Here is a 56570-nt window from a genome sequence, read left to right on the forward strand (position 1 = left end):
GCGTCCCAATATATGCAGGATACCCCCATCAGGACCGCCTTTGTGTCCACCAACTCCATCACCCAGGGGGAGCAGGTGGCTGGTGTCTGGAAACCCCTCTATGACCGCTTCGGCATCCACATCGACTTCGCCCACCGCACCTTCCGCTGGGACAGCGAAGCCAGCCTGAAAGCCCATGTGCATTGTGTGATCGTGGGATTCAGCGTGGCACCCTTCACCGAAAAAAAGTGGCTTTTTACCAGTGAGCGAGTTCAGGAAGCAGAAAATATCAACGCTTATTTGATGGATGCACCAAATGTATTCATCGGTAGTCGAAATAAACCGCTTTGCAATGTTCCCCTAATGACAACTGGAAATCGTCCGGCCGATGGTGGGCACTTAATCATTGAAGATGCCGACTATGCTGACTTTATTAAAGAAGAACCCTCTGCAAAGCCGTATATCAAACAACTGATTGGTGCTGCTGAATTTATTAACAATAAAAAACGCTGGTGCTTGTGGCTAGTCGGCGTTAGCCCCGCTGAATTACGGAAAATGCCATTGGTCATGAAGCGAGTAGAAGCATGTAAAGCAGACCGCGAAAATGCACCAGATGCAGGCCGCCGCAAACTGGCTGATTGTCCGACACAATTCAGAGAAATCAATAATCCAGACACTTTTATCGTTGTTCCCGCAGTCTCTTCTGAACGCCGAAAGTATGTTCCCATTGGATTTTTGGACAAAGAAACTATTGCCACAAACCTTGTCATTACAATTCCAGATGCAACGCTGTACCACTTCGGCATTCTGACCTCTAATGTCCACATGGCATGGATGCGGGCCGTGTGTGGTCGCTTAGAAATGCGATATCGCTATTCTAAAGATGTGGTTTACAATAACTTCCCCTGGCCCACGCCCACGGACGAGCAGAAGTCCAGGATCGAGCAGACCGCACAGGCGATTTTGGATGCCCGGGAGCTTTACCCGGATTGCAGTCTTGCCGACCTGTATGACGAGGCCACCATGCCCCCGGAACTGCGCAAGGCCCACCAGCAGAACGACAAGGCCGTGATGCAGGCATACGGCTTTTGGGGAAAGCTGAACAGCGAAAGCGCCTGTGTGGCGGAGCTGATGAGGATGTATCAGCTTTTGAGTGAAAGGTGATATGTTTTATGGATATTCCAAAGCTATATAAATATCGTTATTTTATCGAAGATAAAGTTCCAAGAATCGGTTCTTCTGATGGTGAGCAAATTGCTCAATGGCAAAGCGTCTTATATGATGGAATTCTCTTGCCTGCTTCACCGAGTACATTCAACGACCTGTATGATTGCGATTTTCTATTGGATGATAATTTCTTAAATAGTAAGACAGGCCGTGAACTGATAGTAAGACAGGCCGTGAACTGATAGAAAAACAACTGTCAATTCGGTGTCCACTTTCCATTATTGAAAAGCAACTTATCTATAATTCAAACGATTTAGAATCTGTAGTGCGGTCAATTTTACGGAAATATTACGGTGTGCGAACAAAAAATATTTTCCAGATGATGATAAGGGAACTTCATAATCTTTTGAATAACTATAGAAATAATCTACGAGTTATTTGCTTTTCAGACGCGAACAATTCAACTTTAATGTGGTCACACTATGCAAAAGACAATAGCGGATTCGCTATCGAATATGACTTAAATGCTTGGGAATGCAAAGAACATATCAGTCCCGTCAAGTATATAGATAAGCGTGAAAAAATCCCTTGGGATTTTCTTGATGATGTGGGGCAATCTCAGCTTAGTGAAACAATCAAAAATTACACTCTCTATAAATCGAAAAAATGGGATTATGAACGAGAATGGCGATTAGTTATATCCAGATATCTCACCACTCCCGATATTCCTAAATTGGCTTGTTTTTTGGCTGATTACATCACAGGCGTATATCTTGGGGAGCGAATAGAAGAACACTTTGAGCGCGAGATTCTTCACCATTACAAAAACACCCCTGTGCGAATTTACCGTATGCAACATGCAAAAAACGACTTTTCTCTTATTCCCGTGTTAATTCAAGGTTAATATTTATTCCCCCCCTTGAGAAACCTCCCATCCCATGGTAAAATGTATCGTTGCACAGTGCGGTCCTGTTTGACTGTTTGTTGTGTCTATATTTGAAAAACACAGGAATTTTCCGTAAATTTTGAATCGGAACAGACTGAAGGGCCTTGTCATTGCGAGGAGGCCCTATGGGCCGACGTGGCAATCCGTTATTTTCGTCCACAAGACGCAGAGAACGGATTCCCACGTCGCTGCGCTCCTTGGAATGACAGTATCCGACTGATTTCATAATATTTCCGAAGATTCTTTTGTTTTTCGGTAAAAATAAAGGAGAAATGTGTCACATGAAGCTGGGTATTGTGGGTCTTCCTAATGTTGGCAAATCGACCCTGTTCAACGCCATCACCAACGCCGGCGCGGAGAGCGCCAACTATCCCTTCTGCACCATCGACCCCAACGTGGGCATGGTGGCCGTGCCCGACCACCGGCTGGACAAGCTGGCGGAGATGTATCACCCCAAAAAGACCACCCCCGCCGTCATCGAGTTCGTGGACATCGCCGGACTGGTGAAGGGCGCCTCCCGGGGGGAGGGCCTGGGCAACAAGTTTTTGGGCAACATCCGCATGACCGATGCCATCGTCCATGTGGTCCGCTGCTTTGATGACGAGAACGTCATCCACGTGGAGGGCTCCACCGACCCCATCCGGGACATGGACACCATCGACCTGGAGCTGGTCATGGCCGACCTGGAGATGGTGGAGCGCCGCATCGACAAGGCCAAAAAGGCCGCCAAGGGGGACAAAAAGTTCCTGCAGGAGGCCGCTGACTTCGAGGGTCTGCGGGACTGGCTGAACGACGGCAAGTCCGCCCGGACCTACGAGGCGGTGGATATCGCCCAGGAGTATCCCGACTGCGAGCTGCTGTCCCTCAAGCCCGTCATCTATGCCGCCAACCTGGACGAGGACGGCTTTGCCGACCCCCACGGCGTGGAGTACTACCGCCAGGTGGAGGAGCGGGCCCAGACCCAGGGGGCCCAGGTCATCCCCGTGTGCGCCAAGCTGGAGGCGGAGATCGCCGAGCTGGATGCCGAGGAGAAGAAGATGTTCCTGGACGACCTGGGCATCGCCGAGTCCGGCCTGGACCGGCTGGTAAAGGCCAGCTACTCCCTGCTGGGCCTCATCTCCTACCTCACCTCCGGCGAGGACGAGTGCCGCGCCTGGACCATCAAGCGGGGCACCAAGGCCCCCCAGGCCGCGGGCAAGATCCACTCCGATTTCGAGCGGGGCTTCATCCGGGCGGAGGTGGTCTCCTATGACGACCTGATGGCCTGCGGGACCATGGCCGCCGCCCGGGAGAAGGGCCTCATCCGCTCCGAGGGCAAGGAGTATGTGGTCCAGGACGGGGACATCATCCTGTTCCGCTTCAACGTGTAAGCGGGAGAACGCCATGAAACTGCTGTGGGACCTATATTTTACCTTCGCCAAGATCGGCGCGTGCACCTTTGGCGGCGGCTATGCCATGCTGCCCATTCTCCAGCGGGAGGTCGTGGAGAAAAAGCACTGGGCCACCGACGCGGACCTGACCGATTACTACGCCATCGGCCAGTGTACCCCCGGTGTCATCGCCGTGAACACCGCCACCTTCATCGGCTATCGGTATAAGGGTCTGGCCGGGGGCATTCTGGCCACCCTGGGGGTCATCTCCCCCTCCATCCTCATCATCTCGGTCATCGCCGTATGCCTGTCCAACTTTGCGGACATCCCCGTGGTGCAGCACGCCCTGCGGGGGGTGAACGCCTGCGTGGTGGCCCTCATCGCCTCCAGCGTCATCAAGCTGGGCAAGTCCACCATCATCGATGCCCTCACCGTGGGCATCTTCCTGGTGGTGCTGGCCCTGGCCTTCTTCGTGGGGCTGTCCCCCGCCATCCTCATCGTGTGCGCCGGGGTGCTGGGCTATGCCTGGCGGCGCATCCGGGGCTTTGAGCACAACGGGAAGGGGGGCGAGGGCAAATGATCCTGCTGCGCCTGTTTTTTGAGTTTGCCAAGACCGGCCTGTTCGCCGTGGGCGGGGGCCTTGCCACCATCCCCTTCCTTCAGGACCTGGGCGCCCGCACCGGCTGGTTCTCCGCCGCCGACCTGAGCACCATGATCGCCGTGTCCGAGTCCACCCCCGGGGCCATGGGCGTGAACATGGCCACCTATGTGGGCTTTACCATCGCCCGGCTCCACGGCATTCCCGGCATCATCGGGGCCATCGTGGCCACCCTGGGCCTCACCTTCCCCTCCATCGTGGTCATCGTCATCATCGCCGGCTTCCTGGAAAAATTCCGCCAGTCCAAAACGGTGGATGCCGTGTTCTATGGCTTGCGCCCCGCCTCCACCGCCCTCATCGCCTCCGCCGGACTGACGGTGGCCATGACCGTGCTGGTCACGTTGGGCGAGACCATCTCCATCCACTGGCCCGCCCTGATCCTGGCCGTGGTGGTCTTTATCGCCATGCGCTACACCCCCCTGAAAAAGCTCCACCCCATTTTGTTCATCGCCTTCTCCGCTGTCGTGGGCGTGGTGCTGCAATTCTAAAAAATCCCCGCCGACCGGTTCAAGCAACACGGTCGGCGGGGTTTTTTGTTCTTGGTTCAGGTCAGGTCCAGCAGCTTCTGGGCATTTCCGCCCAGGATGGCATCCAGCTGGTCCTGGGGCAGGGGCAGGGCCCGGATCAGGTCCAGGCTCTCCTTCTGGCCGCCCCAGGGGGAGTCGGTACCGAAGTAGATGCGCTCATAGCCGAACAGGCGGATCATCCGGGTGAACTGCTCCGCCCCCATCATGTGCAGCTCCTCCGGGCTGTAGAAGCCGTCGTTGGCCGGGGCCATGTCCCCCAGGGTGAAGGCGGTGTCCAGGCGGACGGGGGTGTCAGAGAGCAGCTGCTCCACCTGGTCCCAGTTCCGCCAGCCCCCCATGTGGGCCAGGATGAGCTTCACCGGGCCCACCTGCTTTATCGCATTCAGGCTCATCTCCGGGGAGGCGTTCACCTTGCCGGGGATGCCGATGTCCAGCCCCGCGTGGACCAGCGCCACCAGCCCCAGCTCGCCGCACCGGTCCAGAATGCGCAGAAACCGGGGGTCGTCCAGGTCTACGCTCTGATAGATGGGGTGGAGCTTGATGCCCTTCAGCCCCAGGCGCTCCACCCGGGAGAGCTCCTCCTTCCAGTTGGGGGCATCGGGGTGCATACAGCCGAAGGAGAAGATGCCCGTCTGGGCATAGCTCTCGTTTACCTTTGCGGCGGCATCGTTGATGTGGCTGACCTTGGCCGGGTTGGTGGCCACGGGCAGGACGATGGACCGGTCCACCCCCGCCCTGGCCATGGAGGCGGCCAGATTGGCGTTGGAGCCGTGGGTGAAGGGGCTTAAATGGCTCATGCCCGCCAGCTTTTCAATGGTGGCGGCGGCGATGGCCTGGGGAAAGGTGTGGGTGTGGATATCGACGATCATGGAAGAGATTCCTTTCTGTCAAGGGCGGCAAGAGGGCCGCACCGATTGTTGATCTGTAAAAAACGCGCAAGACCTGCGGACGCTTCTTGAAGCATACCACAGGTCTCGGCGTTTGAAAAGAGAGAAGGGAGAAGAAATTCACAGCCGGTCGCCCAGGGCCTGGGTCTGGCGCACCAGCACCTTTTCGTCATAGCAGGAAAAGGCGTCGTCCACCAGCTTCTTGTCCGGGGCGGGGGTGAACAGCGAGACCACGGGGACCAGGATCAGCCCGGCGATCATGCAGAACGCGCCCGCGTTGATGGGAGAGCGGAGCAGGGCGGGGAAGGAGGCCCGGAGGAAGATGTTGGCGATCATCACGATGGTGGAGAAAAAGAAGCTGACCCAGCAGGCGGCCTTAGAGGCCCGCTTCCAGTACAATCCGAACAGGAAGGGGGCCAGGAAGGCACCCGCCAGCGCCCCCCAGCTGACACCCATAAGCTGGGCGATGAAGGTAACGTTGGAGTGATACTGCACCAGGGCGATGACCACAGAGATGGCGATGAACACCACGATGAGACAGCGCATGATGAACACCTGGCGCTTTTCGCTCATGTCCTTGATGATGTTGTCCTTCAAAAAGTCCAGGGTGAGGGTGGAGCTGGAGGCCAGTACCAGGGAGGACAGGGTGGACATGGATGCGGACAGCACCAGGATGACCACCACAGCGATGAGCAGGTCGGGCAGGCCGGAGAGCATGGTGGGGATGATGGAGTCATATCCCCCGGCGGCCAGGTCCACCTTGTCGGAGAACAGCCGGCCGAAGCCGCCCAGGAAGTAGCACCCGCCGGCCACCAGCGCGGCGAACACAGTGGAGATGACCATGCCGGTGTCGATGGCCTTCTCGTCCTTGATGGCATAGAACTTCTGCACCATCTGGGGCAGGCCCCAGGTGCCCAAAGAGGTCAGCAGCACCACGCCCAGCAGATTCATCGGGTCGGGGCCAAAGAAAGAGGCGAACACGCCGGGGGCCTGGGAGACCTCCGGGTCCTGGACCTGCGCCAGGCCCTCCAAAGCGGCCATGAATCCGCCCTGGCTGTGAAGTACGGCGGCGATGACGGCGCAGATCCCGAAGATCATGATGATGCCCTGGATAAAGTCGTTGATGGCGGTGGCCATATAGCCCCCGGCAATGACATACACGCCGGTGAGCACCGCCATAACAATGACACACAGGGAGTAGTCGATGTGAAAGGCCATGCCGAACAGGCGGCTCAGGCCGTTGTACAGGCTGGCGGTGTAGGGGATGAGGAAGATGAAGATGATGACCGAGGCGGCGATCTTCAGGGACTTGCTGCCAAAACGCTTGCCGAAAAACTCCGGCATGGTGGCGCTGTCCAGGTGCTGAGACATGATGCGGGTGCGGCGGCCCAGCACGGCCCAGGCCAGCAGGGAGCCCAGCAGGGCGTTGCCGATGCCCGCCCAGGTGGCGGCGATGCCGTATTTCCAGCCGAACTGTCCGGCGTAGCCCACAAAGACCACAGCGGAAAAATAGGACGTGCCATAGGCGAAGGCGGTGAGCCACGGGCCCACCGAGCGCCCGCCCAGCACAAAGCCGTTTACGTCGGTGGCATGCTTGCGGCAATAAAGGCCGATGCCCACCATCACGGCGAAGAACACCAACAGCAGGGTGATCTTGATAACCATATGGATCATTCCTCTCACACACATTTTGTTGCTTTGCTGCGTTGCAGTTTAACGCAGAGAAGCAGAAAAGTCAAGCGTTATTTCAAAATTTTTTCTTCCAATCAAAAAAATCTGCGGACCGCCAAAAACAGCAGTCCACAGACCAATGTCATTAAGTTAAGCAAATCCGCGCACACGAAAAAATGCCACCTCGATTTTTCGAGGTGGGCATTTTTTATGCTTTCGTTATGCGGTTTGATTGTGCTTACTTCGCGGGCAGGACAATGACCTGTCCCTCGTAAATGGTATTGGCATTCTTCAGACGATCGGTGTTGCGCTGGAAAATCGCCTGATACTTCTGGCTGCTGCCGTAGTGCGCCTTGGCGATCGTGCCGAGGGTGTCGCCAGCCTTGACGGTGTACAGAGTCTCGCCCTGTGCGGCAACGGGATTGGCGATCTTAGCGGTCTTGCCCAGCTTCTCGGGCAGGGTGAGCGTTACACCGGCGGTCAGCTTTGCGCCCTTGTTGGCCTTGTAGAGTGCCTTCCACACGCCGTAAGTACCGTAGTTGTTCAGCGCGATCGTGCCGTAGGTATCGCCCTTTTTCACGGTATAAGAGCCAGCGGCAGCGGGCGCAGCGGGCTGTGCGGGAGTGGTAGGCTGCGTGGGAGTGGTAGGCTGCGTGGGAGCGGTAGGCTGCGTGGGAGCGGTGGACTCGGCGGGCTGTTCGGGTTTTACCGGGGTGGTAGGCGCAGTAGCAGTGCCGTCGCCCAGCTTCACCAAATATTGTGTGCCGTCTGCACCCCATAACTCCATCGCACAACTATTGTTGCCTTCAAGGGAGTATTTGCCTTTGTCGAAGTACTCATCGACGCTGCCAGTATCTAAGTAGTCTGCAAAACCTGTAATAAACAGTACACCCTCGGCGGTAACCCCGTAGATACCATAGAGGACAGACCCTTCAACTTTCAGGTTACTGCCGGGCTTCAGCGTAATGGGAACATACACCTCGTCTGTAAGTTCATCGGTTTCAGGGGATTTGAACTTTACCGTAGTAGCCTCGCCCTTAATGGCTGCCTCAAAAGTCACGACACCATCCTCGGTCTTAACCGATACGGAACCATAGTCTGCGGCGGACGCGGGAACGGCCAGCCCCATGCACAGGGCCAGTGCTAAAATCAGACTTGCAAACTTTTTCATTTTGTAAACCTTCCTTTTTGTTTGTGTTTTTGTTGTGCCGTTTGCCCTCTGCGCTCCTCTCCCTTTGGGCTGTACTCCCCCCGCGGCACAACACACAAAACAACAAAAAGCCAGCCCTCGTATTTCCGACCAGCCGCCCGCAGGAACGGGGAACGCTCCCCGTCCGCGGGTGCCAGCCGGAAACGCAAAAAAAGCGGTGCCGAGCGTAAAACTCAACACCGCTAAAAAAGCATAACACAAATTACCTACCGCCCCCACCATCTTTGCCTTGAAAAAGCTCTTGTCGGCGGGTATAATAGGCTCTGTGGTGTGACCGTGATGGTCATTGTGTTGAGTGGTGTAGACACTCTTCATAGGCCCATAGGGTGCTGGTAACACCCTATGGGCTGCCGCTTATTCGCGTTTCCGATTTGATTTTACAACAACTATCGATAAAAGGCAAGAGCAAAAGCGGGCGTTTGTCCGCTTTTTTCCATATTTCGCAGAACGATTTTTCCACAGATTTTTGATACAGGCGCAGAACTTGTTATGATTTTCGCTCGTATTTCCCTTTTTGGTAATTTAAGTTCAATTTTTTAACCGTTTCGCAGACTGGTTGATATTTTATGCTTTCCTTAACTTAACGGTTTTTCTCGGAAAATTTCTCGAAAAAATACCCACCGCGAAAATTTTGATACCGCCATTTTTACAACATGACGCGGACAAGTTGAGATTTCACCAAGAACATTTCTCTGCCTGTTGATTGGAAAAAAGCTGATTTCTGCTGTTTTCGCGAGACTTGTTAAAATTTTCGCATGACATTCGCTGTTGTGGCGGTTTTAGAGGTCTGTTAAGTTAAGGCGGCATTTCTTTTTTGAAAAACGCCGTTTTTGAGGGGGAAAAACAGACTTTTTGAAAAAAATGCGTTGAGGGGGCGGTGTCCGCAAACACCACCCCCTCTTTTTTACGCGGCTACGCGGTAGACAAATCCCGCGCAACCTTTCACTTTCAAATTGCGCTCGTCCTGTCGGTCGGGACGAATGGGAACGGTATGCCGCGCGATTTCCTCCAGCAGCTTTTCACCGCCCGCGCGGGGCGTTCGCAAGAACTCTTTGCAGAGCATGACCGCCATTTTGAAATTGACCTTGTAGGCGTAAACGCCGTTTTTCGGCTGACGGACAACGACTTCTTTACAGACGCGGCTTGCAAAGTTAAATGCGGTCAGGCTGGCGTAAATTTCCTGCTCCGCGAAAGCGTCGGACTTGCCATGCAGATCGACAAGACCCAGCGTGTACTTGAGGTCACGGAACGAGCCCCAACGGAGATGATACAGTTCCCGAATATCCGCAAGCGTAAAGGACGGGGGCAGAGAAGTGGCAGCCAAACAAAAGCAATCAAAAACTTCTAAAACTCAATCAATTTTGGCTAAACTCTCACATTTTGGCTGTCTCAAATTCTGCTTGCGAACACCGTTCACCACGGCGTTTCATTTACTCTATCTCCATGCGGCGGAAAAAGCAAGCGGATAGAGAAATTCTTTACATTTTATTCAAAATTTGCGGTTAATTAAATGCAACAGCCCAAAAAGCGCCCAGCCGTTGAGAAGAGGAAAGCATCTTTCCACCCCTCAACGGCTGGGTCTTTAGATTAACTTAATGACATTGGTCCACAGACTCCATTTTCTTATCCCATCGACTCCCCCGCCAATTTCATCAGAACCCCACGCTCATTGGGCAGCTGCTCCGCCAGCACGGCCTCCAGACAGCGGTCCAGCGCCCGGCCGATCTCCGGGCCCCTCAGCCCCAGCTCCAGCATGTCCCGGCCATTCACCGCCAGGTCCTTTTTCTGAAAGCAGGCCCCCTCTGCCAGCAGCTGGTCCAGCACGGCCCGGGCCCGGTCCAGCTCCTCCTGCCGCCCGGCGGCCAGGGGGGACTGGGCGGCGTTGTCCGCCCGGTGGAGGGCGATGAGCTGGGCCGTCCCCTCCGGCCCCAGCCGGGCCAGCAGGCGGCGGATGGGGCGGCGCTCCGGGACGATGGGCCGGTCGTGCAGGGCCACCAGGGCTGTGATCTTCTGCCGGGTGTCCGTGTCAAAGCGCAGACGGCTGAGGATCTCCCCGGCCAGTCGGGCGCTCTCCTCCCCGTGGCCATAGAAGTGGCCCACGCCCTTCTCATCCAGGGTGAAGCAGGCGGGTTTGCCCAGGTCGTGGAGCAGGGCGGCCCAGCGCAGCACGGGCGTGGCCGGGGCGGCATCCACCGCCGCCAGGGTGTGGTGCCACACATCTTTATCGTGCCAGGGATTGCGCTGGTCAAAGCCGAAGGCTGGCACCAGCTCGGGCAGGACCTGGGCGGCCACCGGGGCATATGCCTCCAGCACCCGGCCGGCCGCCGGGCCGCACAGCAGCCGGGTCAGCTCCTCCCGCACCCGCTCACGGGCAATACCGTCCAGCAGGGCACGGCTGCCCAGCAGCGCCGCCCCGGTGTCCTCCTCCACACGAAAATCCAGCACGGCGGCAAAGCGCATACACCGCAGCATCCGCAGGCCGTCCTCCTGAAAGCGCCGGGCCGGGTCGCCCACACAGCGGACAAGTCCCGCCGCCAGGTCCTCCCGGCCCCCGTGGAGGTCGATGAGCCCCTCCCCGGGGTGATAGGCCATGGCGTTGATGGTAAAGTCCCGCCGCTCCAGATCCCGCTCCAGGCTGGGGGTAAAGGCCACCCCGTCGGGGTGCCGCCCGTCGGAATAGGTGCCGTCCACCCGGAAGGTGGTGATCTCCAGGGGCAGGCCGTCCATCAGCACCGTCACCGTGCCGTGCTTCAGCCCCGTCTCCACCAGACGGAAGCCGGAAAAGACCCGCTCGGTCTCCTCCGGCCGGGCGCTGGTGGTCAAATCAAAATCGGTGAGGGCTCCCCTGCCCCGCAGCAGCTCCCGCACTGCGCCCCCTACCAGATAGGCCCGGTGGCCGGCGGCGTTGAGCATTTCCATGGCCCGCAGCACCTGGGGCGGCAGATCGTACATGTTCCCTCTCCCCTCTCTGTTTTCTTTTCAGTATAGCCGCCCCCGGCCCGTCCGTCAAATGCAAAGGGACCGGCCCCTGCGCATCACGAACTGCACAGGGGCCGGTCTTATCACAAAAAGGAAGTCCAAGGGGAAGCCTGGCTCAGGGCTGAGCCATATAGGGGTAGTTGATGGCGGCGGAGGGCGTGAAGGCCTCCTTCACCGCGTGGGCGCTGAGCCAGCGAATGATGTTCAGCCCCGTACCCGCCTTGTCGTTGGTGCCGGAGGCCCGGGCCCCGCCGAAGGGCTGCTGGCCCACCACAGCTCCGGTACACTTGTCGTTGATATAGAAGTTGCCGCAGGAGTTGCGCAAGGCCCGTTCCATCTTCACGATGGCCTGGCGGTCCTGGGCGAAGATCGCACCGGTGAGGGCATAGGGAGAGGCGGTGTCGCACACCTTCAGCGTCTCATCCAGTTGGTCATCGGGATAGACATACACAGACAGGATGGGCCCGAAGATCTCCTTCACCATGGACTCGTAATAGGGGCTGCTGCACCGGATGACGGTGGGCTGCACAAACCATCCCTTGCTGTCATCACAGGTGCCGCCCGCCACGATCTCGCACTCCGGGGATGCGGCGGCCCGATCCAGATAGCCCTTGCAGGTCTGGAAGGAGGCCCGGTCGATGACGGCGGCCATAAAGGTGTCGAATTCCTGCACGTCGCCCACCTTCAGCGCGGCCACCTTCTCCTTCAGACCCCGCTCCACCTGGGGCCACAGGCTCGCTGGGACAAAGGCCCGGGAGCAGGCGGAGCACTTCTGGCCTTGGAACTCGAAGGACCCGCGGACCAGCGCAGCCACCAGTGGCTCCACGTCGGCGGTGGGGTGGGCGAAGATATAGTCCTTGCCGCCGGTCTCGCCCACCAGACGGGGGTAATTGGCATAGGAGGCGATGTTCTCGCCCACCTGCTTCCACACGCCCTGGAACACGGCGGTGGAGCCGGTGAAGTGGAAGCCGGCCATCTTGGGGTGGGGGATGACATACTTGGACATATCCGCACCGTCGCAGGGGACGAAGTTGATGACCCCGGCGGGGAGGCCGCAGTCCATGAGCAGCTTCATGTAATAGTAGTTGGCCAGCACCGCAGTACGGGAGGGCTTCCACAGGGCCACGTTGCCCACGATGGCGGGGGCTGTGGGCAGGTTGCCGCCGATGGACGTGAAGTTAAAGGGGGTGATGGCGCAGATGAAGCCGTCCAGGGGGCGATAATCCTGACGGTTCCAGATACCGTCGGTGCTCAGGGGCTGGTCCTTGAAAATCTCCTGGGCGGACCATACGCCAAAGCGCAGGAAGTCGGCCAGTTCGGCAATGTCGATCTCCGCCTGGAACACAGTTTTGGACTGACCCAGCATGGTGGATGCGTTGAGCACCTGGCGATACGGCCCGGTGATGCGGTCGGCGGCCTTCAGAAAGATGGCGGAGCGGTGCTCCCAGGGCATCTCCTCCCAGGCTTCCTTGGCCTCCAGGGCTGCGCCGATGGCCTGCTTCAGTTCCGTCTCCCCGGCCATGCAGCACTCGGCGATGACGTGCTGGTGGTCGTGGGGCATGGTCACCTTGATGGTATGGTCCGTCCAGACCTCCTTGCCGCCGATGATCAGAGGGATACGGACCACCTGCTCAGACTGGCGCTTCAATTCAGCTTTCAGCTCCGTCCGCTCGGGGCTGCCGGGCAGATAGCCCTTAAAGGGGTCGTTGGCGGGCTTGGCAATGGTAAAATAGGCGTTGGGCATAGCAATGACCTCCTATTGTCATCTTGTCGTATCTGCGTCTGTTCCGCTGTTCGATCCCGGGGCTCAGATCACGCCCAGGCGCGTCAGTTCCCGGTCCACCCAGGCCTTGGTCTCGTCCTTGGCCTCCAGCAGGGGCAGCAGTTTGGCCTCGCCCCAGGGCACACCTGCCTTGTCCATGGCATATTTCAGGGGGCTGATATAGTTCTCGCTGAACAGGGCCTTGAACAGGGAGAAGTAATCCAGGGACATGTCCATGGCCTGTTTGATCTCCCCGGCCTTCACCAGCTCATACATCTTCACCCAGGCATCTGGCACCACGTTGGCCGTGGCCATTACCGCGCCCTTGGCACCCATGGCCATCAGGCTGACGGCACTGAACTCATCGCCGGTGAGCACGTTGATCTTGTCGCCCACCTTCACCAGCAGCTCCATGGCCTGGCTCATGGCGGCGCACTCCTTGATGCCCACCAGGTTCTTCATCTCCCGGGTCAGGCGGACCACCGTGTCGGGCAGCACGTTCACATTGGTGCGGTAGGGGATATTATAGATGAGGATGGGCATATCCACTTCCCGGTCCATGGTGCAGTAGAACTCCACCAGCGCATCCTGGGTGCCCATGATGTAGTAGGGGGTCAGTACCAGCATGGCATCCGCCCCGGCCTGGCGGCAGTACTTGCAGAACTTCAGGCACTCGCCTACCCCGGGCTCCAGCACGCCCACGATCAGAGGGACCCGCTTGTTCACCGCCTTTATGGTGATGTCCACAGCTCTAAAGCGCTCCTCCATGGTCATGGAGGTATACTCTCCAGTGCCGCCCAGCAGCAGCAGGCTGTTGACCTTGTGGGCGATCTGATACTCGATCAGCGCTTTCAGGGCGCCTTCGTCCACGGTGCCGTCCTGCTTTAAGGGGGTGACAAGGGCGGTCATAATACCTTCCAGTTTCATCATGGCGATCTTCTCCTTTTCAATTTGTTGAAATAGCATATTCGATTCTGAAATGTCCATTACTTGGGGCGATTGAGCCAGTTATAGGTGTCTTTTCCGTCCAGTGCCTCCAGTACCGTGCGGGACAGGATATCCGAAGTCCGGCGCTTGGCCTCGATGGTGTCGCCGCCGATGTGGGGGGTCAGCAGCACCTGGTGCATGTGAAACAGGGGGTGGTCAGCCCGGGGGGGCTCGGTCTCCAGCACATCCAGGCCCGCTCCGGCGATCTCTCCGGCCTCCAGGGCCCGGACCAGAGCATCCTCGTCCACCACAGGGCCCCGGCCCATATTGATGACATAGGCGCTGTTTTTCATCTGCTTGAACTGTTCGTCGCTCATCATGGCCCGGGTCTCTGGTGTCAGAGGGACATGTAGGGTGACGAAGTCGGCCACGGCCAACCCGTCCTCCAGGCGGTCTACCTTCTCCACCCCCAGTTCCTCCATGGCCTGCTGGGGGACAAAGCCGTCATAGGCCATCACGTGCATGTCGAAGGCCTGCGCCCGCTTGGCCACCGTCTTTCCGATGCGTCCAAATCCCACGATGAGCAGGTTTTTCTGATAGATCTCCATGGTATAGCGCTGTTCCCGGCTGTACCAGGCATCGTCCCGCACACTGCGGTCATTGATGCCCAGACTGCGGCTGAGCGCCAGCAAGAACATCATGGTGTGCTCGGCCACAGACAGATAGTTGGCATCGGGCACATTCAGCACCCGGATCCCGTGCTGCGTGGCGCTCTTCACGTCGATGTGGTCCACGCCCACGCCGTGCATCCCGATGACCTTCAGCGTGGGCACCGCGTCCATGATGCGCCGGGTAATGGGCTCGCACCGCAGGGCCACGGCCTCGATCTGGTGCTTGTTCATGCAGCGGATCAGGGTGTCCTCCTGCCCGTCGGGGGCATAGAACACGTTGGCGTTCTCCTCAAAATAGGCCACGCCGTTGGGCTGGATGGTGGGATGGATCAAGAGGACGTTGTGTTTGGACATAATCTTTTCCTCCCTTATTCAGTCGTCGCTGAAACCCAGTTCGGCCAGCTTAGCATCGGCCTGTTCCTGAGAGATCATCTTGATGCCGACGCCGGTAAAACCGTAGATAATGGCCAGTACAGGGCAGATAAAGGCCATAAAGTGCCAAGGCAGATAGGCCAGCACAGGCACGCCCAGCGCCCCGGCATAGAACAGGCCGGAGGTGCTGAAGGGTACGATGCTGCAGATCATGGTGCCGCCGTCCTCACAGGTGCGGGACAGATTGCACAGGTCCATACGCTGCTTCAGATAGGGCTTGCGGAACAGCTCGCCGGTCATAATGAGGGAGATGTAACCACTGACACCGATGATGGTCAGCACAATGGCGGTACACACGGCGGCGGCCACGGTGGCCCCCCGGGTGTTCACCTTGTGGGCCAAGGAGTCGATGATCTTCTCCATAAAGCCCGCCTCCTCGGCGATGCCCGCAAAAGCATAGGCGCAGAAGATGGTGAGGATGATATTGGACATAGAGGTCAGGCCGCCCCGCTGGATCAGGGTGAGGACGCTGGCGTTGGTGGTCTCGGCAGTCATGCCGGGCACCATGCCGATCTTAAAGCCGCTGACGCAGGCGGTGAGACCGTTTTTCAGGGTGAAGTGCTGGAAAACCATGCCCAGTACCAGGGCCACGGCGATGCTGATATACATCACGGGCAGAGTGGGCTTTTTCAGCAGGGAACCGGCCAGGATGATCAGGAAGGGCAGCAGGAGCAGCAGGTTCCAGGTGTATATCTTGTCCAGGTCGGCCAGCATGGACACCACGTTCTCCGGCATGACAAAGTCACCGGCAAAGCGCAGCCCGTACACGGCATAGACAGCTACGGTAACGATGGCGGCTGGGACGGTGGTCCACAGCATGGAGCGCACATGGGCATACAGGTCAGTGCCGGCGCTGAGGGCGGCCAGCAGGGTGGTGTCAGACAGAGGGGAGAGCTTGTCGCCGAAGGTGGACCCGGCCACCACGGCGGCGGCCACAGGGGCCAGGGGGATCTCCAGACCCATTGCGATACCAATAAGGGCCACACCGGCGGTACCCGCCGAGCCCCAGCCGGTGCCGGTGGCGGTGGCCAGGATGGCACAGATCAAAAAGCTGCAGGGGATGAGCAGGTGGGGGCTGATGATCTGCATCCCGTAGTAGATCAGCATGGGAATGGTGCCGGAGAAGATGAAGGACGCGATGAGCGCACCTACCGTGAACATGATATACACGGCAGGCATGACCTTTACGATACGCTGGGAGATTGCCTTTTCGATCTCGGCCCATTTCATCCCTAAGGACATGGCCATAAAGGCGGTAAACGCTGCCGTGCACAGCAGCATCATCTGCAGCTCCAGCTTGAACACGCCATAGCCAATGCTGACAAAAAAGACCATAGACAGCAGCACAATGATGGACCTTGCCAGGGTGGGGGCTCTGCGTTCCTGTTTCTTCGTCTGTTCCATAATTACCTCCTATCCTCGGGGCCGCCGGGCGTTGGCCGGGGCGGCTCGAACTGTGTGATCCGGTTTTGCGGGGATGGGATATGCGCTGATTTCTTCTTTTTACAACCAAACATATTTGACCTGCCTTAGATGCCCTGCCCTCCTTTCTGGATGGCTCCATTATAATTTTGCCTTGACCTTTTGTAAATTTCATAATATTCTATTTTTAGTTGAATAACACTCAATTCAAGGGAGGGTATCCTGATGTCCATGACCGCATACCGCCTGTTCTGCGTCATCGCCGAGGAGAGGAATATGAGCCGCGCCGCCCAGCAGCTGCACATCACCCCCTCCGCCGCCACCCATGCCATGAACGCTCTGGAGCGCTCACTGGGCTTTCCCTTGCTGAACCGGGACCGGAACGGGGTGAGCCTGACCAGCTATGGCGAGCTGCTGCTGCCTAAGTTCCAGGCCGTGCTGGAGGAGGAAGAACGCCTGCGGGGAGAGGCGGCCAAGATCAATGGCTTGGAGCAGGGCCGTATCCGCCTGGGCGTACTGGACAGCGTGTGTACCAACTGGCTGCCCGGCATCCTCACTTCGTTTCAGCAGAAATATCCCCACATTGAGGTCCAGGTGTATCAGGACGGCTATCAATCCATCGAATCCATGCTGCTGGAGGGCGTTTTGGACATGGGTTTTGTCTCTCTGCCCGCCTCCGAGCGGTTCAGCACCATCACTCTGGTCCACGACCGGCTGCTGTGCATCGCTCCCCAGGGCTTTACCCCCAAGGACCCGCCCTATGTCACCCCGGATGATCTGCGGGGCCACCCCCTGCTGCTGTCACACCGGGGCTATGACCGCAGTCTGGAGCAATATTTAACACAGAACCAGCTGGAGCCCTGCCACCAGCACAATATCACCCTGGAGAGCTCCGTCATCGCCCTGGTGGAGGGTGGCATGGGGGTGAGCATCGTGCCAGAGCTGGTCTTGCAGACCCGTGTCGGCCACTATCAGACCTTCCCCCTGGAGGACAATATCTACCGCACCATCGCTCTGGCCACTTTGCGAGGGCGGCATATCTCTCTTGCAAGTGAAAAGATGATCCAAGAAATCAGAGATCACGTTAAATTTCTTTAAAGTTTGTCTTGAAAAGAACTCAACATTCAGTTTTTCTGGATATTTTCAGCGTTTTGCACATAAATATTTGTTTATTTTTTGACAATCTGTCATTTATCTTGCGTTTTATTTCCGTTCTCATATTCTACTGTACTAAATTATGAAGTTTTTCTTCCGACTTCCTGCATAATCGTTTTTGCACTTCTCCTTTTCTCGGATTTCACTTTTCTGCCGCTGCACCGTCTGTGTAATCCGAAGCAATGCAAAGCCCGCTGCGAAAGAGTTATTTCTCTTCCGCAGCGGGCTGCTGCTTTTCTATATAAAACCGTAATGGGCTTATCCCCGCCGGAACCACTCCTTCATCACGTCGAAGATGTGGACCAGTTCCTCCTCCTGGATGACATAGGGGACCATGGAGTACATATACTTCAGGAAGGGGCGGCTGAATACCCCCCGTTCATAGGCAAACTGCTGGAAGCCCTCCAGGGTGGCCTCGTCATACACCTCCACACAGGTGCAGCCGCCCATGACCCGGACCTCTTTGATGCGGGGGTCGGTAAAGCCCAGCATCTCCCGCTGGGAGATGGCCTCGATGCGGGCGATCTTGGACATATAGTCCTCCCGCTCGAAGATCTCGATGCCCTTCAGTGCGGCGGCGCAGGCCAGGGCGTTGCCCATAAAGGTGGGGCCGTGCATCAGGGCGTGGCGGTCGTTGTCGCTGTAGAAGGCCCGGAACACCTTCTCGTTGGCCACAGTGACGGCGTGGCCGATATAGCCGCCGGTGAGGGCCTTGCCCAGCACCAGAATGTCGGGCAGGACCAGATCGGCCACGAACCGGTGGCCTGTGCGGCCAAAGCCGGTGGCCACCTCGTCAAAGATGAGCAGCACGTCATACTCGTCGCACAGCTCCCGGGCCCGCTTTAAGAAGGAGATGTCGTACATCCGCATCCCCCCGGCCCCCTGGAGCAGGGGCTCCACGATGAAGCAGTTCAGCCGGTCGTGGTACTTGGCAAAGGCCTCCTCCAGGGCGGGGATCTCGGTGGGGATGTGGACCACGCCCTCCTTCTTGTCAAAGGCGAAGTGATAGTCCTCGTCGTCCCCCACCTCCATGGCCTTGAAGGTATCGCCGTGATAGGCGTGTTCAAGGGCCAGGACCATGGTGCGTTTTTTCAGCTCGCTGCCGTGGTGGGCGTTGTCCAGCTGCATCACCAGCCTGCGGTCGTCCAGGCGGTTGGTGTTATACTGCAGGGCCATCTTCAGGGCCACTTCCACACCCACGCTGCCCGAGTCGGAGAAGAAGCAATAGTTCAGGTCGCCGGGGAGAAACTCCTCCAGCTTGGCCGACAGCTTCTGCACCGGGTCGTGGGTCAGGCCGCCCAGCATCACATGGCAGAACTTGCCCGCCTGCTCCTGAATGGCGGCGGTGAGCTCCGGGTGCTTATAGCCGTGGATCATACACCACCAAGAGGACACCGAGTCGATGAGCTTCTGGTCCTTGGTGTAGAGATACACGCCGTTGGCATCCTCGATCTTATAGGGGGCCTTCATGGTCTTCATCTGTTCATAGGGGTACCAAATCATTTCATTTCACCTCATCATAAAGCTGCGCCAGGGCCTGTCCGTCCATGGGGAAGCGCTCCATATCGTCCTGCACCAGCGCCAGCACGGGCAGCCCGGTGCGCTCCTGGCACATGGCCACGTTGTCCTCCTCCATCCGGTCCCCCGGGTGGAAGTGATTGAAAATGATGCCCTTCACGGCCAGATTGCGGGCCCGCATATACTCCGCTGTGAGCACCACGCTGTTGATGGTGCCCAGGCCCGCATGGGCCACGATGACGCTGGCCAGCCCCAGCTGCTGCACCACGTCCTCCAGCCACAGCTTTTCCTTCTCGTCATGACGCAGGGGACACAGGATGCCGCCGCTGCCCTCCACGGTCACGATCTCATGCCGGTCGCACACCGCCTGAAAGCCCGCCCGGATCACGGGCAGCTCCGGCGGGTTTCCCTCCGCCTGGGCGGCCAGATGGGGGGACCAGGCGTGCTCGTACACATAGGGGCACATGGTCTCCTCCCCCTGGCTCAGTCCGGCATACTCCCTTACAAAGCGGGCGTCCCCGGGGATCAGGGTGCCGTCCGGGCGGCGGACATTGCCGCTGACGGCGGCCTTATAATAGGCGGCGTTCAGCCCCGCCTCTCTCAGTGCTTTGCTCATCAGGGCGGAGATGTAGGTCTTGCCCACGTCGGTGCCCGTGCCGGTGACAAACAGCGCCTTGGCCATCTCTCACCCCTCCTTCCAATAGTCCGGGGTCACGTCCCGGCCCATGTCGGCCAGCATGGCCCGGTCACTGCGGATGGTGGCGCAGGCGGCGGTGGTGAGCATGTTGCCCGTGATGGTGGCCGAGGCCCCGGCCTTGAATGCCGTCTCTCCGTCGTTTGTCAGCAGAGCCCGTCCGGCGGCAAGGCGGATGTTGGCCTCGGGATTGATATAGCGGAAGAAGGCGATGGTGCGCAGGATCTCGTCCTCGGTGAGCCGGGGCATGTGCTCCAGCGGGGTGCCGGGGATGGGCATCAGGGCGTTGATGGGGATGGAGTCGATGCCCAGCTCCGCCAGACTGACGGCCATGTCCAGCCGGTCCTCCCAGGTCTCCCCCATGCCGATGATGCCGCCGGAGCAGGCGCACATGCCCTCCGCCTTCACCTTTTTCAGGGTCTCCACCTTCATGTCATAGGTGTGGGTGGTGCAGATGTTGGGGAAGTTCCGGCGGGAGGTCTCGATGTTGTGGTGATAGCTGGTCACCCCCGCCTGGTGCAGCCGGTGGAGCTGCTCCTCGTTGAGAAAGCCCATGGAGGCGCACAGGTCGATCTTGCACGCCCGGTGCATGGCCTCATAGGCCTGGATGGCCTGGTCGAACTCCGCCCCGGTGAGGGCCCGCCCGGCGGTGACGATGGAGAAGCGGTCCACGCCCTCCTGCTCGTTGAGCTTGCACACCCGCAAGATCTCCTCCTGGGGCAGGAAGTCATAGACTTCGCAGTCGGTGTGGTTGTGGGCGGACTGGGCGCAGTATTTGCAGTCCTCCGGGCAGCGGCCGCTGCGGCCGTTGATGATGGAACACAGGTCCACCTTGTCCCCCACGCAGGCGGCCCGGATCTGGTCGGCCCCCTGGCACAGCTGGTCTAAATCACAGGTAAGAAAAAAGGACAGATCGTCCTGGCGGCCCAGCCGGCGGCCGGAGATGATCTCCCGGGCTAATGCGAGTACATCCATAAGTAAGTGCTCCTCCTCAAAAATTGCGTTGCTGCTCTCTTCCAAAAAATCAGGGCATCAGGCTTTTCTGGCCGCAGGGCGCAGGTCCGCCCCCAGCACAGGCTGCAAGCGCTTGACCACCACCGCCGCCAGGATACTCAAGGCGATGTCCCCGGGGATGGCCAGGATGCAGCAGTACAGGATCAGGGGCCACAGGCCGATGGGCGAGGCGATGACATAGTTGCAGATGAAGTAGTAATAGCCCATGCCCACCACATAGACCACCGCCAGCCCGGCGAAATTGGCCCCCAGATAGCCCAGCACCGTGGGCTTTTTCAGCCGCTGGGCCAGCAGGCCGGTGACGAACGTCCCGCCGCAAAAACCGATGATATAGCCAAAGCTGGGCTTGAACAGATACCACAGTCCGCCCCCCTCGGTGAAGATGGGCAGTCCCGCCAGACCCAGCAGCATATAGGCCACGGTGGAGATGGTGCCCAGTCGGGGCCCCAGCAGCAGTCCGGCCAGCATGGTGAACAGATATTGCAGCGTGAAGGGCAGCACCGGGATGGGCACCCGGATAAAGGCCCCCACCGCAATGAGGGCCGTGAACAGGCTGCAGTAGACCAGCGCCTTTGTCTTACTCATTCGTAAACCTCCGTTTTGTTTTGTGTTTACGATTATACTGTCCCCGCAAGCGAATGTCAACTTGTATTTTTTAGTTGGTTTACAATTAGAGAGAAAAGACCGCCAGGCCCTTGCTTTGGGTCTGGCGGTCGGTCTGAACGCTTGTTTCCTTTAGAAGGGCAGGTTCAGGCCCCCGGTGAGCTTGGACATGGTCCCGGCGGCATCTGCGTCGGCGGCACGCATGGCCTCGTTCACGGCGGCCACGATCATGTCCTGGAGCATCTCCACGTCCTCGGGGTCCACGGCCTCCGGGTCGATGACCAGGTTCTTCAGTTCGTGCTTGCCGTTCACCGTGGCGGACACCACACCGCCGCCGGCCGCCGCCTGATACTCCTTCTCCTGCAGCTCCTGCTGCATTCTCATCATGTCCTGCTGCATCTTCTGGGCCTGCTTGAGCATGTTCATGTTCATGCCGCCGCCCATGCCGGGCATCCGGCCGCCAAAACCTTTCGCCATTTCGTTCAAACTCCTTTAAATATTGATTGTTCAGGTCGCTTGTGAAAGCTCACTGGATGGTCACGTTGTCAAACTGCTCCCCAAAGGCCAACAGAGCATCCATGGCATCCTCTTTCGGGGGCTCTGCGGGCTTCTCCCGCTCACGCTCCACAGGGGCCGCACTCTGTACCGGGGCCGGTCCGGGCTCCTCCGGGGGCGGGGTGCCGCACACCACGCTGACCTGGGGGGCTCCGCCGAAGGAATCCGCCGCCGCCCGCTTCAGTCCCGCCAACACAGCGGGCTTGTTCAGCATGGCCCGGGTGAATTCACTGTCCGTCCACAGGGTCAGGCTGCCGTTTTTCCACACGCCGGTGACCTTTTGCCCGTTGCTCAAATAGGGGTGCACCGTGGGCGGGATCTTCCCCTTCAGTCCCGCTGCGAAGGAGGGCCAGAAGGCCCGGTCTCCGTCGGGAGGGCCTCCTGCCGGGACGCTCTGCTGCGGGGCGGGCTGGACCGCCGGACGGGCGGCGGGACGGGGGGCAGGCCGGACGGGCTCCGGCTCGGGCACGTCGAACACCCGCTCCATCTCCCCGGGGGCCGGGGGCTCCTCGGGCAGCGGGGGCCGCTCCTCCTCCCAAGGGGGGCGGTCCTCCTGAACGTTTGGGACCGCCGCAGGTCTCTTCTGCGGAGTCTGAGCCGGGCGGGAGACCGGTCTGGAGACGGCCTGGCTCTGGGCCGGGGGCTGGGTGGGGATACCGCCCTGGGTCAGGCGCTCCTCCAGCCGGGCCACCCGGGCGGCCAGCCCGGTCAGAGACTGGTCCAGGCTCTCGTCGCACAGGCGGATGAGACACAGCTCGGTGTCCGTGCGGCGGTTGCCGCTGCGGGGCAGGTCGGCCAGGGCACTCTGGAGCACGGTGAGCGTCTGCAGCAGCCGCTGGGCGGTGAACTGTTCCCCCAGGGCGCGCATGGTGGCCTCGTCATAGCCGCCAGTGAGCAGGGATGCGCCCCCCTGGGGGGCCGTCTTCCGCAGCAGCAGGTCCCGGGCCAGGGCGGACAGCTCCCCCAGGACGGAGGCCACGTCCTTCCCCCCGGCATACAGGCGGGCCAGGGTATCTAAGGCGGCGGCGGTGTCCCGCCGGGCGATCTGGTCCATGAGGGCGGCGGTCTCCAGATTGCCCGCCAGACCCAGCACGTCCAGAATTTCTTTCTCGTCCACTTTTGCCCGCCCGCCGGAGCACTGATCCAGCAGGGACAGGGCGTCCCGCAGGCCGCCGTCGGCCAGCCGGGCCAGCAGGGCGGCCCCGTCGGCGGTGAGGTCGATGCCCTCCTCCTGGGCCACATAGCCCAGCCGCTGGGCGATCTGCCCGGGCAGGATGCGCTTAAAGGCGAACTGCTGGCACCGGGAGCGGATGGTGGCCGGGACCTTGTGCAGCTCGGTGGTGGCCAGGATGAACATCAGGTGGGGGGGGGGCTCCTCCAGGATTTTCAGCAGGGCGTTGAAGGCGGGGGTGGACAGCATATGCACCTCGTCCACGATATACACCCGCTTGCGCACGGCGGCGGGGGTATACACCGCCTCGTCCCGCAGGGCCCGCACCTGGTCCACGCCGTTGTTGGAGGCGGCGTCCAGCTCCAGCACATCTAAAATCGAGCCGTTTTCGATGCCCAGGCAGGCGGGGCATTGGTTGCAGGGATTGCCGTTTTCCGGCTGCCGGCAGTTCACCGCCCGGGCCAGGATCTTGGCGCAGGTGGTCTTGCCCGTGCCCCGGGTGCCGGTGAACAGATAGGCGTGGGACAGCCGGTCCCCGGCCACCTGCTGCTTCAGGGTCTCGGTGATATGTTCCTGGCCCACCACATCGTCAAAGGTGCGGGGGCGCCACTTGCGGTATAGAGCCTGATACATTCTGTTTCCCCCCTGAAAGCGGATAAAAACGCGGCGCAGAGCGAGGCCGCACACCGGCCTTTGAAGCGTGGGATATGCCCGGTACCTGAACAGCCGGCTCAAGAACAGTGACCCCGCGGCACACGCGGCAGGCCGCTTAGTGCTGCTCGGTTCCCCGCCTGACACGGTTCACGGAGCCGCGTTGCGCGGGACCGGTCTATCATCGCTGCTTATTCAGGTCAAACGACACATCCACACGTCCGGGGGCCGGGATTCATCCCCGCTATAGCGGATTGCGGGTCTAGGGCACCGCTATCTCCCCGACTAGTGCGGCCTCGCTCCGCGCCGCAGCTCGGAACAAAGGTAGGTTATATTATACTATGGGTTTGAAAAATTATCAACTAGAAAATCATCCAGAATAAAATTTCTATATTTTCCCGTATTCTGTCATTGTGAGAATGTCCTGTTGCCACTTCCCCGTTTTTACGCTATGATATCCTCAACAAGACCAGAGGAAACAGCAGGAGGAACACGCATGAAGATCATGGCCATTGACTATGGCGATGCCCACACCGGGGTCGCCTTTTCCGACCCCACCGGTTTTTTGACCGGGACCACCACCACCATCCACAGCCGCAGCGCCGACGTGGTGCTGTCTGAACTGGCCCGGCTGGCAAAAGAGCAGGGGGCGGAGGAGATCGTGATGGGCTTTCCCCGGAATATGGACGGCACCGAGGGGCCCCGGGCGGAGCTGTACCGGGCCTTCGCCGGCCGGGTGGAGGAGGCCACGGGCCTAAAGCCCGTCCTGTGGGACGAGCGGCGCACCACCGTGGACGCCCACCGCATTTTACAGCAGGCGGGCAAGAACGCCAAAAAGCGCAAAAAAACAGTAGACGCAGTAGCCGCCTCCCTCATTCTGGAGGGCTATCTGGACTATAAACGTCTGCAGAAGTAACAACAGGAGGTATTATTATGCTGAAAGTTCACGTTAAGTATCATCTGAAGCCGGGCACCCAGGCCGATTTTCTGGCCGGGGTCACGGAGAAGACCCTGCAGGATGCCGTGCTGAACGAGAACGGCTGTCTGAAATATGAGTACATCCCCGCCGAGGGCATCCCCGACCTGGTCCTGCTGGAGGAGGAGTGGACCAGTCTCCAGGCCCAGCAGACCCACCTGAAACAGCCCCACATGGCCCGCATCGCCGAGCTGAAGGACCAGTACATGGACCACATGGACCTGGACATGGAGGAGGTCTGACCCCCTCCGCCAAAAGCAAGCTGCAAACCGCCCATGAGTCTCACCAGACTTGGGGGCGGTTTTTTAACACAAAATGGTTTGAAAACATAAAAATATAGAAATGCAAGCTATTCTTGCGCAGATGTCAATCGAATTTGGTTCCATTGGGCAGTAATAATCGGATAAACTCAAAGGGAAAGGCGACAGGACATAGCAGCTAACTTTTCGCAGGCCGATTTGCGTCATTTTTATCTTATTGACAACTTTCTCGCAATCTGCAATAATGAGTTCAGGAGGATAACAACATATGAAAAAGCGAACTTCTCTTTTCGTAATTGCGGCTATCATCGTCTCTCTTCTTATTGTTATTGCAAGCAGATTTGCCATGGTGTTAAACCTCCCGGCCAATGACAACGCAGCCCTGTCCTCTTCTGACTCCCTCAACATCTTATCTGAATTCCCCGCCGAAATCAGCTATGTGGAACGCAAATATGATCTGCATATTGAGACCTTGGACAAAGAGACCCTCTCCCTTTTAAGGCAAGAAGCAATTTCCAACCTCAGCGATCCAGACTACAAGTTCGCTGACCTGATGGACAAGATTGCGCTTGCCTACGTGGGCAACCGATGCAGCAAAATCGTAGCATTCCCTGGCGATCCTGCGGCAGAAATCACCGTATATCGTCCTTTCGGTCCTCTGTACGGTGAATGCTTTACACTCATCCCCACTGGAGTTACAGGAATGGACATTAAGACCGGAACAATATTCATCGCTTCCGGGTCCGACCTGTACGGTGCGGCGATCAATGCAAAAGTTTCTAAGTCGGTGTCCTATACATGCCAGGGCCCTGCCGACAGGACCACCCTTTATAACGGGCAGTTAGCCACCCACCGAATGGCCTTTGGCGTACTATACGGAACGATCATCAAACATACAGTTCAGTACCCCGGCGGAAACACCCATGTGTTCTATTATGTAGAGCAGGCAACCATGGATGCCGCTGACTACGCCGTAAACATTCAGGTCGGCGCATCGAATACCTATTCTGACACTTTAATGGGCACTACCCTTCACTTCCCTGATCAGCGCTACCTCTATTCCGCAATTCAGGATGATCCTACGCAGTTCCTTGCGCCTTGATGTATCTGATTAGAGCTGACCATCACCCCCGCATCCAACCAATTCCCACAAAACTGGGGCCCCAACCTGACCGGGCTGGGGCCCCTTTGTTCTACCCTGTCAAAGAGTTGACAAAGAGGTGCTGTTTTTTTGAAAAAGGTGTGAAAAAAGCGTGATGCAAGTGATACTTGCGCGAATGCAACCGGGATGTAAACTGGATGTGGTTTACTTTCCCACAAATTTTGCTTAAACTGAGCACAAGAATTAGGAGAAAACATGGAACTGAATGAAAAGCTGCTTTCTTTGCGAAAGAAGAACAAACTGACCCAGGCTCAGGTGTCCGAAACACTGGATGTCTCTCGCCAGGCCATCTCCAACTGGGAAACGGGGGCTGTGCTCCCGTCCACAGACAATTTACTTGCTCTGAGCCGACTGTATCAGGTCCCGGTTGACCATCTATTAAATGGTGATACAGACCCGATGTCAGTCCCCGTCACAGAAAAGGAGGTCGATAAGAAGGAAGAAGCTCCACCGGAACCGGCGAAGCCAACTACATATAGTAAATTAGATATGCTCAGAAAACATAGCGTAATTATCCTGCTCTATCTGTTCACCCTGTTCCTGGTCGTTTTGATCTCGGTCCTAGTCACATTATTCCTCACCCGAGAAAAAGAACCAGATGTGCTGGATGTGAGTGATCTGAACGTCGAGTATGTCGACCCTGCTACTGTAGAGGACGGCAGCTTTTGGTGAAAACAAGAAACTAGAAAAGAGGTCTTATTATGAATGTGAAACCTGTCGCACTTGCCCTGCTGTGCGCCGCCACTTTATACGGCGCACAGGTTCCCACATCGGCGATCTCCCAGGAAAGCACCAACATCATCCCAGCCAACAGCGTAATCGAAATTTCTGATTTGGAGTTTTACACTTCAGATTGGGACAATCATTCGGCCAGAGCTACCAACCGACTGGATTGGAGCATCTCTCCCAGCACTAACCACAAATGAACATCAAGAAGCTATCCAAAACAAAAACTACGTTGCTCGTACTGGCAATCGGCCTTCTTTTGGCCGCAGGCGTGATAGTTTTCCGCTCAAAGACTCCCTATCACGGCCCCTATGCCGACGTAGCATCTTTTGCCAGTGGGTATTATAACGCACTGATTCAAAAGGACTACGACACAGCGCTCGGTTTGCTACATCGTTCTCCTGATACCATGTTCGATGATGAGTTTCTTCTGACTGGTCTTCAAAACTCTCCGCCAATTTATTACCGGGTCAATTCAGTTAAAAAATTGTCCGATGGAATATTTGAGGTGGACGGGACTGGCAAATCGGATGATGATCTTGGAAAACGGCAGGTCACAAACTACGTCATCGACTACCACTCAAAGCGTTCTTTTGTGATCCACTGGTCTGACGTTCCAAGTGAACTATATGACTTTGGAAAAATTATCGGAAAATAGCAAATTAGTTTTCAATCATTTAAAACAGAACATTTGTAACACCAAACGCAACATAAGTAATACTTGCGGGAATGTAAGTAAATAACGCTTTACATCCCTGCGGGTCTTATGTTATGTTAAAGAAAAAGCTCTTGTCGGTCCCGCTTGCCGCCGCTATGACCTGCGCCATGTGTCTCTCTGTGGGTGCGGCGGAGGTGCCTGCTGATTCGAGTGAAGTAGATGTATATCATGGGGCCGAGGAAGGGGCAACTGCAAACTCTACGTTTTCAATTTGAAATTATTTCAATGTAAAACACGTTTTGAGGATATATCATCATGCGGATCATAAAGATTTTGCTGATAATCGTGGGGACCAGAATCATCTGGGTATCTATTTTTGGAAGAGACCCCAGTAATTTTGGTCAAAGTACATTGGCCGAATACATCATCGGCAGCTTGTACTATGTAACAGTTATCCTGTTATTGTATCTATTCCGGGATAAGAAAAAATGAAAGGAGCATTCACCATGAAAACCCGAAAGATTTTGTCCGCTCTGTTAGCTGCCGCCATGACCTGCGCCATGTGTCTCTCTGCGGGTGCGGCGGATGTGTCTCCTTGTATCTATGACCTGGAGAAGGAGTCCACCCACAAGACTGTTTCGGCGGGTAGTTACTCCTATGACTGCTATACCACGCTGTACTATGGCAACGCCAGCAAGGGCTGCCTGTGGGCGGTGGAGAAGAACAAGAAGGACGCCCAGGCGGCGCTGAAGACCTATCTCTATGAGAACGATAATCTGGTGGAGGAGGCCGGCTGGTCCACCAGCAGCTCCTATATCCACCTGCTGGATACCAAAAAGCGCGCCGTGTCCGGCGACATCCGGGTGGAGGGCGACTATCGCTTCTATCACGACAACGGCGACTATACCTCCGGCTCCGCCCCTGTGGTCCGCTACAGCACCTCCCGCTCCGCAGCCGAGCGCATGGCCGTCACCAGCTATCCCACCAACGCCAAGGGCGAGACCTATGGCTCCTATCTGGACCGGAACACCGTGGGCCAGGCCCCTGACCTGATCGCCGCCATGGGTGAGAACGGCGTGGAGGGCTATATCCGTCTGAACGACATCGCCCCCGAGCTGTTCACCCTGGAGGAGATCCGCCAGTATCAGGCCCAGGTGGATGCAAACCCCGTTATCCCCCTGTACGACCTGAACGGCAAGGTCATCGGCTCCTTCGTCCGTGGTACCACTCAGGACCACAGCAATCCTGACCCCGTAGTTGTTCAGAAGCTGGATGAAATGACCGGCGGCAAGTCCGCCGACTTCCTGCCCAGCGCCCAGCCTATCCCCGTCAAGCACGACTACCCCACCACCGCCAACGGCGAGACCTATGGCTCCTATGGTGACCGGGACAAGTACGGCTATCCTCCCCAGCTGATCGCGGTCATTGGCGACAACGACCGGAGCGGCTATGTCCGCCTGTCCGACTTCCGGGCCGCCAACCGCCCCGCCAACGTGGTCTGGGACGTGTATGACCTCAAGGGCAACGTGATCGACACCTTCAGCCACTAATTTCGAGATAAAAAATGAAAGAACACCCAGATGGCACCAACGACCTATCTCTATCAGAACGACAGTCCGGCGGGCCGCTTCCTTGGAAGAAGCGGCCCGCTCTGTTATGCCTGTTCGATTTTCTCAAAGGCGATCCTGGGCGTTCCGTCGTGGGCCTTGATGATGCCGCAGTAGACAAAGCCGAATTTTTCAATGGCCCGCCGCATGGGCTTGTTGTCGGCGTGGGTGTCGATGCGCAGGTGGCCGCACCGGTCCATGCACCAATGAAAAATTTCCCCGGTGAGTCCGTGGGCCTCCCCCCGGCTGGCCACCCGGTGGATGGTGCAGTAGGGCCCGTCGCTCAGCCAGGCCCCGTCGATCTCGCCGTAGGTGGGGTCCTCGCCGGGGAGGAAGGAGAACACCGCCTGCACCCGGCCCTCCCGCTCCAGCACATAAAAATTTCCCTCCGCCATGTCCCGCCGGATCACCGCCGGGTCGGGATTTTTGTCCCCCCACTGGGTGGGGTTGCCCGCCTGACGCATAAAGCTGCGGGCAATGGTATAGATGTCTGTGATGTCCTGCCAATCGGCCTGCTGTGCCCCTCGGATCATAGTATCAGGTTCCTTTCCTCTCTCGCAATATCGTTTTCCCCATTATAGCGGTCTTTTCACCCATGCGCAAGCACGACGGTGCTCGGCTGCCCCTATTCCGGCAGAAGCATCCCCAGACCCTGTAGCTTTTCAGCTGATCCACGCACCACCGTTGACGGTGTACTCCCCCCACAGACCATCGTCGTTCTGAACGGCAACGCACTGGGAAAGGCCATAGGCACCCAGCGCACTGCGCCACTTGTCGGCATGGAAGCTGACGGTATCCTTCCCTTTGTTCTGCCCCAGGGGCGGCTCAGCCTCCCCCTCCGGGTCATCGTTCTCGGCGATGGTGAAAAGGATGCCGTCCTCCCAAGCGGGGAAAGCGTCCTCCTCATCAAGGCCGCTGATGTACCCCTCCTGACACAGCTGCTCATAGCTCAACTCCATGGGCTGGGCCTGGTGAGACCGGGCAAAGCTCCACGCCACTGCGCTGCGCTCGGCAGGTGTGAGGGAGGTCGCCGTCAGGTCCACGCTGATATACTCCGCTGTATGGTTCAGTCCCTCGTCCTTTTCCCATAGGTCCCCCAGGACACGGAGATAGAGTCCGCATCGGTCGTCAAATTCATCTGGCAGGAAGGTGATGCCGGTGACCTCGCCGAACTGTGCGGGATAGGTCTCCATTATGCCGCCGGAGAAGGCGACCCGGATCATCGCCCCGGCGGAGAGCTGGCCGTCGGCCAACAGCGTGCCCCCCTCCGTCTCCTTGCGGTACAGGGGAACAGAGCTGGCATCCAGCGTATAGATATCGGGGTGGTCGCCGTCCACGTCTGCAAGCAGCAGCTGATTCTCGCCATCCACCGCAACCACCCGGCAGCGCATGACCGTATCCTCTTCTGGGGATATAGCGTCCACGCCACCCTCCGTTGCGGACAAGTGGGGCATTTTCTCTGAACAGCCCGCAAGCAGGGTGCAGAGCAGCGCAGCGGCAAGGAACCATGAACTGCCTTGTTTCATGGGAATTCCTCCTTCGATCTTATCTATCCCGTTAGACGTTCGGCGGGGAGGTTTTGTTCCCGATCATCTCCCGGTCCTGTCTTTCGCCCATTCGCAGACACAAGCGCTTTACCCGACGTGTTCCTTGTGATATACTGTAACATGATATATTATCTGCAATAAAGGAGGACCTCAACATGGACCTTGCAGAACATAAAGTCTCCGGCAAGACGATCTTCAACGGCAAGATCGTCCGTCTGGATGTGGACCAGGCCCGGCTGCCCGACGGGAGCATCGCCACCCGGGAGGTGGTCTATCATCCCGGCGGGGTGGCCATTCTGGCCCTGGATGAACAGAACAACGTGTCTTTGGTGCGCCAGTTCCGCTATCCCTTCGGAAAGCTGCTGCTGGAGCTGCCTGCGGGCAAGCTGGACCACGGGACGGAGGAGGACCCCCTGGTGGGGGCCAAGCGGGAACTGAGCGAGGAGGCCGGACTGGAGGCCGCCCACTGGACCTATCTGGGCTGTATTCTGGCCTCCCCCGGCTTTTCCAGCGAGGTGCTGCACATGTACCTGGCCCGCCAGCTGACCCCCACCCCCCGGCACCCGGACGAGGACGAGTTTCTGGACGTGCTCACCATGCCCTTTGACGAACTGTTCGCCCAGGTGATGGACGGCACCGTCACCGATGCCAAGACGGTGGCCACGGTTTTAAAGACGAAATATCTGCTGGGTCTGTGACCCGGCCCGCTTGACAAAGGAGGAAGTCTGTGGCAAAGACCATTCTCATCGTGGAGGACGAACAGAACATCGTGGACATCCTGTCCTTCAACCTCAGCCGGGAGGGCTATCAGACCCTGGAGGCTCTGGACGGCCCCACCGGCCTTCAGCTGGCCCTGGAGCAGAACCCCGACCTCATCCTGCTGGACCTGATGCTGCCCGGGATGGACGGCTTTGAGGTGTGCCGCCGGGTGCGGGAGAGCGGCTCCTCCACCCCCATTCTCATGCTCACCGCCCGGGAGGAGGAGGCCGACAAGGTCCTGGGGCTGGAGCTGGGGGCGGACGACTATATCACCAAGCCCTTCTCTGTGCGGGAGCTGCTGGCCCGGGTGAAGGCCAACATCCGCCGGGTGTCCATGGCCGCCAACGCCAATCAGGAGGCCGCCCCTGCGGCAAAGCCCGACGGGGACACCCTGCGTCTGGGCCGGGTGTCCATCGACCGCTCCCGGGCCACCGTGAGCAAGGACGGCCAGCCCCTGGACCTGACCCAGCGGGAGTATGACCTCATCTGCTTTTTGGCCGCCCAGCCCGGAAAGGTGTTCTCCCGGGAGGCCCTGATGGAGCACGTTTGGAATTACGAGGGCTATGTGGGCGACGTGCGGGCCGTGGACGTGGCCGTCCGCCGTCTGCGGGAAAAAATTGAAGACGACCCCGCCTCCCCCCGGTTCATTGTGACCAAGCGGGGCATGGGCTACTTTTTTGCCGGATGAGCGGCCAGAGCGCCGGGACCACGGCCAGGGCCGCCGTGGAGCATCCCGTGAAAAAGGGGTCAGGCGCCATGGGCAGCGTCCACATGAAGCTGGTGATGATCATGGTGCTGCTGATCGTCTGTCTGATGACGGTGGTGGGTGCCTTTCTCATCAACTCCGTCAGCGCCTTTTATCTGGAGGACTTCTACTCTCAGATCGCCCAGGTCTTTCTGGACGAGGAGCTGTGCCGTGACCTGACCACCAAGGTCGACGGCGAGGAGGACGGGGCCGCCAAGCTGGGCGAGATCTTAAAGGCCTACGCCGGTGAGCTGGGCGTGGACGGCCGCAACCGCAAGCTGTATATCCTGGACAGCAACGGCCAGTGCCGGGTCCGTCCCGCCGGAGACACCGATCCCCTGCGCTATACCAGCAACCTGACCTTTGCCCTGACCACCGGACTGGAGACGGGGGAGTCCGGCGACGAGAGCAATCTGGCCGTGGACTATATGGACGTGGCCATCCCCATCCACCGGGGGGATGACGGCTATATCATCTATATTCTGGACAACAAGGCCACCGCCAACGACCTGACCGACCAGATGTTCCTCCTCATTATGGAGGCCCTGGTGTTCGGCCTGGTCATCACCGTGCTGCTCACCTTCCCCCTGTCCAGCACCATGGTCACCCCCATCCGCCGCCTGACAGAGGGCTCTATGCGGGTGGCCCGGGGGGACTTCTCCCATAAAATCGAGGTGGCCTCCCAGGACGAGATCGGCGTGCTCACCGACACCTTCAACGACATGGCCGGACAGCTGCAGGACACCCTGCGCCAGGTGGAGAACGAGCGCAACAAGCTGGACACCCTGTTTCTCCACATGACCGACGGCGTGGTGGCCTTCTCCCGCCAGGGGCAGGTCATCCACTCCAACCCCGCCGCCGCCCGGATGCTCCACCAGAGCATCGACGAGACCTCCTCCTACGGTCAGCTCTTCGGTGAAGCCGCCCCGCTGGAGCAGGTGCTGGCCGCCCCCGACCATCTGGAGGCGGAGCGCCAGGTGCGGGACAGCTATCTCCAGCTGCTCATGGCCCCCTTTGACCGGGGCCGGGAGGGGGGCGGCGTGCTGGTGGTCATCCACGACGTCACCGAGCAGCGCAAAAGCCAGGAGCTGCAGCGGGAGTTCGTGGCCAATGTCTCCCACGAGCTGCGCACCCCCCTGACCAACATCCGCTCCTATGCCGAGACCATCTCCGACAGCGTGGGCGATCTGCCCCCGGATATGGAAAAGAAGTTCCTGGGCGTCATCCTCAACGAGACCGACCGCATGACCCACATTGTCCAGGACCTGCTCACCCTGTCCCGGTTCGACTCGGGCAAGGACGAGCTGAAGCTCACCCGCTTCTCCTTTGCCGAGGCGGTGCAGAGCCTTTACCATGCGGTGTATATGGAGGCCCGCCGCCACGACCACCAGCTGAAGCTGGAGCTGGAGCCCGATCTGCCCGCCATTGTGGCCGACCGGGAGCGCATCGTCCAGGTGATGATGAACGTGGTGTCCAACGCCATCAAATATACCCCCGACGGGGGCCACATCACCATCTCTGCCGGACGGCGGGGGGACCTGGTGTGGATGGTGGTGGATGACGACGGCATCGGCATCCCCGCTGCCGACCGCCCCCGCATCTTCGAGCGGTTCTACCGGGTGGACAAGGCCCGCTCCCGTCAGTCCGGGGGCACCGGTCTGGGACTGTCCATCGCCAAGGAGATCGTGGCCCTGCACCAGGGCTCCCTGCGCATTCTGGATAAAGAAGGCCCTGGCCTTGCCGTGTGCCTGGAACTGAAAATTGAGGGACCGGACCATGAATAACACTGCAAAAAAGCGCCTGGCCATTGAGCTGGGCAAAGACCTCCTCATCCTGCTGCTGTGCTGCACCGCGGTTCTGCTGGCCATGCGGGGGCAGCTGTTCGCCTCTGCCCCCCGGCTGTTCGGGGGCCAGGACACCCGCCAGACCGGCACGGTGGAGCCTGTCTCCGGCATCCAGGCCGACGCCGCCTGTCCCCTGCGCATTGCGGTAAGCCTCCCCGGCACCGGAGGAGCTCCCGCCCGGCTGGGGCTGCAGTATGATCCCGCCGCCTGTCAGGCCCTGTTCCAGCAGCTGGCCGCCCCCCTGGCCGAGGCCCTGTCCGCCGCAGGCACGCCGGAGCAGGTCTCCCGCCAGCAGTGGGAGCAGGCCCTGTCCGCCGCCCCCGGGGTGGTGCTGGACTTTCAAAGCCCCATGCCCCTGCCCGTGCTGGTCCACTGGCTGGCCGGGGAGGATGCCGGACTCACCGCCCAGGCCCGGCGGCTGGCCCTGTATGTCCAGGGGGACGGTCTGGCCCTGTGCTGGCGGGACGAGACCTCCGGGGCCTATTTCCACGCCAGCGCCCAGGGCGTTGATGCCGGGGCCCTCACCGATGCCCTCAGCACGCTCACCCCAAATGGCTCCCAATTCGCCTTTGAAAACCCGGACTACGACCGCCTGGACCCGGACACCCTGCTTCTTCCCCAGACTGCGTCCATGCCCGTCTACGCTGTATCAGACCCCATGGGGGACGGACGGGATTCCTTGGAGACCCTGATGGGCTATCTGAACATCTCCGCCGATGCCAGCAGCTTCTATTCCGCCGGCAGCGAGCAGGTGGCCCGCAGCGAGAGCGACTCTCTGCGCCTGTCTCAGTCTGGCTTTGCCACCTATGAGGCCGGCGAGGCCCGCTCCGGCCGTTTTCCCGTCCCCGTCCGCGGGGACCAGATCACCCTGGCCGATGCGGTGGATGCCTGCCGCCGTCTGGCCGCCGCCACCGTGGGATCTCACTGTAGCCAGGCCCGTCTGTATCTGTCCGGGGTCACCCAGCAGGAGGACGGCCTGGAGGTCTGCTTTGACTACAGTCTCAGCGGCGCGCCGGTGCAGCTGTCCTCCGGCCACGCGGCCCGGTTCTGGGTCAGCCAAGGCCAGATCGTCAAATTTGAGCTGAGTTTCCGCAGCTATGCCAAACAGGCGGGCACCGCCGCCCTGCTGCCCACCCGTCAGGCCGCCGCCGCCCTGGCCGTCGAGCATCCGGGCCATGAGCTGCTGCTGGTCTATCGGGACGCAGGCGGAGATACCACGTCCGCCGACTGGGCCGCCGCGGGGACATCTTCCCAGGAGGAGGGCTGACCATGGAGTGGCCAAAACTGAAAAATATCATTCTGGTCATTCTGGTCATGACCAACCTGTGCCTGTTTTTCTTCGTGGCCCAACGGGAGTGGCAGCAGTATCACTTTCAAAACCAGGCCCGCAAGGATGTGGTGGCCTTTCTGGCCAGCCGCAGCATCACCGTGGACCCGGACATTCTCCCCCGGGATCGGGATACCATGCCCCCCCTGACGGTGGTGCGGGATCTGGAACAGGAGGCCACTCTGGCCGCCCGGCTGCTGGGCAGCGACGTGGAACGCCAGGTCTCCGGCGGGGCGGTGTACCGCTACTCCGGTCAGAACGGCTCCATCCAGTTTCATAACGACGGGTCCTTTTCCGCCCGCTTTGCCCAGGGGGCTTTCCCCACCGACAATGACCCCGCCGCCAGCGCGGCCGTCCTGCTGGAACGGCTGGACTTCACCGGGGAGCTGATCAAGCACACAGATGACTCCCTCACCTTCCGCCAGACCTGGCAGGGCGCACCTCTATTTTTCAATCAGGTGACCCTGGCGATGCAGGACGGTTTTTTCACCGCCATCACCTCCGGCCAGCGGCTGGGCGGCACCCCCACCGAGGACGGCACCCGCCAGGCCCTCCCCCCCGCCTCCGCCCTCATCCAGCTGCTTCAGGGCATCAACGAGCTGGGAGATGTGTGCAGCAGCATCGTGGGCATCCAGCCCGGCTATGCCGCCCGCTCCGCCCTCACCGGTGTCACCCTGCTCACCCCCGTGTGGCAGGTAAGCACCGACACGGTGGTCTATCAGCTGGACCTGGTCTCCGGCGCAGTCACGCGCCTGAGCGAGTGAAACGTGATGAGAAAGGATCGTGAACCCTGTGTTTGACGCAAACAGCCCCGTCGGCGTTCTGGATTCGGGCATCGGCGGCTTCAGCGTGGCCCGGGCGGTGCAGCAGCTGCTGCCCGCCGAGCAGCTGATCTATTTTGGCGACGGTGCCCATATCCCCTATGGCAATCATCCCGAGGACAAGATCGTGGCCATGGCCCGGTATATGTTCTCTTTTCTGGAGCAAAAACAGGTAAAGGCCCTGTTGGTGGCCTGCAACACCATCTCCTGCGTCATCGACCGGTGCGCCGACGCGGTGTCCTGCCCCACCTTTAACGCCGTGCAGGCGGGGGCAAACGCCGTATCCCGGCTGGACGTGGAAAAGGTCGGGGTCATCTCCACCGTGTTCACCCACAATTCCCGGTGCTATCCCCAGCGTATTCTGGCCCAAAGCCCCAAAAAGCTGGTGGTGCTCAGCTGCGGCTGCCCCGACCTGGCCCGGCTGGTGGAACATAATCTGGGCGACCCCGGCGGCATGGCGGCGGTGGAGGCCGACCTGCACCAGGAGCTGGACCACATGGTCTATGACGATCACATCCAGTGCTGTGTGCTGGGCTGCACCCACTATCCCCTGGTGTCCGACACCATAGAAAAGCTCTATCCCGGCCTGCCCCTCATCGACCCGGCCCAGCAGATGGCCCAGGAGCTGCGCGCCTATCTCACCCGGTCCGATCTCCTGCGGAACGCAGGTCTGCCCGGGCGGCTGGACGTGTTCACCACCGGAGATGTGGACGAATACGCCCTGCGGGCCCGTCAGGTGGGGCTGGACCCGGTAAATTCCGTGTCCTATTATCCCCCCATGTCCCTGGACTGACCACACGAAAGAACGAGGTATTATCTTATGGAAAATTTGACCTTCGCCGTGCCCACCCTGTTCGGCCTGGAGGGCCTGTGCGCCGATGAAATGCGCCGTCTGGGGCTGCCCCAGGTACAGGCAGAAAATGGCCGGGTGCTGTGCGGCGGCACCTGGGCCGACCTGCCCCGGCTGAATTTAAATCTGCGCACCGGCGAGCGGGTGCTGATCGTGCTGGGCACCTTCCCCGCCGGGGACTTCGAGGCCCTGTTCCAGGGGACCCGTGCCCTGCCCTGGGAGCGGTTCATCCCCAAGGGCGGCCAGTTCCCCGTGAAGGGGCACTGTCTGAATTCCGCCCTCCACTCCGTCCCCGCCTGTCAGGCCATTGTGAAAAAGGCGGTGGCCGCCCGGCTGGGGGCCAAATACGGCCTGAACACCCTGCCGGAGACGGGGGCTCTGTACCAGATCCAGTTCTCCATCATGAAGGACACCGCCACCCTGATGCTGGACACCAGCGGGCCGGGGCTCTATAAGCGGGGCTATCGGGCCCAGGGGGTGGACGCCCCCCTGCGGGAGACCCTGGCCGCCGCCATGGTGCTTCTATCCCGCTACCGGGGCCGCGACCCCCTGTGCGACCCCTTCTGCGGCTCGGGCACCATCCCCATCGAGGCCGCTTTGATCGCCAAAAACCGGGCCCCCGGCTTAAACCGCACCTTCTCCGCCCAGAAGTGGACCTGTGTGGACAAAAAGCTGTGGCTTCAGGCCGCAGACGAGGCCATGGACAAGGAATTTGACGGCGACTATGAGATCTGGGGCGGCGACCTGGACCCTCAGGCGGTGGAGCTGGCCCGGCACAACGCCCAGCTGGCCGAGGCGGATGACCTGGTCCGCTTTGAACAGGCCAACGCCTGTACCTTCCACTGGGGCGGACTCTATGGCCGGGTGGTCACCAATCCCCCCTATGGCGAGCGCATTATGGAGCGGCGGGAGGCCGAGGAGCTCTACCGGGCCTTCGGCAAGGCCTGGGCCAAGTTCCCCGACCGGTGGCAGCTGTTTTTGCTGTCCTCCCACACCGAGTTCGAGCGGACCTTCGGCCGCCCGGCGGACAAAAAGCGCAAGCTGTACAACGGCATGCTCAAGTGCGACCTGTTCATGTATCTGGGCCAACAGAAAAAACGATAAGTTTAGCACTCACGCCGCTCATTTGTGAACAGAACGTAAATTCAAGAAAAATCAACCCCGATTTTTTCAAATTAGGGGTTGATTTTTTTGCTTGAAACGGTTATTATCATAGTTGTGGTTGGCACTCAATTAAAAAGAGTGCTAAACCCTCAGGAGACGCCCGTCGGGCGGTCCTGTTTTGATTTTGTTGATACCAATATCTATCATATAAGGAGGAGACCCATTATGAAACTCAAACCTTTGGCTGACCGTGTGATCGTCAAGCTGGTAGAGGCGGAGGAGACCACCAAGGGCGGCATCATCCTGGCCGGCGCCGCCAAGGAGAAGCCCGAAGTGGCCGAAGTCCTGGCTGTCGGTCCCGGCGGCATGGTGGACGGCAAGGAGGTCGTTATGACTGTGAAGGTGGGCGACAAGGTCATCACCAGCAAGTATGCCGGCACCCAGGTCAAGCTGGACGGCGAGGAAGTCACTATCGTCCGCCAGAACGACATTCTGGCCATCGTGGAGTAAGTTCCCCCACAACAAAATTTCAGGCGCATGAAGCGCCTTGATATTCTCATCTCATTTATTGGAGGTTATGCTTTATGGCTAAAATCATTTGCTACGGCGAAGAGGCCCGCAAGGCCCTGGAGAAGGGCGTCAATCAGCTGGCCGACACCGTGAAGATCACCATGGGTCCCAAGGGCCGCAACGTGGTGCTGGAGAAGAAGTTCGGCGCTCCCCTCATCACCAACGACGGTGTGACCATCGCCAAGGAGATCGAGCTGGAGGACCCCTTTGAGAACATGGGCGCTCAGCTGGTGAAGGAGGTCTCCACCAAGACCAACGATGTGGCCGGCGACGGCACCACCACCGCCACCCTGCTGGCTCAGGCCATCGTCCGTGAGGGTCTGAAGAACCTGGCCGCCGGTGCCAACCCCATGGTCATGAAGAAGGGCATCGCCAAGGCCACCACCGCCGCCATCGAGGCCGTGAAGGCCAACAGTCAGAAGGTCAACGGCAGCGCTGACATCGCCCGCGTGGGCGCGGTCTCCTCCGGCGACGAGGGCATCGGCCAGCTGATCGCCGAGGCCATGGAGAAGGTGGGCCACGACGGTGTCATCACCATCGAGGAGTCCAAGACCGCCGAGACCTATTCCGAGGTGGTCGAGGGTATGCAGTTCGACCGGGGCTACATCACCCCCTATATGGTCACCGACACCGAGAAGATGGAGGCCAATCTGGACGACGCCCTCATCCTCATCACCGACAAGAAGATCTCCAACATCCAGGAGATGCTGCCCCTGCTGGAGCAGGTGGTCAAGACTGGCAAGAAGCTGCTGGTCATCGCCGAGGACGTGGAGGGCGACGCCCTGTCCACCCTGATCGTCAACCGTCTGCGCGGCACCCTGAACGTGGTGTGCGTCAAGGCCCCCGGCTTTGGTGACCGCCGCAAGGAGATGCTGCAGGATATCGCCGTGCTCACCGGCGGCACCGTCATCTCCGCCGACGTGGGTCTGGACCTGAAGGAGGCTCAGCTGAACATGCTGGGTCAGGCCCGCCAGATCAACGTGACCAAGGAGAACACCACCATCGTCAACGGCGCCGGCGATTCCGAGGCCATCAAGGCCCGTGTGGCCCAGATCAAGAGCCAGATCGAGACCACCACCTCTGACTATGACCGGGAGAAGCTGATGGAGCGCCTGGCCAAGCTGGCCGGCGGCGTGGCCGTCATCAAGGTCGGCGCTGCCACCGAGGTGGAGATGAAGGAGAAGAAGCTGCGCATCGAGGACGCCCTGAATGCCACCCGCGCCGCTGTGGAAGAGGGCATCGTGGCCGGCGGCGGCACCGCCTATCTCAACGCCATCCCCGCCGTGGAGAAGCTCTACGCTGAGACCGAGGGCGACGAGAAGACCGGCGTGCAGATCATCGCCCGGGCCCTGACCGCCCCCATGAAGCAGATCGCCACCAACGCCGGCATCGACGGCTCCGTGGTTCTGGAGAAGATCCGTGAGTCCGGCAAGATGGGCTATGGTTTCGATGCCTATAACGAGGTGTATTGCGAGATGATCCCCTCCGGCATCGTGGACCCCACCAAGGTGACCCGCTCCGCTCTGGAGAACGCCGCCTCCATCGCCAGCACCCTGCTGACCACCGAGTCCCTGGTGGCCGACAAGCCCCAGCCTCCCGCTCCCGTGGCCCCCGCTGCCCCCGACATGGGCGGCATGTACTAAGAGATAGCTGCTAACCCTTGAAATTGCTGGATTTTCTGTAAGTGGTGTGGCTGATTTACACCAAATTTACACCAATTCAGCGCTTAATAGGCAAAAACCTCCCCGATGCTTTGCATCGGGGAGGTTCCTTTTTATTTACCTTTAAACGCTATTGGAATCGCCCGATAGTCCATAGGCCCGATTGAGATGGCAGTAAAGAGTGGAGTATTCTGATTGGGCTCGATTGATTCATATAGTTCTTCTTTCTTTGTCAAACGGCTCAGAGTATTGTGGTGTCACAATGCTTTGAGCCGTTTGACATATCCGGCACTTTAGTACACAGCTTTTCTCACTGAGAATTCAGTTCCGTTAAGACTATCAGATGATATCTGTTTCCAAATTGTGCCGACAGTTTATTTATAAATCAAAAAATAAGGTCAAAAGAAAAAAGGTGCTATACTGTGCGAAAACACCTGATAGGAGGAAATCTGTATGGAAATCACTCTTGATTCGAGATTTGTGCAATATTTGGAGCTGCGAAATCGGGCGCTCAAAAAACGGGAACCCACAGCATTGTATCAACTGGCTCAGGTTTATTCACACATGAACGGTAAGGAAGCGAAGCGGAAGGCCTATGAGCTGTACAAAATCTCGGCCGCATTCGGATATGCAGAAGCACAGTTCATGATGGGAGTGTGCTGCGAAAACGGCACAGGAATCAGACGGAGCGAACAAATGGCGATTATGTGGTATCTGCGCGCGGAAATCAGCGCTGCCAGCGACATCGCTGATCACTCAGAGTTTGTAGAGAAAACGGAACAGGAGCGGCTTCGCCTATATCGTGAGGATCCCTACTTTGCGGCAGAAATGGATGATGCCGCATATGCTCAGCTTGATTTACAGGAAGATGCAGCCATAGATGAAATTGCCTTTGCCGCAGAAGCTGGCGATCCGGCAGCACAGGACTGTTTAGGCCACAGCTATGCTCTTGGCTGCAACGGCCTTGAAGAAGATCATAAAGCGGCTGAGTACTGGCACCGCAAATCTGCCCAGCAGGGTTGGCTGGCCGGTATGCACCATCTGGCCCAGTTTTATAAACGAGCGGAGCGGTATCGTGAAGCTGCGGAGTGGTATCGAAAATTCGCAGAACTTCGTATCAAACAGCGCAAGACAGAACTGGGCTGGTAATGCAGAAAGGCAGGATGGAGCTTGAAGAATGCACTGGTTTTTAAATTATATCAAAAACTAAGGTCTTAATTATAAGGGTGCTATACTGACGACAAAAAAGAAAAGGAGTTGCACATATGAACGCATTTGACAAGGTGATCGGATACAAATCCATCAGACGGGAACTGCTGCAGGTCTGTGATATGATCCGCAACCGCGCAATATATGAGGAAATGGGTGCCCGCTTGCCTCATGGATTGCTGCTGTATGGCGATCCGGGCTTGGGAAAAACGCTTCTGGCAAAATGCTTTACGGAAGAAAGCGGATTGAACACCATAACGGTGCGGCGGGATCAGGGCGGAGATGCCTTTGTCAACAGCATTACACAGGCATTTGCCAAAGCAAAGGCCGAGGCGCCGGCCATACTCTTTCTTGATGATATGGATAAATTTGCCAACGAAGATGATTCCCGCTGTGACGCACCGGAATATGTAGCAGTACAGGCAGGGATCGATGATGTAAAAGAAACCGAGGTCTTTGTCATCGCCACGGCAAATGAGATTCGCAAGCTGCCGGACTCCCTGCTCCGCTCCGGCCGGTTTGACCGAAAGATTGGAGTTTACGCGCCGTCGGCTGCCGACGCTGAAGCAATCATTGCCCACTACCTGACAGAGAAACGTATTTCCGATGACATTAACATGAAAGACCTGACCATGATGATGAGCTATCATTCCTGCGCCGAGCTGGAAACGATTCTGAATGAAGCAGCTGTCCGTGCAGCCTTTGCGCGCAAAGAGAGCATCGGCATGGAGGATATCACGAGCACCGTGCTGAAGCAGCAATATGGCGCGCAGGAGGAGATCTCTCATGTTGCTAACGAAATTCTGGAAAAGGTAGCTCTTCATGAGGCCGGACATCTGGTGGTAAGCGAAATTCTGTGCCCCGGCAGCGTTGGGTTTGCGTCGCTGCTTCCCTCCAGGGAAAATCGTTGCGGCGGCTTTGTCCATAATTGCAAGGTACTTCCCGATTCCTATGAAGCGATCATCGGGCTGGGCGGCAAAGCCGCCGTAGAGATGCGATATGCAGGACAGATTGCCGACGGATGCGCCAGTGACATTAAGCGCGTAGTCAACCGCATTCGCGAGGCAACTGCCAAAGAGGGAACACTTGGTTTTTCGCTACTGGATGTTGAAAGCGGTTCCTCTGCCGGTATGTCCGAGAGTCTGAATGCCCGCAGCGAAGCAGCGGTGCAGATGGAACTGGAGCGGTGCTACAACAAAGCCAAAAACATTCTCTCAGCGAATCAAGCGTTTTTTGAGAAAATCACCGAGGCGTTTCTTGAGAAGAAAACGCTGCTTTATTCTGATATCCAAAGCATTCACGGTGCCTTCGCAAAAGAAAAATCCGCGCCGGGAGACGAGGCAGCTTCGGGGTATGACAGCTCCGAAGAACCTTCAGAAGATGAGAAAGTGGATGAGCTCAAGCAGCGTATCCTGCGCAGGCTGGAGGAGCACAGAAGAAATCAATACTGTTGATGGACCTGCTACACTTGTTATTATTCACCTTTTTTGATATGATCGTCATATCAAATCAAGATTTTGGAGAAAATGAAGTGGAATATTTCGGAAAATTGAAGCGCAAAATTGCCGAACTGGTAGACCGCCAGGGAGAAATCCGAGATGAACTTTTGCAAGATATTAATGCAATGATTTTGACACAATATGTTATTCAAGTGAAAGATATCGTCATTGAACCACTCCGTGTCGAAGCGTATCTATATGTGGACGGCAGATTTGAAGACAAATTCATTCACCGTCCAAACAAAAAAGCTCCTTATGGTGCCTGCCAACGGAATCGATTTGGTCAATTATATGTTCATCCCGGTTATAGTGGCGTAGATATCGTATTGTCACTTGAAGAGACCTATGCGTATTCATGCTTAATCAAAAACTCGCGCATTTCAGTAGGCGGCAAGGTCGTAGAACCTTTCGCCAAACAGTATGGGGTTGCAATATTTCTCAAAAAAATTGGATTTCAGATTGGTGATAATCAAGTAGTCTTGAAAAAGAGAGAGTATCCAAGGGAAGATATTGTGTTCAATACCGTAAGAAAAGGGCTTTTATCTATTAAGGAAAGGCCTGATTTTAGTAAGGCGGAGCAGAATCAATTCAATGCGAGACCGATTGCTTCTTTAATTGAGCTAAAGGAACATACATCTTCACAGTTTAATTTTGAAACAGGTTACGGTGGCGACTGGATTGTTATTCAATATCTTAAGAAAGCGAAGGAAGAAAATCCCAATATTACTACAAACCAGTTGAACCAACTCCGCAAAGAGTTGTATCCAAATGGGAGCAAGAATTTGCTGGAGAAAGAATTTGGGAAAATATAATGATTTTACTGCCATCAAGCATTTTTGATAGCCATATCTTTCGCCATTCTGCCGCCAACCTCACCGCAGCGCTTGAAGCCCACAATATTCTCTATCGTTTTCTCTCCAATACCAAGGACATCTGGCTGCGGGATTTTATGCCGGTGCGGACAGGCTCCGGACGATTGGTTTCTTTCCGCTATGAGCCGTCCTACCTAAACGGCTTTCCCTCACTGCGAACCGATTTCCGCCAAGAGATTGCACCGCAACTCCATCTGCCGGTCACATACTCCGACATTAACCTGGATGGTGGAAATATGGTGTATTCGCCCTCGCACCAAAAGGTGATCGTGAGCGACCGTGTTTTTGCAGAGAATCCGGTATCCCCACCCGCAGCGTTGGTGCGGGAACTGGAAAATTGGTTGGAGGCGGAAATTATTATCATCCCGTCCCTAAGAAGTGATATGACCGGCCATGCCGACGGTATGGTGCGGTTTGCGGATGAATATACCGCCATTGGCAACGATGTGCCGTCCACGAACGGTTTGGAGCAGCGCATCAAACACATTCTCCGCAACCATGGCATTGATGTCATGGACTTTCCTTATCAAGATGGTCAAGGCATCAGTGCGGTGGGCTGCTACTTAAATTTTCTCGAAACAGAAAACTGCATTTTTCTGCCGGTGTTTGGCTTGGATATGGACAAAACAGCGGTTAGAACAGCCCAACAGATTTTCAGCAAAGAAATTGTACCGGTTCAGATTTATGAAATTGCCAAACAAGGTGGGTGCCTGAATTGCATCAGTTGGGAGCTGAACGAATGAACCAGTCTTTTCATTTACACAATACACCGGAGGTTCGTTCTGGAATGCATCGCATCGTTGACTGCCCTGTATGTGGAATGAAAACCCTGGATTTTTATTGGATTTGTGAACACTGCGGATGGGAATACAACGGCACAACAGAGGATGAAGAGGAATCGGATGCCAATGGCATGACGCTGACAGAATATGCCAAAGGTTGCGATGCACTTGCAGAGCTACAGGAGAGGCATCCAGAAGAAAATCAACCGAATCTATGGAAATTCCTTTCCCAGGGTAACGCCCCATGTTCTGCGCCACACCTTCTGTACGAATATGTAGCAAGGGGGCATTGATGTGAAAAGTCTGCAATATCTCATGGGACACTCCAATGTCAGCGTGACGCTGGATGTTTACACCCACAGCAGCTTTTATTCTGTCGAGAGAGCCTTTGAACAGATCGCCAGCAGCCTGTAATTTTCATTGTACGAAGTTGGTTGGCTTACGCCACAACTTACGCCAATTCCCTGTCAAGTGGCGTAGATTTGCGTAGAAATGTGTGAATTTCGTCAAAATCAAGGAAGCCGCAAAAAGCGGTTCAAAGCCTTGATAACTCTACGAAAATCTACATTTTCCGTTATATGCGTTTTGCTTCAAAAAGTTGCGGTTTTGAAGGGCGGCATGTACTAAGCTGCGGCAAAAAACAACCGTTTCAAACCGGCACCCGCCCAAAAAGCGGGTTCCGGTTTTTATCTGATCCCCAACACGGAAACCGGCAAAGGCATCCGTAATTGGTCCAAAAAACATTTGAAATCTCCATCCACCCCTGCTATAATAAGCATACAGCGTGTGGCGTTTCTGCGTAAATCCAGTTGCAGAACCGCCACACGCCTTTTTGATGGAATCGGGTGAGAAATGGCAAGATGAAGGAAAACTTCATAGACAAATCGTGTAGCAGAAATGCGTAAGTCCGGGTTTGGCGGACTTACGCATTTCTTATTTTTTGAGAGAAAGGTGATTTTTATGGATACCGGAAATCAGTTTTTGGGGACGGAGCGTATAGGCAAGCTCATGGGGCAGTACGCCATCCCCTGCATCATCTCGCTGTTGGTGGGTGCGCTTTACAACATCGTAGATCAGATGTTCCGTGAGGTGGTGTTCGGCGTGGGCTTTGCTCTGCTGCTGCCGGTGTTCTTCGGCTTGGACGGCGTGCTGTATTCCATGCCGGTGTCGGATATTCTGACCTTTCTCATTTCGGCCATCATCATCGCAAAAACCCATCGGGAATTGAATGCGGAAGGGGTGCAGAACGCATGAAAAGCGCCCACCCCCCAACAAAGGAAAGCACCCCCGCCCACAGGCCCCATCACAGGGGCGCTCCGGGCGGGGGTTTTGGAATTTAGGAAAAAAGTAAGAATACCGTCAAAAATTACGCCAGGGCAAACATGGTGAAGGCGGGCCAATAGGTGACCAGCATCAGCACCACCAGCAGGGAGAAGATGAACCACAGCATGAACTTCATCATCTTGCCGATGGACACGCCGGAGATGGCGGAGGCCACGAACAGGTCGATGCCGTAAGGAGGCGTGCAGAAACCGATGGCCAGGTTCATGGTCAGCATGATGCCGAAGGTGACGGGGCTCATGCCCAGGGCCTCGACCACAGGCAGCAGGATGGGGGCCAGGATGATGGTGGCGGGGATGTTGTCCACCAGGCAGCCGATGACCAGCAGGAAGATGTTGATGAGGATGAGCAGGATGATCTTGTTGTCGGTGACGCCGATGAGGGCGGCAGCCAGGGTGCGGGGGATGCCGGTCAGGCTGAGGTAAGCGGCAAAGGCGGAGGACAGGCCCACCATGAAGGTAGTGGAGCCGTTGATGACGATGGTGTCCCGCAGGGCCTTGTAAACGCCCTTGTTGTCCAGCTCCTTATACACGAAGCGGCCCACGATGTAGGAATAGACCACGCTGATGACAGCGGCCTCGGTGGGGGTGAACTTGCCGGAGTAGATGCCGCCCAGGATGATGACGGGGGACAGCAGGGCCCAAATGGCATCCACAAAGCTCTTGACCACGGCCTTGAAGCTGAACTTCTTGGTCTCGCCCTTAAAGCCATACTTCTTGGCCATGATGTAGCACACGATCATCAGGGCCACGCCCATGGCAAGGCCGGGGATGATGCCGGCCTTGAACAGATCGGTGATGGAGGTGCCGGTGGCCACGCCGTAGATGACGAAGGGGACGCTGGGGGGAATGATGACGCCGATGGTACCGGCGGCAGCGCAGATGGAGGCGCTGAAGCCCTCGTCATAGCCCTTGTCCTTCATGGCGGGGATCATGAATGCACCCACGGCGGAGGTGGTGGCAATGGCGGAGCCGGAGATAGCAGCGAAGAACATGCAGGTGACGGTGGTGACCATGCTCAGACCGCCGGCGATGAAGCCCATGAACGTGTCGAAGAAGTTCAAGATACGCTTGGCGATGCCGCCGCCGCTCATCAGATTGCCGGCCAGCATGAAGAAGGGCACGGCCATCAGAGGGAAGGAATCAACGCCGGTGATGGACTTCTGGGTGATCATCAGCAGGGGGATAGACCCGTCGCCGCAGACCAGAATGGTGAACAGGGTGGCGATGCCGATGGAATAGCCGATGGGCACCATCAGGATCAGCAGAATGAAAAAGGTGAGAAACAGAACAGCTGCGCTTTGCATTTAGGCCACCTCCTTGTTGTCGTCGGAACCGTGGCCGCACAGGCCCTTGATGTCCTCTACTACCTGGCCGATGAGCCGCAGGGTGAAGATGCCGGAGGCCAGGGGCAGCACGATATAGACGATCCACATGGGCATACGCATGGCGCTGGACACATTGCCGCGGGTGATCATCTGCTGCACCAGGTCGATGCCGCTGGTGACCAGGAAGATGTTGAACGCGATGAGCAGGATCGTGGCGATCACATCCACCACCGCGAGGAATTTCTGATTTTTTACAAAGGACTTCAAAATTTCCACTTTGATGTGGGCCTTGTCCTTCTGGGCGATGCTCACACCCATCCAGATCTGCCAGATGAAGATGTAGCGGGTCAGCTCCTCGCTCCAGGTGAGGGAGCTGTTGAACACAGAACGCATGATGACCTGAACAAAGATGATCAGGGTGGTCACCACCAGGCTGGCGCAGAGGACATATTCCTCCAGCTTGTCATAGCCATAGACAAGCTTGCCCAAGAAACTGTCTTTTTTCATAAGGGAATGACTCCTCTCCTCTCAAGGAAACACAAGCAAGGCGGGCCAGAGGGACGAAACCTCTGGCCCGCCCGGCATTTGAATGGGGATACGATGAGATATCAGGGGTGCTTACTTGTTGTAGGAGGTAGCCAGATCAAAGATCTCGGTGCCCCACTGCTGCTTATACTCGTCGTACATGGGCTGCACGGCATCCACAAAGGCCTGGTACTGCTCGTCAGTCAGCTCGTTGACCTCCATGCCGGCATCCTGCAGCTTGGCCACAACGGCATCGTTGTCCTCCAGCTCCATGCTGCGCTGGGTGGTGACCATCTCGGCCACGCAGTCCTTCACCAGCTGCTGGTCGTCGGCGCTCAGACTGTTCAGCCAGTTCTCGTTGGTCAGCACGGCCAGGAAGTTGTGGACGTGGTTATCCAGGGTCAGGTACTTCTGGACCTCCTGGAAGCCGGAGGCATAGATCAGAGTGGGGGGGTTCTCCTGGCCGTTGATGACGTTCTGCTGCAGGCCGGTGAACACCTCAGAGAAGCTCATGGGGGTGGGGTTGGCACCCAGCACCTCGTACATGCGGATGAACACGGGGGAGCTCATCACGCGGATCTTCAGGCCGGCCAGGTCGGCGGGAGTGCTGATGGGGTGAACGCTGTTGGTGGTGCAGCGGGGGCCGTTATAGGTGTAGCCCAGGCTGACAAAGCCGTTGCCGGCGATCCACTCGCTGATCTGGCTGCCCAGGTCGCCGTCCAGGGCGTCAAAGGCGCTCTGAGAATCCTTGAACAGATAGGGCATATCCAGCACGCCGATCTCCTCGTTGTAGGAGGTCAGCACGGAGGTGGAGGGCAGCGCCATCTGGATGGTGCCCATGGCCACGGCCTCGCACAGCTCCTCGTCGCCGCCCAGCTCGGCGTTGGGATAGATCTGAACGTCGATGCGGCCGTCGGACTTCTCCTCGACCTCCTTCTCAAACTCCAGCAGGGCCTTGTGGGTGGAGCGGTCCTCGGCCTCCACGTGGGCCACCTTCAGGACGGTGGAGGCGTTGCCGCCGCCATTGTTGGCGGTGCTGCCGCTGCCGGAAGCGGCAGGAGTCTTAGCGCCGCCGCCGCAGGCGGTCAGGGAGAGGGCAGTGGCCAGAGCCAGGGCAAGGGCAAGAGCTTTTTTCATGATTCGTTTCCTCCTTGTGATCGTTGTGATTTGGAATGTTGAAGCAAATTTGCGGGATCAAACAGGGTATCTATCTCTCAGCCGGGCCCCAAGCCATAGGCCCGGCCAAAATTCAATTTTGCCTTACAGGACCTCTACATAGCCCTCGTCGGCATTGACCAGGATCTGGTCGCCGTCCTTCACGGCGTCATAGAACTCCTGGGGCAGACGGTCCACCATGGGGATCTCCATGATGATGGCGCCGGCCACCAGCACGGGGTCGGGGTCCTGAACGATGAGGGCCGCAGGCATGTTGTGGAAGCGGTCCAGGTGATACAGGCCGTCCTGCTGCACCACAGAGCTGCCCTTGCCGCCGGGGAACAGCAGCACCTTTTGGGCGATGGAGCGGCCCACCAGCTCGTGGTCCTTCTCCTCCATCACGCCGTCCTCGGGACGGACCTGATAGAACATGATGCGGTCATGGGTCTTGATGGCCTCGGCCTGGGCCTTGCCCTCGGAGATCTTGTGGCAGGAATAACGCTTGCTCATTTTACTTTACCTCCCCAGTCAGAGCGGCCTGAATGCAGGTGTCCAGGTCACGGATGATGAAGTGAATGCCACGGCGGCGGGGATAATAGGCGCACTTGGGGGACTCGGTGATGCCCACCTTGCCCTTGAGATAGTGCCAGCAGGGCTGGTCGGGGCAGCTGTCGGCGATGATCTCGGCACCGGCCTCGGCCAGCACGTCGGCGATGCCCATACGCTGGGCCATCTGCAGCGCATGGCTGGAGACCAGGATGTACATGGGGATGGCCAGCTTCTTGCCCTTCACGCCCTCGGCGATGTGCTGGGCCTCCTCCAGGGTGAAGTGGGGGCAGCCGAACATAGCAAAGTCCACCTTATCATTGTCCCGCTTGTCACTGAAGGTAGCCTCCACGTTCTGCAGGTCCTCGTTGGTGATGACCACCTCGTACTTGGGCTTCTTGCCGCCCAGAGCAACCTCCACGGTGGGAGCCTCGGGGGTGCAGCCTACGATGTGGTACATGCCGTAAGCGCCGGAGGTGTTCAGCTGAGCGCCCAGGTTGCGCAGGGCCTCGGCGGAGATGGTGTGGGGCAGGCCGGTAAAGACGGGGATGCCCTCGCCGATCTTGTCGCCCATCATGCCCAGCAGGTGGTACTCATAGGGGGTCTTCATGTCGGCTTCCACCCGGACCAGGATGTCGCCCTTGCGGTTTTCGTCCAGCAGCAGGCCATACTCGGGCACATAGCCGGTGATGGCGGCGCACAGGGCACTGTTGGCGCTCTCACGGTTGGAGCGAGCGCCCCACACGGAGTTCACATAGGGGGTGGCGCTGGACTCGGAGAAGGCGCACACCTCGCCGAAGTTGGGCACGTTGGTGGCGATGTAGGGGGTGCAGTTGTAAGACAGCACCGCACCCAGGGCCCGATAGGCGTTGTCCGTGCGGATCATGTGGGCGATGTCCTCGGCATCGGCGGGGTGGCCGCAGGCACCGGTGAAGTGACCGGTGCAGAAGCCGGGGTTCACGGTGGGGGCCACCTTGCAGTGGGCACCCGCCTTCACCAGCTTCTCGGCAAACCACAGGTCGCCGTCCTGGTTGCTCAGGGCAACGTGGGCCCGCTTGATGGGCACCATGCGCTGGGCATCAAACGCCTCGCCCAGGGCAAACTGGATCTTCATGGCGTAGGCCGCGCCCTCGCCCAGGTCACCGTTCAGCATGGCCTTTTGTTCATCGTTCAGGATCATGTCGTTTCCTCCCTTTAAATTGCATACATATTTCAGAGCTTATGGCTGGTTTCGTTTTTTCAGTCCTCCGGTCCGTCCACCAGGGTCAGCCGGGGGTCGGCCTCCACATCGGGCAGCAGAGCCCGGGAGACCTGGATATATTTCAGATGCAGGGTGTTCTGGATGCGGATGATCTTGGGGTCGTCCCGGTCAATGCCCCGGCAGCATTTCAGCGCCACCCGGATGGCCGTGGCCTCGTCCTCCACGGTGCAGGGGATGTTGGCATCTCCCAGACAGTTGCAGGCGATGGCGTTGGCGTACATGGCCTCCAGGTCCAGATGCTCGGCCACCTGCTTGGTGATCACGTCGAATAGGCCCACGCCGATGCCGTTTCCGTGGCTGGCGGCGGTGACGCTGTTGAGCACCAAGCGCTGATACTTGGGAATATGCAGGACAAAGGTTTTTAGAACCGAGCTGCGGCCCAGAATATTGGGGTCGAAGCCCGCACCGGAAACATCCTTTCCGATCTCCTGGCAGACGATCACATCCGCCTGGGGCAGCATGATGCAGGGCATGTTGGCCTTGGCCTCCTGGACCAGCTCCTTCTCCTTCTCGATCCAGCCCTTGGCGGGGACGGCCTCGATGCGGCGGGTCTTGTCATAGGCGTTTTCCAGAATGGCCACGCCAAAGCCGATGGGGGCCTTCTCCAGGATGATCCCGGCGGTCTCCTCCAGCATGGCGGCAAAGTGGTCCGAGTCCTCCTCGTGGGCGGCGGAGCAGCCCTTGTGGTTGCCCAGACCGATGACCAGCATCTTGCACAGGCCGCTCTGCAGGGGACCCACAAAGTCGGTGTGCAGCTTCACCCGGTTGATGGGGACGATCAGATCGGCCTCGTAGGCCGCCCGGTCAAACCAGATGGGCCGTCCGTTGGCCGCATGGCCCAGCAGCACGGTGTCCACCGTGGTGACCACGGGGATGCCCAGCTTCTCCTCGGTGATGCCATAGCCGGAGAGCACCTCCCGCTGGCCCTCCTCCGTGCCGCCGCCGTGGCTGCCCATGGCGGAGACGATGAAGGGCTTGGCCCCCAGGGCCTTCAGACACTCCACCGTGGTGTGGACCACGGGGAACAGGTCCCGGATGCCCCGGCTGCCCACAGCCACAGCCACGCGGGCTCCCGGCTTTACCAGACCGGCCACCTCGGGCCGGGCCAGCTGCTCCTTCACCGCACCCACCACATCGGTGAGCACCTCGTCGTTGAACTGCTGTCTAACCCAATACATGGGGGGCAGGGGCCGTTCCAGGTCCTCTTGCAGCAGGATCGGCATTTGCAGTTCCTCCTTTAAAATAATATAGCGAAAGCAATGTATCAATATGCAGTTATGCAAGCTTCATCCACGCTGTATACAGGATCTGCTGAAAAAGAACCGCTCCCGTCAAGAAGCGCTGTTTTCTTTGTGTATTCCCCAGGTATTCGTCCTGTATACAGCCGATTTAAAAAATAAAATAAAAAGCACGATGCCTTTTATTTTTTGTCGCACAACTGCCGTTTCAATTTAAACTTATTATAAAGCCCAGAACCCCGTCTGTCAATATGAATCAGACTGTTTTTTCAAAAGTACCGAAGGGCCAGCATTTTAACGAAGGGCCGGTTTGTGGATAAAATCACCGATATTCCGCCATTTTATCATCAAATCATCGTGCTAAAGTGGATATTTTTCTGCATAGAAAGCGTTTTTAAACGTACCTTTAGAGAAATTTTCGGCAAAAAGCCCCCGCTGTTCGGAGGCAATTCCGATCAGCAGGGGCGCATCATCATTGCGGAAAGGCTCGTTTACACCATCCCATAGGGCCAGCCGACTAAGCTGCCCAGATCGTAGACCCGGGTGTAGCCCATCTGGACCAGCTTTTCGGCGGCCTGGCGGCTGCGGATGCCGCTGCGGCAATAGACCAGGGCGGGGCTGTCTTTTCCGGGGATGACCTCCGCCGCCGTGGCAGGCCCCAGGGTGCTCAGGGGCAGCAGCTCAGCCTCCATGGGGTGGCCGGTGATGAACTCCTCCTCCTCCCGCACGTCCAGCAGCACGCTGTCCGCTTCCCGGTCCAGGATGTCCCGGGCCTGCTGAAAATCGATGTCCTGATAGCCGCTCATGCTTCTCTCTCCTTTATTCCTCGCCCTCGGATTCCTCCACCGGGGGCTTTTCGTCATAGCCCTCCAGGAAGGAGTGCAGCTCCCCGTGGGTCTTATAGCCGATCATGGTGTCCAGGCTGACGGCGTGGATGCTGTTGAAGATGCTCTTTTCAATGTCGGGGTTGTCCTGTTTCAGCCGCCGCAGCAGCTCCTTCACCTCCTGGCGCTTAGAGCCGCCGCCGCTGGCGGCGCAGCTCTCTGTGAAGCGGCAGGCGCACTGGATAAACTCCAGGTCGTTATACCGCCGCCAGGCGATGACGCTGTCCTCGTGGATGCAGTACATGGGCCGGATGAGCTCCATGCCGGAAAAGTTGGTGCTGTGCAGCTTGGGCGGCATGGCCTGGAGCTGAGAGCCGAAGAACATGCCCAGCACCGTGGTCTCGATCACATCGTTAAAGTGGTGGCCCAGGGCGATCTTGTTGCAGCCCAGCTCCCTGGCCTTGCTGTACAGGTGGCCCCGGCGCATCCGGGCGCACAGATAGCAGGGGGACTTTTCGGTACTGTTTGCCACCTGGAAAATATCGGTCTCGAAGATGGTGACGGGGATCTCCAGCAGGGCGGCGTTGCTCTCGATCTTACGGCGGTTGACCTCGTTATACCCCGGGTCCATCACCAGAAAGCGCACCTCAAAGGGAAAGTCGCTGAACCGCTGCAGCAGCTGCATCAGCTTGGCCATGAGCATGGAGTCTTTCCCCCCGGAGATGCACACGGCGATCTTGTCCCCGGGCCGGATGAGCTGATAGCGCCGGATGGCATGGGTAAAGGGCCTCCAGAGCTCCTTGCGATATGTTTTCAGAATGCTTTGCTCGATGCGCTGGCACCGGGTCAATTCACGGCTCATTTGTGCTCCTCCTCTGCACCCCGCCGGACATCCGGCGGTATCGTTCCGGTCGATCATAGAATGGCTCCCGCAAAAATCCGAAAACCCGCAGAAAAGCAGGGAATATCCAGTGTTTCCGGGGTACAGCGGTTATTCTATCACGGTGGACAGCAGCGTGTCAACTTTGCGTCCACCCGCTCTCCGCACAGCACAAGCGGGCGCTGATGTTCTTCCCATCAGCGCCCGCTTTTCTTCTATGCTCCAGCTCTCTTCCTGGAACAGAAGGGACTGCTGGCGTGATCGCAAGCTTGCACTTTTCCGCATTTCCATTATAATAAAAAATAATATACCAGCCCATATACCACGCTGGCGCTGATGCCGAAGACCAGCACTGGGCCGGCTACGGTGAACAGCTTGGCCGCCGTGCCCGCCACCAGACCCTCGGTCTTGAACTCCAATGCCGGGGAGACCATGGCGTTGGCAAAGCCGGTGATGGGCACCAGGGTCCCCGCCCCCGCCCGCTTGGCCAGCTTGTCAAACCAGCCCAGGCCGGTAAGCAGGGCCGCCGCCCCGATGAGGGTGACTGATACGGCCGTGCCCGCCATGTCCTGGTCCAGCCCCAGGCGCCGGTAAAATCCCAACAGATACTGCCCCAGGGCGCAGATGGCCCCGCCCACCAAAAAGGCCCAGGCCATATCCCGGCCCAGAGGGGACTTTTGGGCCCGCTGCCTGACAAGGGCAGCATACTCTTCCTTTGTGATGTTCACCGCAGAAGCCTGCCTTTCATCATTTTCAACTAGTTTTCCACCGCCGGCGGCATTTATGTGGAAAATTTTCAGGAGGGTGCTTATGATCCTGTACGGCGCAGACGGCCTGACCCGCCGGGACCAGGCCCACCGGCTGCTGACCCTGGCGGCGGCGGAGCACTGGGACCTCTCCCCCCTGCCCGCCGCAGAGCGGGCCGAATTCGGAAAGCCCTTCTTCCCCGACCTGCCGGAGCGGCAGTTCAACCTGAGCCACAGCGGTCCCTATGCCCTGTGCGCCCTGGACAGCCGCCCCGTCGGGGTGGACATTCAGATCATCGGCCCCCACCGCCCCCGCATTCTCCAGCGGGTATGCTCCCCGGCGGAGCGGGACTGGCTGGAAACGCAGCCCGACCTGTGGACCGCCTTCGCCCAGCTTTGGGCCCTGAAAGAGAGCCGGGCCAAGTACACCGGCGCAGGGCTCACCTCCCCCATCGCCGAAATCAAGGTCCCCCTGCCCGCCCCCGGGGTGCTGGCGCTGGACGGGCTGTGCTTTCGCATCTACTCCGGCCCCGGCTGGCGAGCCGCCGTCTGCGGGGAGAGTCCACCGCCGGAGGGGATTTTGTGGAGAGCCCTTCAGGCCCCCCGGTTCCCTTGAAACTCCCCGGCTCCCATGCTAGAATGGTCTGGAGGAGCGCAGGGAGTTTAACTCCCCAGAAAGGGGTATCGAACATGAACGTATTACTGCTAAACGGCAGTCCCCGGCCCCACGGGAACACCGCCATCGCCTTGGACGAGATGGTCCGGGTGTTTCAGTCCGAGGGGGTGGAGACCGAAGTCGTCCAGGTGGGCCATCTGTCCGTGCGGGGCTGCATCGCCTGTAACCGGTGCGCCGAGACAGGCCGGTGCGTCTTTGACGACGTGGTCAACCAGCTGGCCCCCAAGCTTGAGCAGGCCGACGGCCTGGTGGTGGCAAGCCCCGTGTACTATGCCTCCGCCAACGCCACCCTCATCGCCGTGCTGGACCGGCTGTTCTACAGCACCCAGTTTGAAAAGACCATGAAGGTGGGGGCCAGCGTGGTGTGCGCCCGCCGGGGCGGCTGCTCTGCCACCTTTGACCAGCTGAACAAGTTTTTCACCATCACCAACATGCCCATCGCCTCCAGCCAATATTGGAACTCCATCCACGGCCGTGCCCCCGGCGACGCCGACCGGGACGAGGAGGGCAAGCAGACCATGCGCACCCTGGCCCGGAACATGACCTTCCTCATGCGCAGCATCGCCCTGGGCAAGGAAAAATATGGTCTCCCCCAGCTCGAACCCCGGTGGGTCCCCACTTCATCCGGTAAGTAAAACAAAAAACACGCTGTCCCCCGGGAGCTTGGCCCTGGGGAGACAGCGCATTTCTTTTATGCATTGATAACGTGATCCAGCAGCACGGCAACGAAAAAAGCGATCTGCACGAACGCATAGGGTGAGACGATTTTATACTCCCGTTTTCTCCAGATCACCCCAAGGCTGATGATGGGAAAAAGGGCAAACGTGCCCAGGAGCAGTTCTGTCGGCAACCGGACTTCCATGGCTGCCAGCAGGCTCCACAGGCAGAAGACTGTTGCCGTGACCCAGAAGTATTGGAGATAGGCCAGGGGGTATTCTGCGTTCAGCTCCGGTTTTTTGAACCGCACCTCGGAGACATATCCCAAAATCACTGCCCCAAGGGCGGTGCGGATGACCCCGGTGAAGAGGAGATCGCTGACGGCTGTGATCGTGAACGTGAAGAGCAGTATCACGCCCAGCACCTGATAGGTCCTGTCCTGAAAT

General features: G+C 58.3%; 58 protein-coding genes, 1 other RNA gene and 1 pseudogene (2 of these 60 only partly in view). 32 read left to right on the forward strand and 28 right to left on the reverse strand.

Annotated features, from left to right (window positions below; translation table 11 throughout):
• The 6 genes from H8S55_RS01310 to H8S55_RS01335 all read left to right on the forward strand — a co-directional run.
• Positions 1-1143, forward strand: partial view of a class I SAM-dependent DNA methyltransferase gene (locus H8S55_RS01310; protein ID WP_186877478.1) — the 3' end only. 1704 nt of this gene lie to the left of the window's left edge; 1143 of the gene's 2847 nt are visible here — the last part of the coding sequence; the start codon falls outside the window, past its left edge; its stop codon occupies positions 1141-1143.
• A gap of 8 nt (positions 1144-1151) precedes the next feature.
• A complete protein-coding gene (locus H8S55_RS01315; RefSeq protein WP_186877479.1) occupies positions 1152-1388 on the forward strand; it encodes a hypothetical protein in 237 nt (78 codons plus the stop codon).
• Between the two features lie 164 nt (positions 1389-1552).
• Positions 1553-2050, forward strand: a complete 498-nt coding sequence (locus H8S55_RS01320) for a DUF2971 domain-containing protein (protein ID WP_186877480.1) — start codon at positions 1553-1555, stop codon at positions 2048-2050.
• Between the two features lie 323 nt (positions 2051-2373).
• On the forward strand, positions 2374-3462 hold the full coding sequence (ychF, locus tag H8S55_RS01325) for a redox-regulated ATPase YchF (protein ID WP_186877481.1): 1089 nt from the start codon (positions 2374-2376) through the stop codon (positions 3460-3462).
• A gap of 13 nt (positions 3463-3475) precedes the next feature.
• Positions 3476-4042 (forward strand): chromate transporter, encoded by a 567-nt coding sequence (locus tag H8S55_RS01330; RefSeq protein ID WP_186877482.1) that lies wholly within the window; start codon positions 3476-3478, stop codon positions 4040-4042.
• Positions 4039-4608, forward strand: coding sequence for a chromate transporter (locus tag H8S55_RS01335; RefSeq protein ID WP_186877483.1), 570 nt, complete (start codon positions 4039-4041; stop codon positions 4606-4608). The genes H8S55_RS01330 and H8S55_RS01335 overlap by 4 nt, the downstream gene beginning before the upstream one ends.
• A 56-nt stretch (positions 4609-4664) precedes the next feature.
• Here H8S55_RS01335 and H8S55_RS01340 read toward each other — a convergent pair whose 3' ends face one another.
• The 9 genes from H8S55_RS01340 to nhaC all read right to left on the reverse strand — a co-directional run bounded on the left by H8S55_RS01340 (position 4665) and on the right by nhaC (position 16590).
• Complete coding sequence (locus tag H8S55_RS01340; RefSeq protein WP_186877484.1) at positions 4665-5516, reverse strand: amidohydrolase family protein; 852 nt, start codon at positions 5514-5516, stop codon at positions 4665-4667.
• Positions 5517-5654: 138 nt separating this feature from the next.
• Positions 5655-7199, reverse strand: a complete 1545-nt coding sequence (locus tag H8S55_RS01345; RefSeq protein ID WP_147560639.1) for a sodium:solute symporter family protein — start codon at positions 7197-7199, stop codon at positions 5655-5657.
• A 244-nt stretch (positions 7200-7443) separates the two neighbouring features.
• A complete protein-coding gene (locus tag H8S55_RS01350; protein ID WP_207721661.1) occupies positions 7444-8376 on the reverse strand; it encodes a LysM peptidoglycan-binding domain-containing protein in 933 nt (310 codons plus the stop codon).
• Positions 8377-9319: 943 nt separating this feature from the next.
• The gene (locus H8S55_RS01355) at positions 9320-9739 is read right to left on the reverse strand and encodes a hypothetical protein (RefSeq protein WP_186877486.1); all 420 of its coding nucleotides are present in this window, start codon (positions 9737-9739) and stop codon (positions 9320-9322) included.
• Between the two features lie 299 nt (positions 9740-10038).
• Positions 10039-11367, reverse strand: a complete 1329-nt coding sequence (locus H8S55_RS01360) for a CCA tRNA nucleotidyltransferase (protein WP_186877487.1) — start codon at positions 11365-11367, stop codon at positions 10039-10041.
• Positions 11368-11509: 142 nt separating this feature from the next.
• Positions 11510-13138 carry an L-glutamate gamma-semialdehyde dehydrogenase gene (pruA, locus tag H8S55_RS01365; protein ID WP_186877488.1) on the reverse strand — a complete coding sequence of 543 codons (1629 nt, stop codon included), beginning with the start codon at positions 13136-13138 and terminating at the stop codon, positions 11510-11512.
• A 63-nt stretch (positions 13139-13201) separates the two neighbouring features.
• The gene (gene dapA / locus H8S55_RS01370) at positions 13202-14086 is read right to left on the reverse strand and encodes a 4-hydroxy-tetrahydrodipicolinate synthase (RefSeq protein WP_186877489.1); all 885 of its coding nucleotides are present in this window, start codon (positions 14084-14086) and stop codon (positions 13202-13204) included.
• Positions 14087-14142: 56 nt separating this feature from the next.
• Positions 14143-15108: a hydroxyacid dehydrogenase gene (locus H8S55_RS01375; RefSeq protein ID WP_186877490.1), complete on the reverse strand. Its 966-nt coding sequence runs from the start codon at positions 15106-15108 to the stop codon at positions 14143-14145.
• Positions 15109-15126: 18 nt separating this feature from the next.
• The gene (gene nhaC, locus H8S55_RS01380; RefSeq protein ID WP_186877491.1) at positions 15127-16590 is read right to left on the reverse strand and encodes a Na+/H+ antiporter NhaC; all 1464 of its coding nucleotides are present in this window, start codon (positions 16588-16590) and stop codon (positions 15127-15129) included.
• A 243-nt stretch (positions 16591-16833) separates the two neighbouring features.
• Between nhaC and H8S55_RS01385 the strand changes: the two genes are divergently transcribed.
• Positions 16834-17706 (forward strand): LysR family transcriptional regulator, encoded by an 873-nt coding sequence (locus tag H8S55_RS01385; RefSeq protein ID WP_186877492.1) that lies wholly within the window; start codon positions 16834-16836, stop codon positions 17704-17706.
• Between the two features lie 315 nt (positions 17707-18021).
• On the opposite strand, the gene H8S55_RS01390 is transcribed toward H8S55_RS01385, so the two are convergent.
• From H8S55_RS01390 to ffs, 7 genes are all read right to left on the reverse strand, one after another.
• On the reverse strand, positions 18022-19266 hold the full coding sequence (locus tag H8S55_RS01390; protein ID WP_186877493.1) for an aspartate aminotransferase family protein: 1245 nt from the start codon (positions 19264-19266) through the stop codon (positions 18022-18024).
• 1 nt (position 19267) lies between these two features.
• Positions 19268-19963, reverse strand: coding sequence for a dethiobiotin synthase (gene bioD, locus H8S55_RS01395; protein WP_186877494.1), 696 nt, complete (start codon positions 19961-19963; stop codon positions 19268-19270).
• 3 nt (positions 19964-19966) lie between these two features.
• Positions 19967-20950, reverse strand: coding sequence for a biotin synthase BioB (bioB, locus tag H8S55_RS01400; RefSeq protein WP_186877495.1), 984 nt, complete (start codon positions 20948-20950; stop codon positions 19967-19969).
• Positions 20951-21007: 57 nt separating this feature from the next.
• The gene (locus tag H8S55_RS01405; RefSeq protein ID WP_186877496.1) at positions 21008-21574 is read right to left on the reverse strand and encodes a biotin transporter BioY; all 567 of its coding nucleotides are present in this window, start codon (positions 21572-21574) and stop codon (positions 21008-21010) included.
• Positions 21575-21724: 150 nt separating this feature from the next.
• Entirely contained in the window at positions 21725-22069 is a 345-nt protein-coding gene (locus tag H8S55_RS01410; RefSeq protein ID WP_147560661.1) for a YbaB/EbfC family nucleoid-associated protein, read from the reverse strand.
• A 49-nt stretch (positions 22070-22118) separates the two neighbouring features.
• Positions 22119-23951: a DNA polymerase III subunit gamma/tau gene (dnaX, locus tag H8S55_RS01415; protein ID WP_186877497.1), complete on the reverse strand. Its 1833-nt coding sequence runs from the start codon at positions 23949-23951 to the stop codon at positions 22119-22121.
• 46 nt (positions 23952-23997) lie between these two features.
• An RNA gene (ffs, locus tag H8S55_RS01420) (signal recognition particle sRNA large type) lies at positions 23998-24263 on the reverse strand.
• 202 nt (positions 24264-24465) lie between these two features.
• Between ffs and ruvX the strand changes: the two genes are divergently transcribed.
• From ruvX to H8S55_RS01455, 7 genes are all read left to right on the forward strand, one after another.
• On the forward strand, positions 24466-24885 hold the full coding sequence (ruvX, locus tag H8S55_RS01425; protein WP_147560665.1) for a Holliday junction resolvase RuvX: 420 nt from the start codon (positions 24466-24468) through the stop codon (positions 24883-24885).
• A 17-nt stretch (positions 24886-24902) separates the two neighbouring features.
• Positions 24903-25187: a putative quinol monooxygenase gene (locus H8S55_RS01430; protein ID WP_186877498.1), complete on the forward strand. Its 285-nt coding sequence runs from the start codon at positions 24903-24905 to the stop codon at positions 25185-25187.
• A gap of 286 nt (positions 25188-25473) precedes the next feature.
• On the forward strand, positions 25474-26307 hold the full coding sequence (locus H8S55_RS01435; RefSeq protein ID WP_186877499.1) for a hypothetical protein: 834 nt from the start codon (positions 25474-25476) through the stop codon (positions 26305-26307).
• A 255-nt stretch (positions 26308-26562) separates the two neighbouring features.
• Positions 26563-27039 carry a helix-turn-helix domain-containing protein gene (locus tag H8S55_RS01440; protein WP_186877500.1) on the forward strand — a complete coding sequence of 159 codons (477 nt, stop codon included), beginning with the start codon at positions 26563-26565 and terminating at the stop codon, positions 27037-27039.
• 29 nt (positions 27040-27068) lie between these two features.
• Entirely contained in the window at positions 27069-27293 is a 225-nt protein-coding gene (locus tag H8S55_RS01445; protein WP_186877501.1) for a hypothetical protein, read from the forward strand.
• Positions 27290-27751 carry a hypothetical protein gene (locus H8S55_RS01450; protein WP_186877502.1) on the forward strand — a complete coding sequence of 154 codons (462 nt, stop codon included), beginning with the start codon at positions 27290-27292 and terminating at the stop codon, positions 27749-27751. The genes H8S55_RS01445 and H8S55_RS01450 overlap by 4 nt, the downstream gene beginning before the upstream one ends.
• Before the next feature lie 506 nt (positions 27752-28257).
• On the forward strand, positions 28258-29301 hold the full coding sequence (locus H8S55_RS01455) for a hypothetical protein (protein ID WP_186877503.1): 1044 nt from the start codon (positions 28258-28260) through the stop codon (positions 29299-29301).
• A 104-nt stretch (positions 29302-29405) separates the two neighbouring features.
• On the opposite strand, the gene H8S55_RS01460 is transcribed toward H8S55_RS01455, so the two are convergent.
• On the reverse strand, positions 29406-29891 hold the full coding sequence (locus tag H8S55_RS01460; protein ID WP_186877504.1) for an N-acetyltransferase: 486 nt from the start codon (positions 29889-29891) through the stop codon (positions 29406-29408).
• A 129-nt stretch (positions 29892-30020) separates the two neighbouring features.
• Positions 30021-30884: a hypothetical protein gene (locus H8S55_RS01465; RefSeq protein ID WP_186877505.1), complete on the reverse strand. Its 864-nt coding sequence runs from the start codon at positions 30882-30884 to the stop codon at positions 30021-30023.
• A gap of 176 nt (positions 30885-31060) precedes the next feature.
• On the opposite strand from H8S55_RS01465, the gene H8S55_RS01470 reads away from it, so the two are divergent.
• From H8S55_RS01470 to H8S55_RS01545, 15 genes and pseudogenes are all read left to right on the forward strand, one after another.
• Positions 31061-31603, forward strand: a complete 543-nt coding sequence (locus H8S55_RS01470; protein ID WP_147560684.1) for an NUDIX domain-containing protein — start codon at positions 31061-31063, stop codon at positions 31601-31603.
• A gap of 29 nt (positions 31604-31632) precedes the next feature.
• Complete coding sequence (locus H8S55_RS01475; protein WP_186877506.1) at positions 31633-32352, forward strand: response regulator; 720 nt, start codon at positions 31633-31635, stop codon at positions 32350-32352.
• A gap of 47 nt (positions 32353-32399) precedes the next feature.
• Complete coding sequence (locus tag H8S55_RS01480) at positions 32400-34193, forward strand: ATP-binding protein (RefSeq protein ID WP_366467131.1); 1794 nt, start codon at positions 32400-32402, stop codon at positions 34191-34193.
• Positions 34186-35520: a hypothetical protein gene (locus H8S55_RS01485; RefSeq protein WP_186877507.1), complete on the forward strand. Its 1335-nt coding sequence runs from the start codon at positions 34186-34188 to the stop codon at positions 35518-35520. The genes H8S55_RS01480 and H8S55_RS01485 overlap by 8 nt, the downstream gene beginning before the upstream one ends.
• Positions 35521-35522: 2 nt before the next feature.
• Positions 35523-36344 (forward strand): two-component system regulatory protein YycI, encoded by an 822-nt coding sequence (locus tag H8S55_RS01490; protein WP_186877508.1) that lies wholly within the window; start codon positions 35523-35525, stop codon positions 36342-36344.
• Positions 36345-36363: 19 nt separating this feature from the next.
• On the forward strand, positions 36364-37194 hold the full coding sequence (locus H8S55_RS01495) for a glutamate racemase (protein ID WP_186877509.1): 831 nt from the start codon (positions 36364-36366) through the stop codon (positions 37192-37194).
• A gap of 27 nt (positions 37195-37221) precedes the next feature.
• Positions 37222-38355: a THUMP domain-containing class I SAM-dependent RNA methyltransferase gene (locus H8S55_RS01500; protein WP_186877510.1), complete on the forward strand. Its 1134-nt coding sequence runs from the start codon at positions 37222-37224 to the stop codon at positions 38353-38355.
• 225 nt (positions 38356-38580) lie between these two features.
• A complete protein-coding gene (locus tag H8S55_RS01505; RefSeq protein ID WP_147560696.1) occupies positions 38581-38865 on the forward strand; it encodes a co-chaperone GroES in 285 nt (94 codons plus the stop codon).
• A gap of 74 nt (positions 38866-38939) precedes the next feature.
• Positions 38940-40568, forward strand: a complete 1629-nt coding sequence (groL, locus tag H8S55_RS01510) for a chaperonin GroEL (protein WP_186877511.1) — start codon at positions 38940-38942, stop codon at positions 40566-40568.
• 471 nt (positions 40569-41039) lie between these two features.
• Entirely contained in the window at positions 41040-41735 is a 696-nt protein-coding gene (locus H8S55_RS01515; protein ID WP_186877512.1) for a tetratricopeptide repeat protein, read from the forward strand.
• A gap of 116 nt (positions 41736-41851) precedes the next feature.
• Positions 41852-43249, forward strand: a complete 1398-nt coding sequence (locus tag H8S55_RS01520; RefSeq protein ID WP_186877513.1) for an AAA family ATPase — start codon at positions 41852-41854, stop codon at positions 43247-43249.
• Entirely contained in the window at positions 43246-44106 is an 861-nt protein-coding gene (locus H8S55_RS01525; RefSeq protein WP_207721663.1) for a hypothetical protein, read from the forward strand. Before H8S55_RS01520 ends, H8S55_RS01525 begins: the two co-directional genes overlap by 4 nt.
• Complete coding sequence (locus H8S55_RS01530) at positions 44106-44909, forward strand: agmatine deiminase family protein (protein WP_186877515.1); 804 nt, start codon at positions 44106-44108, stop codon at positions 44907-44909. The genes H8S55_RS01525 and H8S55_RS01530 overlap by 1 nt, the downstream gene beginning before the upstream one ends.
• Positions 44906-45241 (forward strand): CPCC family cysteine-rich protein, encoded by a 336-nt coding sequence (locus H8S55_RS13995; RefSeq protein WP_243200416.1) that lies wholly within the window; start codon positions 44906-44908, stop codon positions 45239-45241. Before H8S55_RS01530 ends, H8S55_RS13995 begins: the two co-directional genes overlap by 4 nt.
• Before the next feature lie 784 nt (positions 45242-46025).
• Positions 46026-46202: pseudogene (locus H8S55_RS01545) on the forward strand (MATE family efflux transporter); the annotation flags it as partial.
• 112 nt (positions 46203-46314) lie between these two features.
• Here the strand turns inward: H8S55_RS01545 and H8S55_RS01550 are convergent.
• From H8S55_RS01550 to H8S55_RS01575, 6 genes are all read right to left on the reverse strand, one after another.
• Entirely contained in the window at positions 46315-47595 is a 1281-nt protein-coding gene (locus H8S55_RS01550; protein ID WP_147560712.1) for a TRAP transporter large permease, read from the reverse strand.
• Entirely contained in the window at positions 47596-48123 is a 528-nt protein-coding gene (locus tag H8S55_RS01555) for a TRAP transporter small permease (protein WP_186877516.1), read from the reverse strand.
• A gap of 111 nt (positions 48124-48234) precedes the next feature.
• A complete protein-coding gene (locus H8S55_RS01560; RefSeq protein ID WP_186877517.1) occupies positions 48235-49278 on the reverse strand; it encodes a TRAP transporter substrate-binding protein in 1044 nt (347 codons plus the stop codon).
• A 123-nt stretch (positions 49279-49401) separates the two neighbouring features.
• Complete coding sequence (locus tag H8S55_RS01565; protein WP_147560719.1) at positions 49402-49806, reverse strand: aconitase X swivel domain-containing protein; 405 nt, start codon at positions 49804-49806, stop codon at positions 49402-49404.
• A 1-nt stretch (position 49807) separates the two neighbouring features.
• On the reverse strand, positions 49808-51022 hold the full coding sequence (locus H8S55_RS01570; protein WP_147560721.1) for an aconitase X catalytic domain-containing protein: 1215 nt from the start codon (positions 51020-51022) through the stop codon (positions 49808-49810).
• Between the two features lie 59 nt (positions 51023-51081).
• Positions 51082-52326 carry a nickel pincer cofactor-dependent isomerase, group 22 gene (locus tag H8S55_RS01575; RefSeq protein WP_147560723.1) on the reverse strand — a complete coding sequence of 415 codons (1245 nt, stop codon included), beginning with the start codon at positions 52324-52326 and terminating at the stop codon, positions 51082-51084.
• Between the two features lie 327 nt (positions 52327-52653).
• On the opposite strand from H8S55_RS01575, the gene H8S55_RS01580 reads away from it, so the two are divergent.
• Entirely contained in the window at positions 52654-52848 is a 195-nt protein-coding gene (locus tag H8S55_RS01580) for a hypothetical protein (protein WP_186877518.1), read from the forward strand.
• On the opposite strand, the gene H8S55_RS01585 is transcribed toward H8S55_RS01580, so the two are convergent.
• From H8S55_RS01585 to spoVAC, 3 genes are all read right to left on the reverse strand, one after another.
• Positions 52833-53147 (reverse strand): rhodanese-like domain-containing protein, encoded by a 315-nt coding sequence (locus H8S55_RS01585; RefSeq protein ID WP_186877519.1) that lies wholly within the window; start codon positions 53145-53147, stop codon positions 52833-52835. The two genes, H8S55_RS01580 and H8S55_RS01585, sit on opposite strands and share 16 nt — an antisense overlap.
• Before the next feature lie 13 nt (positions 53148-53160).
• Positions 53161-54027 carry a tRNA 2-thiocytidine biosynthesis TtcA family protein gene (locus H8S55_RS01590; RefSeq protein ID WP_186877520.1) on the reverse strand — a complete coding sequence of 289 codons (867 nt, stop codon included), beginning with the start codon at positions 54025-54027 and terminating at the stop codon, positions 53161-53163.
• A gap of 308 nt (positions 54028-54335) precedes the next feature.
• The gene (gene spoVAC, locus H8S55_RS01595; protein ID WP_186877521.1) at positions 54336-54773 is read right to left on the reverse strand and encodes a stage V sporulation protein AC; all 438 of its coding nucleotides are present in this window, start codon (positions 54771-54773) and stop codon (positions 54336-54338) included.
• A gap of 82 nt (positions 54774-54855) precedes the next feature.
• Between spoVAC and H8S55_RS01600 the strand changes: the two genes are divergently transcribed.
• Both H8S55_RS01600 and H8S55_RS01605 read left to right on the forward strand, forming a co-directional pair.
• Positions 54856-55407 (forward strand): 4'-phosphopantetheinyl transferase family protein, encoded by a 552-nt coding sequence (locus H8S55_RS01600; RefSeq protein WP_186877522.1) that lies wholly within the window; start codon positions 54856-54858, stop codon positions 55405-55407.
• 74 nt (positions 55408-55481) lie between these two features.
• Positions 55482-56102 carry a flavodoxin family protein gene (locus H8S55_RS01605; protein ID WP_186877523.1) on the forward strand — a complete coding sequence of 207 codons (621 nt, stop codon included), beginning with the start codon at positions 55482-55484 and terminating at the stop codon, positions 56100-56102.
• A 56-nt stretch (positions 56103-56158) separates the two neighbouring features.
• Here the strand turns inward: H8S55_RS01605 and H8S55_RS01610 are convergent, their stop codons facing one another.
• On the reverse strand, positions 56159-56570 hold the 3' portion of the coding sequence (locus tag H8S55_RS01610; RefSeq protein WP_186877524.1) for a hypothetical protein. Its footprint extends 11 nt past the window's final position; only the last 412 of its 423 coding nucleotides appear in the window; the start codon falls outside the window, past its right edge — the gene reads right to left on this strand; its stop codon occupies positions 56159-56161.

It is taken from the genome of Flintibacter faecis (assembly GCF_014287875.1).
GTDB classification, from domain to species: domain Bacteria; phylum Bacillota; class Clostridia; order Oscillospirales; family Oscillospiraceae; genus Lawsonibacter; species Lawsonibacter faecis_A.

Coding starts and splice junctions, on each gene's coding strand:
- H8S55_RS01390 (WP_186877493.1), bottom strand. CDS start 19,266: ATGATTTGGTACCCCTATGAACAGATGAAGACCATGAAGGCCCCCTAT.
- dapA (WP_186877489.1), bottom strand. CDS start 14,086: ATGATGAAACTGGAAGGTATTATGACCGCCCTTGTCACCCCCTTAAAG.
- H8S55_RS01445 (WP_186877501.1), top strand. CDS start 27,069: ATGAATGTGAAACCTGTCGCACTTGCCCTGCTGTGCGCCGCCACTTTA.
- H8S55_RS01585 (WP_186877519.1), bottom strand. CDS start 53,147: ATGAGCGGCTATCAGGACATCGATTTTCAGCAGGCCCGGGACATCCTG.
- H8S55_RS01340 (WP_186877484.1), bottom strand. CDS start 5,516: ATGATCGTCGATATCCACACCCACACCTTTCCCCAGGCCATCGCCGCC.
- H8S55_RS01450 (WP_186877502.1), top strand. CDS start 27,290: ATGAACATCAAGAAGCTATCCAAAACAAAAACTACGTTGCTCGTACTG.
- H8S55_RS01375 (WP_186877490.1), bottom strand. CDS start 15,108: ATGTCCAAACACAACGTCCTCTTGATCCATCCCACCATCCAGCCCAAC.
- H8S55_RS01555 (WP_186877516.1), bottom strand. CDS start 48,123: ATGAAAAAAGACAGTTTCTTGGGCAAGCTTGTCTATGGCTATGACAAG.
- H8S55_RS01575 (WP_147560723.1), bottom strand. CDS start 52,326: ATGCCGATCCTGCTGCAAGAGGACCTGGAACGGCCCCTGCCCCCCATG.
- groL (WP_186877511.1), top strand. CDS start 38,940: ATGGCTAAAATCATTTGCTACGGCGAAGAGGCCCGCAAGGCCCTGGAG.
- H8S55_RS01605 (WP_186877523.1), top strand. CDS start 55,482: ATGAACGTATTACTGCTAAACGGCAGTCCCCGGCCCCACGGGAACACC.
- H8S55_RS01405 (WP_186877496.1), bottom strand. CDS start 21,574: ATGAGTAAGACAAAGGCGCTGGTCTACTGCAGCCTGTTCACGGCCCTC.
- pruA (WP_186877488.1), bottom strand. CDS start 13,138: ATGCCCAACGCCTATTTTACCATTGCCAAGCCCGCCAACGACCCCTTT.
- H8S55_RS01470 (WP_147560684.1), top strand. CDS start 31,061: ATGGACCTTGCAGAACATAAAGTCTCCGGCAAGACGATCTTCAACGGC.
- ruvX (WP_147560665.1), top strand. CDS start 24,466: ATGAAGATCATGGCCATTGACTATGGCGATGCCCACACCGGGGTCGCC.
- nhaC (WP_186877491.1), bottom strand. CDS start 16,590: ATGGAACAGACGAAGAAACAGGAACGCAGAGCCCCCACCCTGGCAAGG.
- H8S55_RS01385 (WP_186877492.1), top strand. CDS start 16,834: ATGTCCATGACCGCATACCGCCTGTTCTGCGTCATCGCCGAGGAGAGG.
- H8S55_RS01530 (WP_186877515.1), top strand. CDS start 44,106: ATGATTTTACTGCCATCAAGCATTTTTGATAGCCATATCTTTCGCCAT.
- H8S55_RS01455 (WP_186877503.1), top strand. CDS start 28,258: ATGAAAACCCGAAAGATTTTGTCCGCTCTGTTAGCTGCCGCCATGACC.
- H8S55_RS01330 (WP_186877482.1), top strand. CDS start 3,476: ATGAAACTGCTGTGGGACCTATATTTTACCTTCGCCAAGATCGGCGCG.
- H8S55_RS01500 (WP_186877510.1), top strand. CDS start 37,222: ATGGAAAATTTGACCTTCGCCGTGCCCACCCTGTTCGGCCTGGAGGGC.
- H8S55_RS01590 (WP_186877520.1), bottom strand. CDS start 54,027: ATGAGCCGTGAATTGACCCGGTGCCAGCGCATCGAGCAAAGCATTCTG.
- bioD (WP_186877494.1), bottom strand. CDS start 19,963: ATGGCCAAGGCGCTGTTTGTCACCGGCACGGGCACCGACGTGGGCAAG.
- H8S55_RS01315 (WP_186877479.1), top strand. CDS start 1,152: ATGGATATTCCAAAGCTATATAAATATCGTTATTTTATCGAAGATAAA.
- H8S55_RS01570 (WP_147560721.1), bottom strand. CDS start 51,022: ATGATCCTGAACGATGAACAAAAGGCCATGCTGAACGGTGACCTGGGC.
- H8S55_RS01345 (WP_147560639.1), bottom strand. CDS start 7,199: ATGGTTATCAAGATCACCCTGCTGTTGGTGTTCTTCGCCGTGATGGTG.
- H8S55_RS01460 (WP_186877504.1), bottom strand. CDS start 29,891: ATGATCCGAGGGGCACAGCAGGCCGATTGGCAGGACATCACAGACATC.
- H8S55_RS01560 (WP_186877517.1), bottom strand. CDS start 49,278: ATGAAAAAAGCTCTTGCCCTTGCCCTGGCTCTGGCCACTGCCCTCTCC.
- H8S55_RS01335 (WP_186877483.1), top strand. CDS start 4,039: ATGATCCTGCTGCGCCTGTTTTTTGAGTTTGCCAAGACCGGCCTGTTC.
- H8S55_RS01550 (WP_147560712.1), bottom strand. CDS start 47,595: ATGCAAAGCGCAGCTGTTCTGTTTCTCACCTTTTTCATTCTGCTGATC.
- H8S55_RS01490 (WP_186877508.1), top strand. CDS start 35,523: ATGGAGTGGCCAAAACTGAAAAATATCATTCTGGTCATTCTGGTCATG.
- H8S55_RS01410 (WP_147560661.1), bottom strand. CDS start 22,069: ATGGCGAAAGGTTTTGGCGGCCGGATGCCCGGCATGGGCGGCGGCATG.
- H8S55_RS01360 (WP_186877487.1), bottom strand. CDS start 11,367: ATGTACGATCTGCCGCCCCAGGTGCTGCGGGCCATGGAAATGCTCAAC.
- H8S55_RS13995 (WP_243200416.1), top strand. CDS start 44,906: ATGAACCAGTCTTTTCATTTACACAATACACCGGAGGTTCGTTCTGGA.
- H8S55_RS01565 (WP_147560719.1), bottom strand. CDS start 49,806: ATGAGCAAGCGTTATTCCTGCCACAAGATCTCCGAGGGCAAGGCCCAG.
- H8S55_RS01505 (WP_147560696.1), top strand. CDS start 38,581: ATGAAACTCAAACCTTTGGCTGACCGTGTGATCGTCAAGCTGGTAGAG.
- ychF (WP_186877481.1), top strand. CDS start 2,374: ATGAAGCTGGGTATTGTGGGTCTTCCTAATGTTGGCAAATCGACCCTG.
- bioB (WP_186877495.1), bottom strand. CDS start 20,950: ATGGATGTACTCGCATTAGCCCGGGAGATCATCTCCGGCCGCCGGCTG.
- H8S55_RS01515 (WP_186877512.1), top strand. CDS start 41,040: ATGGAAATCACTCTTGATTCGAGATTTGTGCAATATTTGGAGCTGCGA.
- H8S55_RS01465 (WP_186877505.1), bottom strand. CDS start 30,884: ATGAAACAAGGCAGTTCATGGTTCCTTGCCGCTGCGCTGCTCTGCACC.
- H8S55_RS01430 (WP_186877498.1), top strand. CDS start 24,903: ATGCTGAAAGTTCACGTTAAGTATCATCTGAAGCCGGGCACCCAGGCC.
- H8S55_RS01435 (WP_186877499.1), top strand. CDS start 25,474: ATGAAAAAGCGAACTTCTCTTTTCGTAATTGCGGCTATCATCGTCTCT.
- H8S55_RS01440 (WP_186877500.1), top strand. CDS start 26,563: ATGGAACTGAATGAAAAGCTGCTTTCTTTGCGAAAGAAGAACAAACTG.
- H8S55_RS01600 (WP_186877522.1), top strand. CDS start 54,856: ATGATCCTGTACGGCGCAGACGGCCTGACCCGCCGGGACCAGGCCCAC.
- H8S55_RS01350 (WP_207721661.1), bottom strand. CDS start 8,376: ATGAAAAAGTTTGCAAGTCTGATTTTAGCACTGGCCCTGTGCATGGGG.
- H8S55_RS01485 (WP_186877507.1), top strand. CDS start 34,186: ATGAATAACACTGCAAAAAAGCGCCTGGCCATTGAGCTGGGCAAAGAC.
- H8S55_RS01520 (WP_186877513.1), top strand. CDS start 41,852: ATGAACGCATTTGACAAGGTGATCGGATACAAATCCATCAGACGGGAA.
- dnaX (WP_186877497.1), bottom strand. CDS start 23,951: ATGTATCAGGCTCTATACCGCAAGTGGCGCCCCCGCACCTTTGACGAT.